The 57671-nt window shown below is 61.4% G+C and carries 47 protein-coding genes, 3 tRNA genes and 1 rRNA gene; 14 read left to right on the plus strand and 37 right to left on the minus strand.

What is annotated here, in order from left to right; all coding sequences use genetic code 11:
* The 13 genes from IEW63_RS05290 to uvrB form a co-directional block, all read right to left on the minus strand.
* Nucleotides 1–64: ribosomal RNA gene (locus IEW63_RS05290) — 16S ribosomal RNA — on the minus strand; the annotation flags it as partial.
* A gap of 427 nt (nucleotides 65–491) precedes the next feature.
* Entirely contained in the window at nucleotides 492–1274 is a 783-nt protein-coding gene (gene xth, locus IEW63_RS05295; RefSeq protein ID WP_188635581.1) for an exodeoxyribonuclease III, read from the minus strand.
* Nucleotides 1275–1419: 145 nt separating this feature from the next.
* Nucleotides 1420–1496, minus strand: a tRNA-Pro gene (locus IEW63_RS05300).
* 82 nt (nucleotides 1497–1578) lie between these two features.
* A complete protein-coding gene (locus IEW63_RS05305; RefSeq protein WP_188635582.1) occupies nucleotides 1579–1938 on the minus strand; it encodes a MerR family transcriptional regulator in 360 nt (119 codons plus the stop codon).
* Nucleotides 1916–2221 carry an integration host factor subunit alpha gene (gene ihfA, locus IEW63_RS05310; protein WP_188635583.1) on the minus strand — a complete coding sequence of 102 codons (306 nt, stop codon included), beginning with the start codon at nucleotides 2219–2221 and terminating at the stop codon, nucleotides 1916–1918. The genes IEW63_RS05305 and ihfA overlap by 23 nt, the downstream gene beginning before the upstream one ends.
* Nucleotides 2222–2231: 10 nt before the next feature.
* Nucleotides 2232–4613, minus strand: a complete 2382-nt coding sequence (pheT, locus tag IEW63_RS05315) for a phenylalanine--tRNA ligase subunit beta (RefSeq protein WP_188635584.1) — start codon at nucleotides 4611–4613, stop codon at nucleotides 2232–2234.
* Nucleotides 4614–4651: 38 nt separating this feature from the next.
* The gene (pheS, locus tag IEW63_RS05320) at nucleotides 4652–5668 is read right to left on the minus strand and encodes a phenylalanine--tRNA ligase subunit alpha (RefSeq protein ID WP_188635585.1); all 1017 of its coding nucleotides are present in this window, start codon (nucleotides 5666–5668) and stop codon (nucleotides 4652–4654) included.
* Nucleotides 5669–5770: 102 nt separating this feature from the next.
* Nucleotides 5771–6127 (minus strand): 50S ribosomal protein L20, encoded by a 357-nt coding sequence (gene rplT / locus IEW63_RS05325; protein ID WP_188635586.1) that lies wholly within the window; start codon nucleotides 6125–6127, stop codon nucleotides 5771–5773.
* A gap of 21 nt (nucleotides 6128–6148) precedes the next feature.
* Nucleotides 6149–6343 carry a 50S ribosomal protein L35 gene (gene rpmI / locus IEW63_RS05330; RefSeq protein WP_090536921.1) on the minus strand — a complete coding sequence of 65 codons (195 nt, stop codon included), beginning with the start codon at nucleotides 6341–6343 and terminating at the stop codon, nucleotides 6149–6151.
* Between the two features lie 60 nt (nucleotides 6344–6403).
* Nucleotides 6404–6955, minus strand: a complete 552-nt coding sequence (gene infC / locus IEW63_RS05335; RefSeq protein WP_188636050.1) for a translation initiation factor IF-3 — start codon at nucleotides 6953–6955, stop codon at nucleotides 6404–6406.
* A complete protein-coding gene (gene thrS / locus IEW63_RS05340) occupies nucleotides 6952–8877 on the minus strand; it encodes a threonine--tRNA ligase (RefSeq protein ID WP_188635587.1) in 1926 nt (641 codons plus the stop codon). Before thrS ends, infC begins: the two co-directional genes overlap by 4 nt.
* A gap of 106 nt (nucleotides 8878–8983) precedes the next feature.
* Nucleotides 8984–9060: transfer RNA gene (locus tag IEW63_RS05345), tRNA-Val, on the minus strand.
* 100 nt (nucleotides 9061–9160) lie between these two features.
* Nucleotides 9161–11176: an excinuclease ABC subunit UvrB gene (uvrB, locus tag IEW63_RS05350; RefSeq protein WP_188635588.1), complete on the minus strand. Its 2016-nt coding sequence runs from the start codon at nucleotides 11174–11176 to the stop codon at nucleotides 9161–9163.
* A gap of 168 nt (nucleotides 11177–11344) precedes the next feature.
* Here uvrB and IEW63_RS05355 point away from each other — a divergent pair, with 168 nt between their 5' ends.
* Nucleotides 11345–12550, plus strand: a complete 1206-nt coding sequence (locus IEW63_RS05355) for an amino acid aminotransferase (protein WP_188635589.1) — start codon at nucleotides 11345–11347, stop codon at nucleotides 12548–12550.
* Nucleotides 12551–12629: 79 nt separating this feature from the next.
* A tRNA-Asn gene (locus IEW63_RS05360) sits at nucleotides 12630–12705 on the plus strand.
* A 39-nt stretch (nucleotides 12706–12744) separates the two neighbouring features.
* On the opposite strand, the gene IEW63_RS05365 is transcribed toward IEW63_RS05360, so the two are convergent.
* Nucleotides 12745–13068 carry a 3-phosphoglycerate kinase gene (locus tag IEW63_RS05365; protein ID WP_188635590.1) on the minus strand — a complete coding sequence of 108 codons (324 nt, stop codon included), beginning with the start codon at nucleotides 13066–13068 and terminating at the stop codon, nucleotides 12745–12747.
* 55 nt (nucleotides 13069–13123) lie between these two features.
* Between IEW63_RS05365 and IEW63_RS05370 the strand changes: the two genes are divergently transcribed.
* Together IEW63_RS05370 and IEW63_RS05375 are read left to right on the plus strand one after the other, a co-directional pair.
* Nucleotides 13124–14017: a LysR family transcriptional regulator gene (locus tag IEW63_RS05370; protein WP_188635591.1), complete on the plus strand. Its 894-nt coding sequence runs from the start codon at nucleotides 13124–13126 to the stop codon at nucleotides 14015–14017.
* A 105-nt stretch (nucleotides 14018–14122) separates the two neighbouring features.
* The gene (locus IEW63_RS05375; RefSeq protein WP_188635592.1) at nucleotides 14123–14686 is read left to right on the plus strand and encodes a peptidylprolyl isomerase; all 564 of its coding nucleotides are present in this window, start codon (nucleotides 14123–14125) and stop codon (nucleotides 14684–14686) included.
* Between the two features lie 29 nt (nucleotides 14687–14715).
* On the opposite strand, the gene IEW63_RS05380 is transcribed toward IEW63_RS05375, so the two are convergent.
* The 9 genes from IEW63_RS05380 to IEW63_RS05420 form a co-directional block, all read right to left on the minus strand.
* Nucleotides 14716–15858 (minus strand): GNAT family N-acetyltransferase, encoded by a 1143-nt coding sequence (locus tag IEW63_RS05380; RefSeq protein ID WP_188635593.1) that lies wholly within the window; start codon nucleotides 15856–15858, stop codon nucleotides 14716–14718.
* A gap of 103 nt (nucleotides 15859–15961) precedes the next feature.
* On the minus strand, nucleotides 15962–16663 hold the full coding sequence (locus tag IEW63_RS05385; protein WP_188635594.1) for a DUF2057 family protein: 702 nt from the start codon (nucleotides 16661–16663) through the stop codon (nucleotides 15962–15964).
* A gap of 184 nt (nucleotides 16664–16847) precedes the next feature.
* The gene (locus IEW63_RS05390; protein ID WP_188635595.1) at nucleotides 16848–17927 is read right to left on the minus strand and encodes a porin; all 1080 of its coding nucleotides are present in this window, start codon (nucleotides 17925–17927) and stop codon (nucleotides 16848–16850) included.
* 231 nt (nucleotides 17928–18158) lie between these two features.
* On the minus strand, nucleotides 18159–19283 hold the full coding sequence (locus IEW63_RS05395; protein WP_188635596.1) for a beta-ketoacyl-ACP synthase III: 1125 nt from the start codon (nucleotides 19281–19283) through the stop codon (nucleotides 18159–18161).
* Nucleotides 19284–19285: 2 nt separating this feature from the next.
* The gene (locus IEW63_RS05400) at nucleotides 19286–19660 is read right to left on the minus strand and encodes a hypothetical protein (protein WP_188635597.1); all 375 of its coding nucleotides are present in this window, start codon (nucleotides 19658–19660) and stop codon (nucleotides 19286–19288) included.
* A gap of 51 nt (nucleotides 19661–19711) precedes the next feature.
* The gene (locus IEW63_RS05405; protein ID WP_188635598.1) at nucleotides 19712–20176 is read right to left on the minus strand and encodes an alpha/beta hydrolase; all 465 of its coding nucleotides are present in this window, start codon (nucleotides 20174–20176) and stop codon (nucleotides 19712–19714) included.
* Nucleotides 20177–20228: 52 nt separating this feature from the next.
* Nucleotides 20229–24128, minus strand: a complete 3900-nt coding sequence (gene hrpA / locus IEW63_RS05410; protein ID WP_188635599.1) for an ATP-dependent RNA helicase HrpA — start codon at nucleotides 24126–24128, stop codon at nucleotides 20229–20231.
* 81 nt (nucleotides 24129–24209) lie between these two features.
* The gene (locus tag IEW63_RS05415) at nucleotides 24210–25895 is read right to left on the minus strand and encodes a long-chain fatty acid--CoA ligase (RefSeq protein WP_188635600.1); all 1686 of its coding nucleotides are present in this window, start codon (nucleotides 25893–25895) and stop codon (nucleotides 24210–24212) included.
* A gap of 259 nt (nucleotides 25896–26154) precedes the next feature.
* Nucleotides 26155–27840, minus strand: a complete 1686-nt coding sequence (locus IEW63_RS05420) for a long-chain-fatty-acid--CoA ligase (protein WP_188635601.1) — start codon at nucleotides 27838–27840, stop codon at nucleotides 26155–26157.
* A gap of 206 nt (nucleotides 27841–28046) precedes the next feature.
* Here IEW63_RS05420 and IEW63_RS05425 point away from each other — a divergent pair, with 206 nt between their 5' ends.
* Nucleotides 28047–28514, plus strand: coding sequence for a MaoC/PaaZ C-terminal domain-containing protein (locus tag IEW63_RS05425; protein ID WP_188635602.1), 468 nt, complete (start codon nucleotides 28047–28049; stop codon nucleotides 28512–28514).
* A 70-nt stretch (nucleotides 28515–28584) separates the two neighbouring features.
* On the opposite strand, the gene IEW63_RS05430 is transcribed toward IEW63_RS05425, so the two are convergent.
* Genes IEW63_RS05430 through IEW63_RS05440 form a run of 3 tightly spaced genes read right to left on the minus strand, consistent with a single transcriptional unit; the run spans nucleotide 28585 to nucleotide 31365 of the window.
* Nucleotides 28585–29694, minus strand: a complete 1110-nt coding sequence (locus IEW63_RS05430; protein WP_188635603.1) for a YkvI family membrane protein — start codon at nucleotides 29692–29694, stop codon at nucleotides 28585–28587.
* A 44-nt stretch (nucleotides 29695–29738) separates the two neighbouring features.
* Nucleotides 29739–30095 (minus strand): RidA family protein, encoded by a 357-nt coding sequence (locus IEW63_RS05435; RefSeq protein WP_188635604.1) that lies wholly within the window; start codon nucleotides 30093–30095, stop codon nucleotides 29739–29741.
* Entirely contained in the window at nucleotides 30070–31365 is a 1296-nt protein-coding gene (locus tag IEW63_RS05440; protein ID WP_188635605.1) for a D-amino acid dehydrogenase, read from the minus strand. Before IEW63_RS05440 ends, IEW63_RS05435 begins: the two co-directional genes overlap by 26 nt.
* Nucleotides 31366–31505: 140 nt before the next feature.
* Between IEW63_RS05440 and IEW63_RS05445 the strand changes: the two genes are divergently transcribed.
* On the plus strand, nucleotides 31506–31997 hold the full coding sequence (locus tag IEW63_RS05445; RefSeq protein ID WP_188635606.1) for an Lrp/AsnC ligand binding domain-containing protein: 492 nt from the start codon (nucleotides 31506–31508) through the stop codon (nucleotides 31995–31997).
* Between the two features lie 38 nt (nucleotides 31998–32035).
* On the opposite strand, the gene IEW63_RS05450 is transcribed toward IEW63_RS05445, so the two are convergent.
* Entirely contained in the window at nucleotides 32036–33274 is a 1239-nt protein-coding gene (locus IEW63_RS05450; protein WP_188635607.1) for a CaiB/BaiF CoA transferase family protein, read from the minus strand.
* A gap of 226 nt (nucleotides 33275–33500) precedes the next feature.
* Here IEW63_RS05450 and IEW63_RS05455 point away from each other — a divergent pair, with 226 nt between their 5' ends.
* The gene (locus IEW63_RS05455; RefSeq protein ID WP_188635608.1) at nucleotides 33501–34655 is read left to right on the plus strand and encodes an acyl-CoA dehydrogenase family protein; all 1155 of its coding nucleotides are present in this window, start codon (nucleotides 33501–33503) and stop codon (nucleotides 34653–34655) included.
* 44 nt (nucleotides 34656–34699) lie between these two features.
* On the opposite strand, the gene IEW63_RS05460 is transcribed toward IEW63_RS05455, so the two are convergent.
* The 6 genes from IEW63_RS05460 to IEW63_RS05485 all read right to left on the minus strand — a co-directional run bounded on the left by IEW63_RS05460 (nucleotide 34700) and on the right by IEW63_RS05485 (nucleotide 42095).
* Nucleotides 34700–35656, minus strand: coding sequence for an alpha/beta fold hydrolase (locus IEW63_RS05460; RefSeq protein WP_188635609.1), 957 nt, complete (start codon nucleotides 35654–35656; stop codon nucleotides 34700–34702).
* Between the two features lie 25 nt (nucleotides 35657–35681).
* Entirely contained in the window at nucleotides 35682–36494 is an 813-nt protein-coding gene (locus IEW63_RS05465; RefSeq protein ID WP_188635610.1) for an SDR family NAD(P)-dependent oxidoreductase, read from the minus strand.
* 23 nt (nucleotides 36495–36517) lie between these two features.
* On the minus strand, nucleotides 36518–38002 hold the full coding sequence (locus IEW63_RS05470) for a flavin-containing monooxygenase (RefSeq protein ID WP_188635611.1): 1485 nt from the start codon (nucleotides 38000–38002) through the stop codon (nucleotides 36518–36520).
* Nucleotides 38003–38097: 95 nt separating this feature from the next.
* Nucleotides 38098–39273, minus strand: coding sequence for an acetyl-CoA C-acyltransferase FadA (gene fadA, locus IEW63_RS05475; RefSeq protein ID WP_188635612.1), 1176 nt, complete (start codon nucleotides 39271–39273; stop codon nucleotides 38098–38100).
* A 30-nt stretch (nucleotides 39274–39303) separates the two neighbouring features.
* Nucleotides 39304–41451, minus strand: coding sequence for a fatty acid oxidation complex subunit alpha FadB (gene fadB, locus IEW63_RS05480; protein WP_188635613.1), 2148 nt, complete (start codon nucleotides 41449–41451; stop codon nucleotides 39304–39306).
* Nucleotides 41452–41660: 209 nt separating this feature from the next.
* Nucleotides 41661–42095 carry a hypothetical protein gene (locus IEW63_RS05485; RefSeq protein ID WP_188635614.1) on the minus strand — a complete coding sequence of 145 codons (435 nt, stop codon included), beginning with the start codon at nucleotides 42093–42095 and terminating at the stop codon, nucleotides 41661–41663.
* 111 nt (nucleotides 42096–42206) lie between these two features.
* Here IEW63_RS05485 and IEW63_RS05490 point away from each other — a divergent pair, with 111 nt between their 5' ends.
* Nucleotides 42207–42644, plus strand: coding sequence for a universal stress protein (locus IEW63_RS05490; RefSeq protein WP_188635615.1), 438 nt, complete (start codon nucleotides 42207–42209; stop codon nucleotides 42642–42644).
* Between the two features lie 49 nt (nucleotides 42645–42693).
* On the opposite strand, the gene IEW63_RS05495 is transcribed toward IEW63_RS05490, so the two are convergent.
* On the minus strand, nucleotides 42694–44610 hold the full coding sequence (locus IEW63_RS05495) for an ATP-binding cassette domain-containing protein (RefSeq protein ID WP_188635616.1): 1917 nt from the start codon (nucleotides 44608–44610) through the stop codon (nucleotides 42694–42696).
* 170 nt (nucleotides 44611–44780) lie between these two features.
* Between IEW63_RS05495 and IEW63_RS05500 the strand changes: the two genes are divergently transcribed.
* Nucleotides 44781–46730, plus strand: coding sequence for a transglycosylase SLT domain-containing protein (locus IEW63_RS05500; RefSeq protein ID WP_188635617.1), 1950 nt, complete (start codon nucleotides 44781–44783; stop codon nucleotides 46728–46730).
* 107 nt (nucleotides 46731–46837) lie between these two features.
* Here IEW63_RS05500 and nfuA read toward each other — a convergent pair whose 3' ends face one another.
* Nucleotides 46838–47422: a Fe-S biogenesis protein NfuA gene (gene nfuA / locus IEW63_RS05505; protein WP_188635618.1), complete on the minus strand. Its 585-nt coding sequence runs from the start codon at nucleotides 47420–47422 to the stop codon at nucleotides 46838–46840.
* A gap of 572 nt (nucleotides 47423–47994) precedes the next feature.
* Here nfuA and metH point away from each other — a divergent pair.
* From metH to IEW63_RS05530, 5 genes are all read left to right on the plus strand, one after another.
* The gene (gene metH, locus IEW63_RS05510) at nucleotides 47995–51687 is read left to right on the plus strand and encodes a methionine synthase (RefSeq protein ID WP_188635619.1); all 3693 of its coding nucleotides are present in this window, start codon (nucleotides 47995–47997) and stop codon (nucleotides 51685–51687) included.
* Nucleotides 51688–51703: 16 nt separating this feature from the next.
* Nucleotides 51704–53038, plus strand: a complete 1335-nt coding sequence (locus IEW63_RS05515; protein ID WP_229710356.1) for an MATE family efflux transporter — start codon at nucleotides 51704–51706, stop codon at nucleotides 53036–53038.
* Nucleotides 53039–53059: 21 nt separating this feature from the next.
* Nucleotides 53060–53329 (plus strand): DUF2970 domain-containing protein, encoded by a 270-nt coding sequence (locus IEW63_RS05520; RefSeq protein ID WP_188635620.1) that lies wholly within the window; start codon nucleotides 53060–53062, stop codon nucleotides 53327–53329.
* A 429-nt stretch (nucleotides 53330–53758) separates the two neighbouring features.
* Nucleotides 53759–55417, plus strand: coding sequence for a nitrite/sulfite reductase (locus IEW63_RS05525; protein ID WP_188635621.1), 1659 nt, complete (start codon nucleotides 53759–53761; stop codon nucleotides 55415–55417).
* Complete coding sequence (locus IEW63_RS05530) at nucleotides 55401–55895, plus strand: DUF934 domain-containing protein (protein ID WP_188635622.1); 495 nt, start codon at nucleotides 55401–55403, stop codon at nucleotides 55893–55895. Before IEW63_RS05525 ends, IEW63_RS05530 begins: the two co-directional genes overlap by 17 nt.
* Before the next feature lie 40 nt (nucleotides 55896–55935).
* Here the strand turns inward: IEW63_RS05530 and alkB are convergent, their stop codons facing one another.
* Together alkB and sohB are read right to left on the minus strand one after the other, a co-directional pair.
* Nucleotides 55936–56589, minus strand: a complete 654-nt coding sequence (gene alkB / locus IEW63_RS05535; protein WP_188635623.1) for a DNA oxidative demethylase AlkB — start codon at nucleotides 56587–56589, stop codon at nucleotides 55936–55938.
* Between the two features lie 6 nt (nucleotides 56590–56595).
* A complete protein-coding gene (sohB, locus tag IEW63_RS05540; RefSeq protein ID WP_188635624.1) occupies nucleotides 56596–57615 on the minus strand; it encodes a protease SohB in 1020 nt (339 codons plus the stop codon).
* Nucleotides 57616–57671: the final 56 nt, after the last annotated feature.

Below are 57671 nucleotides of genomic sequence, written 5' to 3' on the forward strand. Positions count from 1 at the left end.
CGACTTGCATGTGTTAGGCCTGCCGCCAGCGTTCAATCTGAGCCATGATCAAACTCTTCAGTTAAAATACTGATGGGTTTTGAGAAAACCCTAAACTTGGCTCAACTTACTTAAACTCATGAATTCACGAGCTACTTGTAGGCTGATAATCTTGCGATCATCTCAACTGCTTACAAGCACCCACACGAATTACTTGATTCCAGTTTGTTAAAGAGCGATTCGGTCTGCGTTTCCGCTCAACCAAGGCCGCGCATTCTACGCTAACCTTCTGATGTGTCAAGCATTTTTTGTGAGGCTTTTCAGCGCTGCACTGCCTGATACATCGACCTGACAAGCTGTTCGCTTGCCGGGCCAGGGAGGCGCATTCTACAGGGTTGAAACACCTTGTCAACGCCTTCCTCACATCCTTTTCACTGCCCGAAAGTCCTACTGCCCTTTCGCGACCGTGAACTGCGCATTCTACGCCGATGACCTACCCTGTCAAGGGGCGGTCAGACACTCAAGGATATCCAGGCAGGAGCGTGATCGCTCGCCTTTGCCTGAGCCCGCACCCACCTGTCGACTCCACCATCCTGGAGTCGCTCAGAAAGCGACGGACTCAGCAACAGATGGTCTATGCGCAATCCGGCATCCCGCTGCCAGTGCTGGCGAAAATAGTCCCAGAATGTATAAACCGGCTGGTCAGGAAACAGGCTGCCCAAAGAGTCGACCCATCCGCTTTCCAGCAGTCGCCGATAGTGCTTCCGCGTTTCAGGCTGAAGAAGCGCGTCCTTCCTCCATGAGCGTGGGTTATAGATATCTGCATCGGTAGGCACCACGTTGTAATCGCCCGCCAGGATTACCGGATGCTTCGCTTTCAACAAGTCATCAGCGTGCTCTGTCAGGCGTTGGAACCAGGCAAGCTTGTAGTCGAACTTGGGACCAGGCTGGGGGTTCCCGTTGGGCAAATAGATGCAACCGATCACCACTCCGCTTATAACCGCTTCTATATAGCGACTCTGAGATGGATCCGGATCATCCGGGAGCCCCTTTCGGCTCAGCAGGGGGGCTTCACCTCGGGCCAGGATTGCCACGCCGTTCCAGGCCTTCTGACCGTGCCATACGGCACCGTATCCCGCCTTGCTGATTGCATCAACAGGAAATACATCATCGGGCGCCTTCAGCTCCTGAAGACAAACGACATCGGGTCGCTCTCGCCCCAGCCATTCGAGCAATGCTGGCAAGCGAGATCGAATACCATTGATGTTGAACGTAGCGACCTTGAAGCTGCCCATGCGACTTCCTCGAAAACCAGCACTCAAGGAATGGGAGCCTTGCAACCACCAGGGAGTTCCAACAAGGCGATACCGGACGCACTGCGCATGGCGTGAAGTCGCAGGCATAAAAAAACCCAAGTCAGCTGACTTGGGTTTCTGTATTTGGTCGGGACGGAGTGATTCGAACACTCGACCCCTTGCACCCCATGCAAGTGCGCTACCAGGCTGCGCTACGCCCCGACTGTGCTTTGCGTTCCTGCCAAAGCGGGACGAACTATACATTAACTAACTGAAATGCGAAAGGTTTTTTTCGCCTTTGTGCTCAATTCGCTTTAAGCACCTGCAAGACCTCCTCCAGCTCGGCGATGGTCTGGCGAATCAGCTGCTTGTACTGGCTGTTGTCCTCTTTCGCTTCCTCACCCGTCAGCCGCTGCCTGGCTCCACCGATGGTGAACCCCTGATCATAAAGCAGAGAGCGGATCTGGCGAATCAACAGGACATCCTGGCGCTGATAATAGCGGCGGTTACCACGGCGTTTCACCGGTGAGAGCTGCGGAAACTCCTGCTCCCAATAGCGAAGCACGTGTGGTTTGACAGCACATAGCTCGCTTACTTCACCAATGGTGAAGTAGCGCTTGCCTGGGATGGCGGGCAGTTCGTTATTGTGGCTGGGTTCCAGCATACTCTTCTACTCTGGCCTTGAGCTTCTGACCCGGTCGGAAGGTGACTACCCGCCGGGCCGTGATGGGAATCTCCTCACCGGTCTTGGGGTTTCGCCCGGGCCTTTCGCGCTTGTCCCGCAGGTCGAAGTTGCCGAATCCGGACAACTTGACCTGCTCGTTGTTTTCCAGCGCATTGCGGATCTCTTCAAAAAACAGTTCTACCAGCTCTTTGGCTTCTCGCTTGTTGAAGCCCAGCTCCTCGTAGAGATGTTCCGCCATTTCTGCTTTTGTCAGAGCCCCCATATGCACTTTCCTATCTTCTCAACGTGGCTTTGAACCTCTGCTCAAGTGAACCCACTACTCGTTCCATGAGCGTGTTCACTTCATCGTCATTAAGAGTGCGCGAGGAATGTTGCAAGGTCAAGCCGATCGCCAGGCTTTTGCTTTCAGGATCAATACCTTTGCCCTGATAGACGTCAAAGAGCCTCAGGTTCTTCAACACCGGACCGGCCTGCTCGCGGATATCCTCCAGCAGATCGCCGGCCGCCACGGACTGGTCCACCAGCACAGCGATGTCCCGTCGGACCTCAGGGAACCTGGAGAGTTCGGAGAACCGCGGCAGACGCCCTGCAACCATGCCTTCCAGGGCCAGCTCGAAGACAAAGACCGGACCGTGCAGATCCAGCCTGTCCACGATCTGCGGATGCAATGCGCCCAGCCAACCCACCAGCTCGCCATCGCGCAGGATCCGCGCGCACTGCCCTGGATGCAGAGCCGGATGCTCTGCGGGCTCGAAGCGGAAATCATCCAGTGCGCCCCCCTGCCCCAGCAACGCCTCCACATCCCCCTTCACATCATGAAAGTCGAGCTTGTCGGAGCCATTGGCCCAGCCTTCCGGTAGCCGTGTGCCAGTGGCAATGCCAGACAGCATCGGTTGCTGCTGCAGTTCGCCTCCGGCCAGCGGCACGAAGCGCAGACCACTTTCAAACAGCCGCACCCTGGCCTGCTGGCGGTTCTGGTTGTGCTGTACCGCCTTGCACAGACCAGGCCACAGCGAGGTGCGCATCACTGCCATATCACTGGAGATGGGGTTGGCAAGCGCCAGCGGCTCCGCCTGCGGATCGAACAGTTTATTGAGGCCGGCCTCGATGAAGCTGTAGGTGATCGCTTCCTGATAACCGCGCGCAACCATCAGACGACGCAGCACCGGCAGCTCGCCGCGTGTTTCCGGCTTGGCGGTCAGGCTCAGGGAAGCCCGGGGTGCGCTGACCGGCAGACGGTTGTAACCATACAACCGTGCCAGCTCCTCGATCAGGTCGATTTCCAGACTGATATCAAAGCGATGACTGGGGACGGACACCTGCCATTCGCCCTCGCCTACGGCCTCAACGGACAGCTCAAGCCCGCGAAGATAACCCTCTACCTCCGCCGCGGGAATAGTCAGGCCCAGCATCTGGGTTACGCGATCATTGCGCAGGCGGATCGTGACCGGTTTAGGCAGATGCTGCCCGTCCAGCGCCTCGACAATGGGGCCGGGCTCTCCGCCTACCACTTCCAGAATCAGGGCAGTCAGCCGCTCCATCGCTTCGCGCTGCAGTTGCCAGTCCACACCACGCTCATAACGATGAGACGCATCGGTATGCAGACCGTAATTACGCGCCTTGCCCGCAATGGCAATATGGTCGAAGAATGCGCTTTCCAGGAACAGATCCCGGGTGCCCTCGCTGATGCCGCTGTGCTCGCCACCCATGACACCTGCCATCGCCAGCGGGCGTTCGTGATCGGCGATGACCAGAGTATCGCTGCGCAGAGTGATGTCCTGACCGTCGAGCAGGGTCAGTTTCTCCCCCTCCTCAGCCATGCGCACCCGGATACCACCGCGCACCTGCGCCAGATCGAACGCGTGCAGCGGCTGCCCCAGCTCAAGCATCACGTAGTTGGTGATATCCACCACAGGATCGATACTGCGCACATCGCTGCGGCGCAGACGCTCGACCATCCACAAAGGGGTCGGACGGGAAAGGTCGACATTGCGGACCACACGACCGAGATAACGCGAGCACGCTGCGGGAGCCATCAGCTCTACCGGGCGGGTCTCGTCATGGGTGGGAGCGACCGCTTCAATGGCCGGACGGGTTACCGGGACGCCGTAATTGGCGCCCACCTCCCGCGCCAGGCCGGCGATCGACAGGCAATCACCGCGGTTGGGAGTGAGGTCGACCTCGATGATGGCGTCATCCAGCCCGAGGTATTTTCGCAGGCACTGTCCCACCGGCGCCTCGGCCGGCAGCTCGAAAAGGCCGTCATGATCATCTGAAAGCTGCAGCTCGGAAGCGGAACACAGCATGCCGAATGACTCCACGCCGCGCAGCTTGGCCTTCTTTATCTTGAAGTTCTCACCAAGCACGGCGCCGACCATGGCAAAGGGGACCTTGATGCCGACGCGCGCATTGGGCGCACCACAGACCACCTGGAACTCCTCCAGACCATTGGTGACCCGACATACACGCAGTTTGTCGGCGTCCGGATGCTGCTCTGCGGAAACGATTTCGCCGACGATCACCCCGCTGAACTCACCTGCTGCAGGGACAACGCTGTCCACCTCCAGCCCGGTCATGGACAGACGCGCCACCAGCTCGTCCCGGGTGACCTCGGGGTTTACCCAGCTACGCAGCCACTGTTCACTGAATTTCATCTTCTCTTCCTGCTATCAAAGGGACGCGATTGCGGCGCTCAGCGAAACTGCGCAAGGAAGCGCAGGTCGTTATCGAAGAACAGACGCAGGTCGTTGACGCCGTAGCGCAACATGGCCAGGCGCTCGACGCCCATACCGAAGGCAAAGCCCTGATACTGCTCCGGGTCGATGCCCGAAGAGCGGAAAACGTTTGGATGCACCATGCCGCACCCCATCACCTCCAGCCAGCCGGTCTGCTTGCACACCCGGCAACCGGAGCCGTTGCACATCACGCACTGGATATCCACTTCGGCGGAGGGCTCGGTAAAGGGGAAGAATGAGGGGCGGAAGCGCACCTTCAGATCCTTCTCGAAGAACACCTGCAGAAACTCGGCAATGGTGCCGCGCAGATCGGCGAAACTCACCTCCCGATCAACCAGCAGGCCTTCAACCTGATGGAACATCGGCGAATGGGTCAGATCCGAGTCGCAGCGGTAGACGCGGCCAGGGCAGACGATGCGGATCGGCGGCTTCTGACTTTCCATCGTGCGCACCTGAACCGGTGAGGTATGGGTACGCAGCAGGGTGTTGGCGTTGAAATAGAAGGTATCGTGCATTGCCCGGGCGGGATGATGCCCCGGAATATTGAGCGCCTCGAAGTTGTGATAGTCATCCTCGACCTCGGGGCCTTCCGCCACGGCATAGCCGACGCGGGAAAAGAATTCTTCGATCCGCTCCATGGTGCGGGTGACCGGGTGCAGCCCCCCGCTGGTCTGGCCACGCCCAGGCAGGGTGACATCGACCCGCTCGGCCGCCAGCCTGGCGTTCATGGCCTGGGTTTCCATCTCGGTCCTGCGCGCGTTCAGCACGGTCTGCACGCGCTCTTTGGCTTCATTGACCATGGCGCCGACTCGCGGCCGCTCTTCGGCAGGAATATTGCCCAGGGTCTTCATCACCTGGGTAAGCTCGCCCTTCTTGCCAAGATACTGGACGCGAAGCTGCTCCAGCGCATTGACATCAACCGCCTGCTGTATGGCCTCCAGGGCCTGGGAGACCAGCGTGTCCAGGTTTTCCATTTAACACTCCAGAAACAAAAATAGGGGAAGAGCGACAAGGCTCTTCCCCTATTAATGACGTTGCCAACCGGCGCAAGCGCCGGTGATTGTCGTAACGAGGGCTTAAGCCAGGCTAGCCTTTGCTTTTTCGACAATCGCAGCAAACGCCGCTTTTTCGTTCACGGCCAGATCAGCCAGAACCTTACGGTCGATTTCGATGGATGCCTTTTTCAGGCCAGCGATCAGACGGCTGTAGGACAGACCGTTGACACGAGCACCAGCATTGATACGGGCGATCCACAGAGCACGGAACTGACGCTTGCGCTGCTTGCGGTCACGATAGGCATACTGACCTGCCTTGATGACCGCCTGCTTGGCAACCCGGAATACACGCGAGCGCGCACCGTAGTAACCTTTGGCGAGTTTCAGAATTTTCTTGTGACGCTTGCGCGCCATCACACCACGCTTAACACGAGCCATTCTTCAGATCCTCAACCTTGATTAACGGAGACGCAGCATGCGTTCAACTTTCTGGACATCTGCAGCATTGAGCTGAGAGGTACCGCGCAGTTGGCGCTTACGCTTGGTGGTCATCTTGGTCAGGATGTGGCTCTTGAAAGCATGCTTGTGCTTGATGCCACTGCCAGTCACTTTAAAGCGCTTGGCGGCACCGCTCTTGGTTTTCATCTTTGCCATGTTCGGGTACTCCAAATAGAGTGGATAAGATAATCACAAGGCCTGGCGTTGCCCTGGAGATTACTTTTTCTTCTTGGGTGCTAGGACCATCATCAGCTGACGACCTTCCATTTTCGGGCGCTGTTCAACGGTGCCGTATTCGGCAAGGTCAGCTTCGACCCGCTTCAACAGCTCCATGCCCAGCTCCTGATGGGCCATCTCCCGGCCGCGGAACCGCAGGGATACCTTGGCCTTGTCACCCTCGTTGAGGAACTTGATAAGGTTACGAAGCTTGACCTTATAGTCCCCTTCTTCCGTCCCTGGACGAAACTTGATTTCCTTGATCTGAATCTGCTTCTGATTCTTCCGCGCGGCGGCCTGCTGCTTCTTCTTCTCGAAGATGTGCTTGCCGTAGTCCATGACACGGCAGACAGGCGGTTCTGCGTCGGGGGAGATTTCAACCAGGTCGAGCTTGGCCTCCTCTGCGGCGGCCAATGCTTCCTGAATGGACACGATACCGATCTGTTCACCTTCGGGGCCGATCAGGCGCACTTCGCGCGCCGTGATGTTTTCGTTGATCGGCGGGCGTTGTGCGGCTCTTTTGTCTTGTCTCATCTCGCGTTTAATCTTTATTGCTCCGAATTCGGGCGGCCTCGTTGTGCAACGGCGCGGGCAAGAAACTCGGAGAACTCGGCAATGGTCATCGTACCCAGATCTTTACCCTCCCGCGTGCGCACGGCCACAGTGTGCGATTCAACTTCCCGGTCGCCGATTACCAGCAGATAGGGAGTTTTATGTAAAGTGTGCTCGCGGATTTTAAAGCCGATCTTCTCGTTTCTCAAGTCCGCAACAGCTCGATAACCCATTTCGTTGAGAGATTTCTCGACTTCGCGGGTAAATTCTGCCTGGCTATCGGTGATATTCAGGACTGCCACCTGCGTCGGTGCCAGCCAGGCCGGAAAATCGCCGGCGTAATGCTCGATCAGGATGCCGATGAAGCGTTCGAAGGAACCCAGGATTGCACGGTGCAGCATGACCGGCGTCTTGCGGGCGCCATCCTCCGCCACGTACTGGGCGCCGAGTCGACCCGGCAGCATGAAGTCCAGCTGCAGCGTGCCACACTGCCAGACCCGACCGAGGCAGTCGCGCAGGGAGAATTCGATCTTCGGCCCGTAGAAGGCACCCTCGCCCGGCTGCAACTCCCATTTCAGACCAGCTTCGTTCAGCGCCTCTTCCAGACCCCGTTCTGCCTGATCCCAGTCGGCATCATCGCCCATCCGGTCTTCAGGACGAGTGGACAGCTTCAGCTCCACATCGTCGAAACCGAAATCGCGGTACACCTGCAGGGTCAGCGCAATGAAGTCAGCCGCCTCGGATTTCACCTGCTCGTCGGTACAGAAGATGTGGGCATCATCCTGAGTAAAGCCGCGCACGCGCATCAGGCCGTGCAGAGAACCGGACGGCTCGTTACGGTGACAGGAGCCGAATTCGGCCAGACGCAGCGGCAGCTCCCGATAGCTCTTCAGGCCCTGATTGAAGACCTGGATATGACACGGGCAGTTCATCGGCTTCACCGCATAGTCGCGGCTCTCCGACTCGGTAGTGAACATGTTCGCCGAGTAGTGCTCCCAGTGACCGGAGCGCTCCCACAGCACGCGATCAACCACCTGGGGAGTGCGGATTTCCTTGTAGCCGCTGTCCTGCTGCACCTTGCGCATGTACTGCTCGAGCACCTGATAGACGGTCCAGCCGTTGGGGTGCCAGAACACCATGCCCGGCGCCTCTTCCTGGGTATGGAACAGATTCAGCCGCTTGCCGATCTTGCGGTGATCACGCTTCTCCGCTTCTTCGATGCGCTTTATATAGGCCGCCAGCTGCTTCTTGTCAGCCCAGGCTGTGCCGTAGATGCGCTGCAGCTGCTCGTTCTTCGCATCGCCACGCCAGTAGGCACCTGAAATCCGGGTCAGCTGAAACGCCTTGAGGAACCGGGTATTGGGCACGTGCGGGCCGCGACACATGTCGACGTATTCTTCGTGGTAGTACAGGCCCATCGCTTTTTCTTCGGGCATGTCCTCGACCAGGCGCAACTTGTAATCCTCGCCCCGCTCGGAGAACACCTTGATCACTTCTTCGCGCGGCGTCATTTTCTTGATGACGTCGTACTCGGTATTGATCAGTTCACGCATGCGCTTCTCGATCGCCGCCATGTCTTCCGGCGTGAAGCTGCGTTCGTAGGCGATGTCGTAATAGAAGCCCTCGTCAATGACCGGACCGATCACCATCTTGGCAGTCGGATACAATTGCTTGACGGCGTGACCCACCAGGTGTGCGCAGGAGTGACGGATGATCTCCAGCCCTTCCTCGTCCTTCGGCGTGATGATCTGCAGAGCAGCGTCATGTTCGATCAGATCGCAGGCGTCAACCAGCCGACCATCGACCTTGCCGGCCACAGTCGCCTTGGCCAGGCCGGCACCAATGGACTGGGCCACTTCGGCCACGGTTACCGGTTTATCGAATGTGCGCTGACTGCCGTCGGGGAGAGTGATTACTGGCATGTGCCGCTCCTTGTCAGTGGTGACCGCTACGCAAGGCCACGTGATGGATATAGATGAATGCAGAAATGAAAATGCCCGACCACACAGGTGGTCGGGCATTTTTAATTGGTAGGCACGAGTGGATTCGAACCACCGACCCCCACCATGTCAAGGTGGTGCTCTAACCAACTGAGCTACGTGCCTGCGATGGAGGCGAACTATACGCACCGCCCCACCCCTCGTCAACCCCTAAGTCACTGAATAACAGCAAAAACCCACAGGGACAGGACGCGAGCCCTGCCGTTTACAGATTGACCAGTTGCTGCCGCAACTTCTGGATATCGTCGCGCATCTGTGTCGCCGCCTCGAACTCCAGATCCCGGGCATGCTGGAACATCTTTTCCTCGAGCTGACGAATGCGTTTGGTGATCTCCGACGGCGACCGCAGCTTCTCCACCTTGTACTCACCCGACTCCTCGGCAGCTTTGGCCTGGCGCCGCTTGTTCGACCGGCTGCCGGGCACCACGGCACCTTCCATGATGTCCTGCACGCTCTTGACCACGCCCTTGGGAGTGATGCCATGCTCCTCGTTGAACGCGATCTGCTTGGCGCGCCGGCGTTCGGTCTCGCCTATTGCCCGCTCCATCGAGCCGGTCATCTGATCGGCATACAGGATGGCCTTGCCGTTCAGGTTCCGCGCAGCACGACCAATGGTCTGGATCAGCGAGCGCTCGGACCGGAGGAAGCCCTCCTTGTCCGCATCCAGAATCGCCACCAGAGAAACCTCTGGCATATCAAGACCTTCGCGCAATAAGTTAATGCCAACAAGCACATCGAATACCCCCATCCGCAGATCCCGGATGATCTCGACCCGCTCGACGGTATCGATGTCGGAGTGCAGGTAGCGCACCTTTACTCCGTGATCGGCAAGATAGTCAGTGAGATCTTCCGCCATCCGCTTGGTCAGGGTCGTCACCAGCACCCGCTCGCTCTTGGCGGTACGCAGGCCGATTTCCGACAGCAGGTCATCCACCTGGGTCAGCGCCGGGCGCACCTCGATCTGCGGGTCGACCAGGCCGGTGGGCCGCACTACCTGCTCTACCACCCGCCCGGCATGGCTCTCCTCGTAGGGGCCGGGGGTCGCAGACACAAAGATCGTCTGCGGCGAGATGGCCTCCCACTCGCCAAAGCGCATCGGGCGGTTATCCAGCGCGGACGGCAGCCTGAAACCGTACTCCACCAGGGTCTCCTTGCGCGAGCGGTCCCCCTTGTACATCGCGCCGACCTGGGGCACGGAGACGTGGGATTCATCGATCACCAGCAACGCGTTGTCCGGCAGATAGTCGAACAGGGTCGGCGGCGGCAGACCGACCGGCCTGCCGGAAAGGTAACGGGAGTAGTTTTCGATACCGTTGCAGTAACCCAGCTCCATGATCATTTCCATATCGAAGCGGGTGCGCTGCTCCAGCCGCTGCGCCTCAACCAGCTTGTTCTGGCTCTGCAGAACTTCCAGACGCTCCTTGAGCTCCTCCTTTATCTGCTCAACCGCGTCCAGCAGGGTCTGCCGTGGCGTCACATAATGTGATTTGGGATAGATAGTTACACGCGGAACCTTGCGCAACACCTCACCTGTCAACGGGTCGAAGAAACTGATGCTGTCGACCTCGTCATCAAAGAGCTCGATGCGAATCGCTTCCAGATCCGATTCCGCGGGGTAGACATCTATCACGTCGCCCCGCACCCGGTAGGTGGCCCGCGCCAGCTCCATGTCATTGCGCGTGTATTGCAGCTCCGCCAGACGCCGCAGCAGGGCGCGCTGATCGAGCTGATCGCCGCGATCCACATGCAGCACCATTTTCAGATAGGACTCGGGGTCACCCAGGCCGTAAATGGCCGATACCGTCGCAACGATGATCGCGTCCGGGCGCTCCATCAGCGCCTTGGTTGCCGAGAGCCGCATCTGTTCGATATGGTCGTTTATCGAGGCGTCCTTCTCGATAAAGGTATCAGACGCCGGCACATAGGCTTCGGGCTGGTAGTAATCGTAGTAGGAGACGAAATACTCCACTGCGTTGTTTGGAAAGAACTCGCGAAACTCGCCATAAAGCTGGGCGGCCAGGGTCTTGTTCGGCGCCATTACGATGGTGGGCCGCTGGACCTGCTGGATGACATTGGCAATGGTGAAGGTCTTCCCTGACCCGGTGACCCCGAGCAGCGTCTGGTGCGAGAGGCCCGCTTCCAGCCCCTCCACCAGCTGCGCTATGGCTACCGGCTGGTCACCGGCGGGTTTGAATCGGGTTTGCAGCTTGAATCGGTTCATGACAGGAAGGCACCACGAAAGGACAACAGCCACAATCATAGCACTGCCCGGCGTGCCCGACGCAGCTCAGGCGGGCTCGCACCCTGCCCGAGTCTCTGTTTATAATGTCCGGCCGCCCGCGGCACAGCCCGATCACATCAATTCACCTGTTTCGAGTCTGCCCATATCATGAGTCTGTTTTCCCCCGTTGAAATGGCGCCACGCGATCCCATCCTTGGCCTGAACGAAGCCTTCAATGCCGATCCCCGTGCAGAGAAAGTCAACCTGGGCGTAGGCGTCTACTACGACGAGAACGGCAAGGTTCCCCTGCTGCGGGCCGTCCAGGCCGCCGAAGAAGCACGCGTTGCCGAGCACGCCCCGCGCACCTACCTGCCGATGGAAGGCCTGGCTCCCTACGACCAGGCGGTTCAGAAGCTGCTGCTGGGCGCCGACTCCCCGCTGCTCAGCTCCGGTCGTCTGGTCACCGCACAATCCATCGGCGGTACCGGTGCACTCAAGCTGGGCGCAGACTTTCTCTATCGACTGGCCGGCAAGCGCCTGGTCGCCATCAGCGACCCGAGCTGGGAGAACCACCGCTCGCTGTTCGAGACAGCCGGTTATGAAGTGGTCACCTACCCGTACTACGATCCGGCAACCCACGGCCTGAATCTGCAGGGGATGCTGCAGGGCATCGAAGCGCTCCCCGAGGGCAGTGTCGTGGTGCTGCACGCGTGCTGCCACAACCCCACCGGGGTCGACCTGAGCATCGAACAGTGGAAGCAGGTCATCGAGGTCGTACGCAAGCGCAATCATGTCCCCTTCCTGGACATCGCCTACCAGGGTTTCGGCGACAACCTGGAAGACGACGCCGCTGCCGTACGGCTGTTTGCCGAGGCCGATCTGTCCTTCGTCATCTCCAGCTCATTCTCCAAGTCCTTCTCGCTGTACGGCGAACGGGTCGGTGCGCTGACGCTGGTGACCGGCACCGCCGAAGAAGGCGAGCGAGTGCTTTCCCAGCTCAAGCGTGTTATCCGCACCAACTATTCCAACCCGCCCACCCACGGCGCCAAGGTAGTGGCCGCGGTGCTCAACAACCCCGAGCTGTATGCCATGTGGGAGCAGGAACTGGCGGAAATGCGCATTCGCATCAAGCAGATGCGCAAGGCCCTGGCGAACCGTCTGCGCGCCGCAGGGGTGGAACAGGATGTCAGCTTCATCGAAAAACAGCGGGGCATGTTCTCCTACTCCGGCCTGAGCCGTGAGCAGGTCGACCGGCTGGCACAGGAGTTTGCCATCTACGCGGTGGGCAGTGGCCGCATCTGTGTGGCTGCACTGAACAACCGCAATATCGACACGGTTGCCGATGCCATCGCCAGAGTCATGCTGGAGGCCTGAGCGCAGGTTGCGCCATTTACCGGAAAGCGCTTCAAGGTGTTGACTTGAAAAGTATTTTTGGTAGAGTGCGCACATCCTTTCCGCGATAGCTCAGTCGGTAGAGCAAATGACTGTTAATCATTGGGTCCCAGGTTCGAGTCCTGGTCGCGGAGCCAGACATCAAAGCCCGGCATGAGCCGGGTTTTTTGTGCCTGTTATTCAACGGCGCAATCAACCGTGACGCGTATTCGGTTGATGTGTCGACGGAAAAACTGCGTCAGCGTCGCCTCTTCACCCGGCTGCAGCAGTACCCGCCTGGGTACCGGCCGCTCCGGCCCGTTCACGAAAGCGACCTGACACGCCAGCGGCCTCGGCTCGCGGCTCGTCAACATCACCGCCGCCATGTTGGCCAGGTCCGTGGTCTGCACCGACACCTCCGTGCCCTGCGGGAGCACCTCCACGTCGACCGGGAAAGTATAGTTGGCGGCAGACACCGGCAGCGCGAGCCCCAACCCGATGATCGCGAAAAGTTGATACATTGGCGTCTACCCTTATCAAGTCAACGATATCTACGATAGGCCAGAGAACGCTCTGATGAAAGCACCCCGCGTCACCCTGGAACAATGGCGGACCCTGCAGGCCGTCGTCGACCATGGCGGCTATGCCCAGGCCGCAGAAGCCCTGCATCGCTCCCAGTCCTCTGTAAGCTATACCGTGGCGCGCATGCAGGAACAGCTCGGCGTACCGTTGCTGGAGATCGTCGGTCGCAAGGCCGAGCTGACCGAGGCCGGCTCGGTGCTGCTGCGCCGCTCGCGTCACCTGCTCAAGGAAGCCCGGCAGCTTGAGGAGCTGGCCTGGAACATGGACCAGGGCTGGGAAGCCGAAGTCCAGCTGGTGGTCGAAGCGGCCTACCCTACCGAGCGACTGGCCCGCGCACTGGAGGCCTTCATGCCCCAGAGCAAGGGCTGCCGGGTGCAGCTGCGCGAAGAAGTCCTGTCGGGCGTTGAAGAGCTCCTCAAGAATGGCACCGCGGACCTCGCCATCTCCGGCATTAACATCCAGGGATACCTGCCCCAGCAGCTCAAGGCCGTGGAGTTTGTTGCGGTTGCCCACCCGGACCACCCGCTGCACCGGTTGAACCGCACCCTCACGCACAACGATCTGGAGACCCACCTGCAGGTCGTGATCCGCGACTCCGGCAGTCACCAGCCGCGCAACGAGGGCTGGCTTGGCGCAGAGCAACGCTGGACGGTAACCAACATGAGCACCTCGCGGAAGCTGATCTGCCAGGGGCTGGGTTTCGCCTGGCTGCCCCGGCACGAAATTGTCGAACAGCTGGAACAGGGCAAGCTGGCAATATTGCCCCTGCAGCAGGGGCAGCACCGTGCAGCCAACATGTATCTTTATTCCAACAAGGACAGGACGCCGGGGCCCGCCGCCCGGATACTTGCCGAGCTGATCATCCAGCACTCCCATGATGACGGGTGAACAGAGGGTGAAGACGTTGAGTCACGCCGCGCGAGTGCTTACACTCCCTGCCACACGCCGGCCCGTATCACATCCGATATGGGCGCTGACCTACTGGAGCCCTGAATGCTGAAGAAACTGATCGGAACCTGTGCCCTGGCCCTGCTTGCCGGCTCCGCGCTGGCAGATAATCCCCGCGTACTGCTGAGCACCAGCCATGGTGATATCGAAATCGAACTGAATCAGGAGGCTGCGCCCATCAGCGTGGACAACTTCCTGCGCTATACCGACGCGGGCCATTATGACGGGCTGATCTTCCACCGCGTGATCCCCGGCTTCATGATCCAGGGCGGCGGCTTCACTCCCGACATGCGCCAGCGCGCTGTGGGCAAGCCGATCAGGAACGAAGCGGACAACGGCCTGAACAACGACCGCTACACGGTTGCCATGGCGCGCACCCAGGTGCGTGACAGTGCCACCAGCCAGTTCTTCATCAACCTGGCCAACAACGATTTCCTCAACCATGGCAGCCGGGATTTCGGCTATGCCGTGTTCGGCAAGGTGGTAAGCGGGGAACACGTGGTGGAAACCATCGCCAAGCTGCCCACCGGTCGCCAGGCAGGTCACAGCGACGTGCCGGTCAACCCGGTCATCATCAACAGTGCGAAGCGGGTCGACAGCGGCGAGTAGCCCCCCCTTCCGGATCGGCGCAGGGCGGTTCACTCCGCCCTGCGATAAGGCAGATAACTCAGCGCGTCCCGGGCATAAGCCCGTATGCCTGCCCGCTCCTGGGTCAGAAAGTCCGCCACCGCCTCGTGCAACCCCGGCTGCAACCTGTGCCAGGATTGGGTCAGCACCGGCTCGAAACCGCGCAGCAGCTTGTGTTCACCCTGGGCGCCGGCGTCAAAGCGTTGCAACCCTTCCTCGATGCATCGCTCCATCCCCTGATAGAAACACGTCTCGAAATGCAGGTTGTCATACTCCTCCAGGCAGCCCCAGTAGCGTCCGTACAAGGTGTCACTGCCCGCCAGGAACAGCGCACCGGCCACGTCCCGGCCCTGGTGATGTGCGAACACCAGGCGCGGGGTGTGCGGCAGGCGCTCGCCCAGCAGCACGAAGAACTCCGGCGTCAGATAGGGCCGGCGGCCTCGCTTCAGGTAGGTCGCGGCGTAGAAGGAATAGAACCGCTGCCAATCCGCCGCCCCTATCTCCGGCCCTGCCAGCCACCTGAATTCGATGCCCTGACCGGCAACGGCCTGGCGTTCCTTGCGGAAGTTCTTGCGCTTGCGTGAATTGCACGCGGCGAGAAAGTCGTCGAAGCTGCGATAATCACGATTGACCCAGTGAAACTGACAGCCGAGCCGCTGCAGCCAGCCGCCGTCTTTCAGCCAGGCATCCTCACTGCCGTCGTTGAACAGCAGATGCAGGCTGGACACCTCCTGCGCTGCCAGCGCTTCCTCCAGAGATCCAAGTACCTTCAGCGCGGCGGAAGCGTCCCGCGCCAGCAGGCGCGGCCCCTGCACTGGCGAGAATGGGATGGCCGCAACATATTTGGGGTAATACCTGTGCCCCGCCCGCTCCCATGCCTCTGCCCATTGCCAGTCGAACACATATTCGCCCCAGGAGTGCTGCTTGAGGTACAGCGGCAGGATCGCCTGTGCCCGTCCCCCGCTGCGCAGAAGACGGTGCGCCCCCTGCCAGCCGGTTGCAGGCATCACCGAGCCACTGTCCTCCAGCGCGGAAAGAAAGCCATGGCGCAGAAAGGGATAACCGGCAGGGGCCAGCTCATCCCATTCAGCGGCCTCGATTTCCGACACTCGATCAATGGTCTCAAGCTCCGACAACAGCACGTACCTCTTCATCCGGCTTACCAGGGACGAGAGTATCTCATCAGCTGCGCATACAAAGCATCAGGCAGAAAAAAGCCCCCTGACGGGGCTGAAGGAGCAGCCTGAACAGTACCTGTTACTGGGTAGCCCAATCCATGAAGGCCGCGCGGCTTTCAGGACTCATCAGATGCCACAGCTGTTTGAGTGTGGTCAGGGTCGCATCGTTATGCGGCAGCGTTTCAGCAGCCACCGAGCTCGGCTGCGGCGCTGCGCTACGCTGCATCTCGGCTGCCGGGGAAGCGGCATCCAGGGGGGCGACGGTGGAGCGATTGTCATCCGGCTGACCGGTGCCCAGCAGGTTGCTCACCAGCGAGGTGTTGCGCTGGCCTTCAACCGCGGCGTGGCGCTCTCCGGTGCTGATATTGACAGCCCAGGCCTGGAACTCGGTTTCCAGCCGCTTCGCCTGTTCAAGGGTCCGGGGGCGATCGAACTCCAGCTTCCAGCGTTCGCCGGCCTTGCCATCGATGGTGAACACGCCGGTACGGCCACGCACCACTTCGTGGCTCATTCCACCATCGATGTCAAATCCCTTCTTGTAGAACGCATTGATGCGGTATTCACCCGGCTGCAGATGCAGTGTCTTGTCATCGGTACCAAACATGGCATTGGCGCCGCTTACCCGCTGCCCATTGATACTCTGGACTTCAAGTTCATTGGGGACGACAACGGAAAGAATCTGCTGTTCAGGCAGAGCATTGCCTGGATAGAGCTGTACATGGGACTGCTGCGCGCAGGCGACCATTAAACAGGACAGGGCAATAACTAGCAGGCTACGCATGAAAACTCCTCGGGCGGGTTGGAAAACAATAAAGAGGTAAGCACACCTGGAAGGTTGCAACCTTGGAGGGAAGAATAAGAACAAATGATTGCAGCAAGATGACAACTGAAATCCGGATATAAAAAAGCCGGGTCACCCGAAGGAGTAACCCGGCCGGACACTTCCCTGTATTCCCTCAGACAACTCAGAAGTCGTAACGCAGACCTACAGAGAATCCGGTTGCCTCTTCACCTGTGGCCGCACCCGGGTTGGCGCTGCGACCCTGCGCCCAGGGGCGCAGATTCTGGCGATCGTCGTTGTCCACCATCGCGTAGTTGGCGTAGACGCGGACGGCCTTGTCCAGCTTGTGCTCAACACCGATTACCCACATGTCGGCATCGTAATCCTCACCGTCGCTGTCCAGCGTCATCCACATCGCCTTCAACGCCGTGGCATCGGTGAGCTTGTACTCGCCACCCAGGCCGTAGGTATCAGAGGTCAGATCGTCACGCTTGGCATCGGTGGCAGCCTGATCGATGACGCCGGCGTCGCCCAGAACCACGCCGTCATAGTCCACGGTCTGGTAGAAGCCGACCAGCTTGAATGCGTCGGTCAGATTGTAGGCCGCCGCCGCGCGGATACCATCGCGCTCGCCACGGCTGACGTCTTCCTCGACGGCTTCATAGGCCAGCGAGCCGGTGAACGGGCCGTTGGAGTAGTTGAGCGACACGCTGAACGCATCGGAGTCTTCGTCCTCAACGGCAGCCTGGCCCTCGTATACCGAGTACGCCAGCTTCATGTTGAAGCCGTTCAGGCTCGGTGTGGTGTACTGGACAGTGTTGTCAAAACGCTCATCGAACCGGGCGTCCCCGATGCGGGTCAGGTTGCGCATGTCACCGACCTGATCACCGAACAGGTTTGCCGGACCACGGGCCACCTTGAAGGGGCTGTCGAAACGCCCCATCTGGATGGCGCCCCAGTTGCTGCCGCTCAGACCGACAAAGGTGTCGCGGGTGGCAAAGTCGGAAGATCCGCCACTGCCCGTGGCGAAGTTGATTTCCTGCTCGATCTGGAAGAACGCCTTGAGATCGGGGTTGATGTCGTGCGAGCCCTTGAAGCCCAGGCGCGAGGAGTTGCTGGACAGGTTGGTTTCGGAATAATCGTCACCGTCATCCAGGAAATCGGTGGATACATGAGCGCGACCGTAAATGCTTATATCAGCCTGCGCCAGCGCAGGCATAATAGCCGCAGCACCAACCACAATCGCAATCAACTTCTTCTTCATCAGAAACTCCTTCGGGTTTTATAAAACGTCATCCTGCAAAGCTGACGTCGTTTGTTTCGACGGAGTGATTATGGAAATCGGGCATTACAGCGATCTTGCTGAATTATGAAGATTTGAAGTCAGGGGAACTTCAGGAGGATAGGAAGAACTACCGAAGTTGCGATCGATATGAAGAGAGTCTGCGGGGATAAATCAGGGAGTGCCCCGACATTTGTCGGGGCAGGTTCAAGCTCAGAGTTTGCGCACCACGATACTGCCGATCGAATAGCCCGCCCCGAAGGAGCAGATTACGCCAAGGGCGCCGGCGTCCAGATCATCCTGATACTTGTGGAAGGCGATGATCGAGCCCGCCGAGCTGGTGTTGGCGTATTCATCCAGTACCACCGGCGCTTCCTTCTGCAGATCCGGGTCACGTCCCAGCAGCTTGCGGGCAATCAGCATGTTCATGTTCAGGTTGGCCTGGTGCAGCCAGAAGCGGCTGATGTTCTCCACCGGTATCTCCAGCTCCTGCAGCTGATTCGAGATCAGCTCCGCCACCATGGGGCACACCTCACGGAACACCTTCCGCCCCTCCTGCACGAACAGCTTGTCAGGCTTGCCGATCCCGCTCTCGTCCGCCCGGTTGAGGAAGCCGAAGTTGTTGCGGATGTTGTTTGAGAACTGGGTCAGCAAACGGGTGCCCACCACTTCGAACTGATGCTCGGAACGGGCCTGATCTGCTCGCTCCATGACCACTGCGGTGCAGGCGTCACCGAAGATGAAGTGGCTGTCCCGGTCACGGAAGTTCATGTGGCCGGTGCAGATCTCGGGGTTGACCATGAGAATGGCACGGGCTTGCCCACTGCCGATGCTGTTCACCGCATTCTGAATACCGAAGGTGGCCGACGAGCACGCCACGTTCATGTCGAAACCGAAGCCTTCGATGCCCAGCGCTGCCTGCACTTCCACGGCGACCGCAGGGTAGGCCCGCTGCAGGTTGGAACAGGCGACGATCACCCCATCAATGTCGGCAGCCGTGCGGCCTGCACGCTGCAGCGCCTGCTCCGCCGCCTTCACCGACATCTCACAGAGGATCGACCACTCCTCGTTGCTGCGCTCGGGTATGCTTGGCACCATGCGATCGATATCGAGGATGCCGCTCTTGTTGGTGACGAAACGGCTCCTGATGCCGGAGGCCTTTTCGATGAACTCGCTGCTGGACAGCGGCGCCGCATCCATCTCACCGGCCTCGATGGCCTGCGCGTTCTCCGCGTTGAAGCGTTCTGCCCAGGCATTGAAACTGGCGACCAGTTCGTCATTGCTGATGCTGTGCGGCGGGGTGTACAAACCTGTGCCACTGATTACTACTTTATGCACGGTCAAGCCTCTTCATATCCGTTCTGTTCTGTATTACGCGCTGCGTGCCGAGCCATCCAGGACAGAATCACTGGATAATGGTCCACCGCTGCCTGCGGATGGGTCAACAGGTCGAGATGGCCGTAGCTTCGGGAGCTGCCAGTCCCTTTCTGCAGCACAACGAGCTGCGCATCATGCACACCCAGTTCGCGGGCGAATTGCCTGATATCGGCGGGATGCCCCAGGCAGTGATCGTCGCGGCCGGCGATGTAGAGACTGCCCGGCCAGTTCAGATCAGTCACTGCTGCAGCATAATCGAAACAATCCTGTGGGTCGCGCCATTTTCCGCCATTCTGCCAGATTCGCACTTCCTCGTGCAGCTGGCGGGATATATCCACCTGACCCAGCCCCAGCGTGCGCAGTGCCAGCGAGCCGTGGCGCCGCCCTAGTCAGGGCGCTATCCGGCCCCACATCAGGTCAAGCAATATACGCCGCCGCCAGCTTCGCTGGGAGCAGACCCGGCGTACACCGATCTGGACCAGGCCGGCAACCTTGTCCAGCCAGACGGGAGCGCGCAGCAGCGCACTGGCAGCCAGCACGCCGCCCCACCCCTGTGAAATGATGAAAAACCGCTCGCCCGGGTGCGCACGGGTCAGTTGATCAAACAGCGCCGGAAGGTCTTCGGTTATCAGCCGGTGCTGGCTGACGTCCTCCACCGCCATCGGCAGATCGGCGACATGAACGCTGTAGCCAGCCGCGGCCAACCAGGGGGCCAGACCGGTGTCCGGCGTCGGGTTGAACACCTGTGCGGTCTGCCCCAGCCCATGGAGCAGCAATACCGGAGTTCCGACATCACCGAAGCGGCGCAGCAGCAATTGGGAGCCAGCCGGGGCCGGCGTGATCAGCGAGGTCATGCCATGTCCATGTTGATAGTGTCCTGGCTGGAGTCTACCCCTTCTGTGGGTCTCAGGATGTGATCTCCTGCCAGAGTTTTCTCAATCGTTTGTCGGATACCGGCATCCGGGTGCCCAGTTGCTGAGCGAACAGCGACACCCGGTACTCCTCCAGCATCCAGCGCCAGTGGGTCAGCCGTTCATCCTGCCGGCCTTCCACCAGGTAGCGCTGTTCGAGGGCGTGGTATTGCTGCCAGAAGGCCTGCAGCTCCTCCGTCCAGACCCGGTCACGCTGAATCTGCCCCGGCAGCTTGTCCAGGCGCTGACCGACAGCGGCCAGGTAGCGCGGGTACTGGCTCAGCCATTGTGGCGGAACCTGGCGGATGAACCCCTTGAAGATCAGATTCTGCAAGTGGGCGCGGATGTCCGCCATGGCAATGGCATGGGAAAGGTCGATACGCCCCTTCAAACGTTTCTGGATGGCATGCCAGGCCCTGAGAATATCCAGCACCTCGCCCGCCAGCTTCTCGGCGGTCGGCACCAGCTCCGCCCGCCCCTGCTCCTGACATACGGCGAGGGCCTGCGGCGTACGCGGCAGTTTACCGTCCTGCGGCAGGCAGGCGCGATCGACGGCCGCGAGCAGTACATCCTCCGTCAGCTGCTGCTGATTGCCCAGTTCGCGGTAATAGAGCGCTGCCTCACGCAACGGCGCCAGTTTCTGCCGGAGGAACTTCGCCTGTTCGGGCATGCCCTGCAGCAGCAGACGCTGCACGCCCCTCCGGTGGGCCTGCTCCGCCTGCACCGGGTTGTCGAACAGCTGCTCCACCACGGCATCGCCCTGCTCTACCCAGGCGGGCCAGAAATCCACTTCGATGCCGGCCTGACGCTGGCTCATGCGTACCGGCAGCTCCTGCGTGCCGGCCGGCGGTCTCGCCCGGCCCGCGTCGGCGACTGCCGCCGGCTTCGCCTCGCGCTGCTCACCCAGTTCTCCGGCCAGCTGCACGCAGAGCGCACCATAATCGCGGCCACTGGCGATCGTCCTGCCTTCCGCATCCACCACCAGGATACGCATCAGCAGGTGGTCCTCCAGCTCAATGCCGCTCCAGGCGTCTTCATCCAGCCGCACGCCGGTCATGCGGGTGAGCTCCCGACCCAGCGCCTGGGTCAGCCGACCTTCACCGAAGGGCATCCGCTCCAGCGCCGCCCGAACGAAGTCCGGTACCGGTACGAAGTTCTTGCGCAGGGCCTTGGGCAGCCCCCGTACCAGCGCCACGCACTTGTCGTAGATCAGTCCCGGGACCAGCCACTCCAGCCGCTGCTCAGGCAGCTGTCGCAGCAGCGCAAGCGGCACGGTCAGGGTAACGCCATCCGCTTCGTGGCCGGGTTCGAAGTGATAGCCCAGCGGCAGAACTGTCCGCTCCCACCGCAGCGTATCGGGGTATTGCGCGGCGCTGACCTCGTCGGCTTCCCGCTGCAGCAGATCCTCACGGGTCATGTGGAGCAGATCGGGCTGCTCTCGGCTGGCGCGCTTGAGCCAGCGCTCGAAACTCGCCAGCTGATAGATGTTCTCCGGCACCCGCTGGTCGAAATAGCGGTACAGGGTTTCCTCATCGACCAGGATGTCCCGTTTGCGGGCCTTTGCCTCCAGCGCATCCAGTTCCTCAAGCAGGGTCTGATTGGCGCGATTGAAGGCGGCACGGCCATGCCACTCGCCCAGCACCAGCGCCTGGCGAATGAAGATTTCCCGCGACGCAACCGGATCGATCGGTCCGAAATGCACCTTGCGCCTGGGCACGATGATCAGTCCGAACAGGGTAACCTGCTCGAACGCCACCACCTGGCCGCGGCGCTTCTCCCAGTGCGGTTCACTGTGGCTGGATTTGCTCAGATGTCGCGCCAGGGGCTCGACCCACAGCGGATCGATACGGGCAGCCAGCCGCCCGAACAGCCGACTGGTCTCGGTCAGCTCGGCCACCATCACCCAGGCCGGGCGCTTCTTCGCCAGCGCGGAGGACGGGTGCAGCATGAACCGGCGCTGGCGGGCACCCATGTAGTCACCGTCCTCGGTCTTGTTACCCAGATGGCTCAGCAATCCGGCAAGCAGCGCCTTGTGCACCGCGTCGTAACCGGCGGGCTCGCGGTTTATATCCAGTCCCAGATCGCGACAGGTCAACAGCAGTTGCCGATGGGTCTCGCGCCATTCGCGCAGGCGCAGGTAGTTGAGAAAGTTCTTCCGACACCAGCTGCGCAGCTGGTTCTGGGTCAGCGCCTGGCGCTGCTCCTCGAATCCACGCCAGAGATTGATGAAGGCCGCAAAATCGGAGTGTTCATCCCGCCACTGGGCATGGGCCTGATCGGCCGCCTGCTGACGTTCGATCGGTCTTTCCCGCGGGTCCTGCACCGCCAGGGCGCTGGCAATGACCAGCACCTCGTCCAGACTGCCGAGCCTGGCTGCTTCCACCAGCATCCGGCCGATGCGCGGGTCCACCGGCAGCCGCGCCAGTTGCCGGCCTTCCTCAGTGATGCTGCCGTCCCGCTCGACCGCACCGAGCTCCTGCAAGAGGTTGAAGCCGTCACTGATGGCGCGGCCTTCCGGTGGCTCGATGAAGGGGAAATCCTCGATCCTGCCCAGCCGCAGATGCAGCATCTGCAGGATCACCGCCGCCAGGTTGGTACGCAGGATCTCCGGGTCGGTAAAGGCCGGGCGGCTGTTGAAGTCCTCTTCGCTGTACAGGCGCACGCAGATACCGGGCGCCACCCGACCGCAACGTCCCTTGCGCTGGTCCGCGCTGGCCTGCGATACCGGCTCGATCGGCAACCGTTGTACCTTCGAACGCGGACTGTAACGGCTGATGCGCACCTCACCGGGGTCGATCACGTAGACGATACCCGGCACGGTAAGCGAGGTCTCCGCCACGTTGGTCGACAGGATCACACGCCGACCGGCGTGGCGGGCGAAGATCTTCTGCTGTTCGGCTACCGACAGCCGTGCATACAACGGCAGGATCTCGGTGTGTCTGAGGTTGGCCTTGCGCAGGAAGTCCGCCGTGTCCCTGATCTCCCGCTCGCCGGGCAGGAACACCAGCGCGTCGCCGGGCGGCTTGCCGGTGGCGCGCTCGTGCTGCTCCAGTTCGCGCAGCGCCGCCAGTATGCCCTGATCGATACTCAGGTCTTCTTCTACCCGGTTGCCGTCCTCGTCCACCTCTGCTGCCAGTGGCCGGTACCAGACGTCCACCGGGAAGGTGCGTCCCGAGACCTCGATTACCGGGGCATTGTTGAAGTGGGCGGAAAAACGCTCCAGGTCGATGGTCGCCGAGGTGATGATGACCTTGAGGTCCGGCCGCTTCGGCAGAATGGTCTTCAGATAGCCGAGCAAAAAGTCGATATTCAGGCTGCGCTCGTGCGCCTCATCGATGATCAGCGTGTCATATCGCGACAGGTAGCGGTCATTCTGGGTTTCGGCCAGCAGAATGCCGTCGGTCATCAGTTTGACCAGGGTGCGCTCGTTGCTCTGATCGGTGAAGCGCACCTGAAAGCCCACCAGCTCACCCAGGGGCGTGCCCAGTTCCTCCGCCACCCTATTGGCGACGTTGCGTGCGGCCAGCCGCCGCGGCTGGGTATGACCGATCAGCCCGCGGCTGCCCCGCCCGAGCTCGAGGCAGATCTTCGGCAGTTGGGTGGTTTTCCCGGAGCCGGTAGCCCCGGCGATGACCACCACCTGATTTTCAGCGATGGCCTTGCGAATCTCTTCACGACGCGCCGCCACCGGCAGGCTGTCATCGTAGTGCAGTGCCGGCACACTTGCCGCCCGGGCCTGCACCCGCGCCAGGGATCGCTCCAGCCGCTGCTGCCACTGGGCGAGCCGGGTCGCGTCCGGCCGCTTGCCCAGTCCCTGCCATTGGCGAAGCAGACGGTGGCGGTCGGCGGACATGGCAGCATCAAGCTGGCTGGCAAGCGTATGCGGTTCAGTCATGGGTTCCCGATTGGCAGAATGAAAAAAGCCCCGACCGGATCGCCGGGCGGGGCTATTGTCGCAAAGAAGCGACCCCGGGTGCTATGCAGCGAGTTTCTTCAGTTCCTCGTCGCGCAGTTCCCGGCGCAGTATCTTGCCGACGTTGGTGGTCGGCAGGCTGTCGCGGAACTCCACCTCCTTGGGCACCTTGTAGGCGGTGAGCTTGTCGCGCATGTGAGCACGCACCTCATCAGCGCTCAGCTGGGCGCCCGGCTCCCTGACGATGAATACCTTGATCGCTTCACCGGTCTTGTCGTTGGGTATGCCGATGGCCGCGCATTGCAGCACGCCCGGGATGGCCGCCATCACGTCTTCCAGCTCGTTGGGATAGACGTTGAAGCCGGACACCACGATCATGTCCTTCTTGCGGTCGACAATGCGCATGTAGCCATCCTCCTGGATGATGGCGATGTCGCCGGTGCGCAGCCAGCCCTCGGCGTCCATCACCTCGGCGGTGGCCTCCTCGCGCTGCCAGTACCCTTTCATCACCTGCGGACCCTTCACGCACAGCTCGCCGCGCTCGCCGATACCCAGCTCGTTGCCGTCATCATCAACCACCTTGCACAGCGTCGAGGGCACCGGGATGCCGATCGTACCGAGCTGAGCGGCATTGGCCGGGTTCACCGATACCACCGGGCTGGTTTCGGTCATGCCGTATCCTTCGGAGACTTCGCAGCCGGTCACCTTCTGCCATCGTTCGGCGGTTGCCTGCTGCAGCGCCATGCCGCCGGACAGGGTCAGCTTCATGCCGCTGAAGTCCAGCTGGCGGAACTGTTCGTTATTGCACAGCGCGGTGAACAGCGTGTTCAGGCCGACAAACGCCGAGAACCGGTACCGACTCATCTCCTTGACCGTGGCAGGTATGTCCCGCGGGTTGGTAATCAGTATGTTGTGACCACCCAGCAGCATGACCGACATGCAATGGAAGGTGAACGCATAGATGTGATACAGCGGCAACGGGCAGATGATCACCTCACCGCCTTCCACCATGTCCGAGGGCATCATCACCTTGCACTGCAGCATGTTGGCGATCAGGTTGCGGTGGGTAAGCATGGCGCCCTTGGCCACGCCGGTGGTGCCGCCGGTGTATTGCAGCACGGCGGTGTCCTCTGCCGCTGGCGATGCCTCGGTGAAACGCTCGCCGGCGCCCATCTTCATTGCCCTGACGAAGGGCACCGAGCCGGGAATGTTCCAGGCGGGCACCATCTTCTTCACATGTTTGACGACACTGTTGACCAGCACCCGCTTGAAGGTCGGCAGCATGTCGCCAACCTCGGTAACGATCACGTGTCTGACCTGGGTTCTGGGCACGACCTGTTCGGCCAGATGGGCCATATTGGCCAGACAGACCAGCGCCTTGGCGCCCGAATCGTTGAACTGGTGCTCCATCTCACGGGCGGTATACAGCGGGTTGGTGTTGACCACTACATAACCGGCACGCATGGCGCCGAACACGACGATGGGATATTGCAGGACGTTGGGCAGCTGTACGGCGATGCGGTCGCCCGGCTGCAGACCGGAATGCTTCTGCAGGTAGGCAGCGAACTCCCCGGATAGCCGGTACATCTCGCCCCAGGTGATGGTCTTGCCGAGGTTGGTGAAGGCCGCCTTGTCGGCGAAGCGTTCACAGGATTCTTTCAGGACTGCCAGAACGTTGGGATACTGACCGGCATCTATCTCGGTGGGGATACCGTCCGGATACTTGTCAGCCCAAAAATTCTCATGCATGAAGACCCCCTGGATGCGTCCAATTTGCAGTGATGCTGCTGTTTTATTTGAAGTGGGCAAAAATGTGATTTCGACTCATCCGTGAATATTTGGCTCACTCTGGTCGAAAAGTGGCTGAAGCCTAACAGCTTTTCCAGACTCAGGCCACCGTTTCCGAAGGCCCGTTACAGACCCTTACAGAAGCGTCCGCAGCGGTGGAAAGCGTGTCGATCAGGCATGAAAAAGCCGGCTGTTGCCAGCCGGCGTCGATCATCCCCGCTCAGGCGTCGCGCAGTTCGCGGCGCAGGATCTTGCCTACCGGTGTCATCGGCAGTGATTCGCGCAACTCATAGTGCTTGGGTACCTTATAGCCGGTGAAGTTGGCCTTGCAGTAGGCCTTCAGCTCGTCCACGGTCAGATCCGGGGAAGACGGCACGACGAAGAGTTTCACTGCCTCGCCGGACTTCTCGTCGGGAACGCCGATGGCGGCGGCATTGGCCACCTTCGGATGGGCTGCAACCACGTCCTCGATCTCGTTCGGATAGACGTTGAAGCCCGAGACGATGATCATGTCCTTGATCCGGTCGACGATACGGACAAAACCGTCCTCGTCGATGATCGCCACGTCTCCGGTTCTGAACCAGCCGTCGGCATCCATCACTTCCGCAGTGGCTTCCGGGCGCTGCCAGTAACCTTTCATCACCTGCGGCCCCTTGACGCAAAGCTCGCCACGCTCACCCAGCGGCAGCTCGTTGCCCTCTTCGTCCACCACCTTCAGGGCAGTGCCGGGCGCGGGCAAACCTACCGAGCCCAGCTTCGCCAGGCCGTCCCCCGGGCTCGCACACACCACCGGCGAGCACTCGGTCAGACCGTAGCCTTCGCCGATCAGCACGCCGGTCTTGCCCTGCCACCGCTCTGCGGTCGCCTTGACCAGGGCCGTGCCGCCTGAAGTCGTGCTTTTCAGCCTGGAGAAATCGATGTCTTTGAACTCAGGATGATCCATCAGCGCAACGAACAGGGTGTTGAGCCCCACGATGGACGAGAACTGCCACTTCTTCAGCTCCTTGATGAAGCCGGGAATATCCCTCGGATTGGTGATCAGCACGTTGTGCTGACCGGACAGCATCATGCACATGCAATGCACGGTGAAGGCATAGATGTGATACAGCGGCAGGGGCGCGATGACTATCTCGCCACCCTCTTCCATCAGCCGGTTGCCCTCGCTGTCAAGCTGCTGCATGTTGGCATGCACCTGCAGCATGTTGGCCACGAGGTTGCCGTGGGTGAGCATGGCACCCTTGGCCACGCCGGTGGTTCCACCGGTATATTGCAGCACCGCCACGTCATCCAGCGTGCGGGTCACCGGCACCGGGGTATCGTCGCCGCACCGACCCAGCGCTGCCTTGAGGGAAACCGCCTGCGGCAGGCTGTAGCGCGGCACCATCTTCTTCACGTACTTGACCGCAGCGTTGACCAGCAGCCCTTTCAGGCCCGGCAGCATATCGCCCATGCGGGCTTCAAAGAGATACTTGATTTCGGTATCGGGAAGGACTTCCTCGACCAGATTGCCGAAGATGTTCATGTAGATCAGCGCCCGGGCTCCGGAATCGGTGAACTGATGGCGCATCTCGCGGGCGGTGTACAGCGGGTTGGTATTGACCACAACCAGGCCCGCCCGCATCGCGCCGAATACCGCCACGGGAAACTGCAGCACGTTGGGCATCTGGATGGCGATGCGGTCACCGGGCTTGAGGTCGGTGAATTTCTGGATATAGCAGGCAAAGGCAGCTGAATGGCGGTCGATATCGCCCCATGTGAGCGTCACCCCCATATTGGTGAAGGCGGCCCGCTCCGCATGCTTGGCACAGGAGGCGTCGAACACCTCGAGAATCGAGCCATACTGGCTCAGGTCGATATCGTTACTGACCCCCTTGGGTCGCTTGTCATTCCAGAACGATGCTTCCATTGGCTCCATTTCTCCTGTTGGAGTGTCAAGCGTCCATACATGCCTATGCAGACACTTGTCTTGTTATTATCAGTCGGCCATAGCCGTGGCCCTGCGCCAAATTACCAGCAACGCGGCAAAATACAAAACGGCCTTTTGTTTCATTTTTGTTTCCCATACTGCCGAACCGGCCACCGGCCGAGTCGGCTCAGACTGGAGTCTAGTTCATGTCCATGTTGGAAAACCGCACCTATGATCAGCTGTCCGTGGGCGTTCATGCGAGTCTTGAGCACACCGTCACCGAACGGGATCTGATCCTGTTCGCCGCTGTGTCCGGAGACGTCAATCCGGTACATCTGGACGAGGAGTTCGCCGCCGCGACGCCGTTCAAGGGCCGGATCGCCCACGGCATGCTGTCCGGTGCGCTGATCTCCGCTGCCATCGCCTGCGAACTGCCGGGCCCGGGATCCATCTACATCGGTCAGGAAATGAGTTTCCTGCGGCCGGTGCGGCCGGGTGACGACATCCGCATCGAGCTGGAGGTGCTTGAGAAGTTGCCGAAGAACCGGGTACGCATCGCGACCCGCGTGGTGAATCAGGAAGGCAAGAAGGTGGTGGATGGGGTCGCAACGGTCATGGCGCCCACGGAAAATGTCAGCGTTCCCCGCCCTCAGCTGCCGGAGGTGAGCTTCTGAAGCCCCGATGCCAGAAACGAAAACGGCCGCCCCCTCCCCGGGGCGGCCGTTTTGCATTGGCGGCTGCAGATTATTGGTGCCTGGCGCGGGAATCGCTGGCCAACTGCTCGTCGCTGCGATTGCGGGTGCGCAGCCAGCTCATGGCAATGGCGATGATCAGAATCAACCCCACCACACCGAGCATCGGGTATACGGTACCCACCAGTTTGGTAAAGCCCACCTGGCTCAGGGCCAGTCCGACAAGGGCGAAGATGGCACTCAGGGCGCGGAAGCGGTTTGTCTCCGGAGCCGCAAAACGGGCACTGAATGCGAAGAACATACCCACTGCAGTGCTGTAGATCATACAGATGAGTGCCAGCGACATCAGCATCGCCAGCCAGGGGTGAATCTGGTTTGCCAGCTGAAGGGTCGGAATTTCGACACCCAGCAGTCGATCCATATTGGCGAACATGCCGATGTTCAGCAAAATGATCAGGAAGCCCAGACCCAGGCCACCGGCGATCCCGCCCAGGGCAGCCGCCTTGGGCTGCTTGGTCAGCCCGCCGATCACGGCCAGCATGGGGAAGCCCACGGCAATGTTTAAGGAGGCCCACAGCAGACCGCTCAGCGCCCAGTGGGGAACTTCCGCTCCGAGAAAGGTGATGATCGCTGCTTGCTCGGCGGCCTGATTCAGCTCTTCACGGGAACCGGTACTGGTGTAGATCGAGTAAACGGTGACGGCCAGCACCATTATGAGCAGGAAAGGCATCACGGCGCTGTTCAGGTTGATGATGCCGCGGACATTCAGACACAGGGTGCCGATCACCAGCACCGTCATCAGCGTAGAGCCGATAAGGGGAGCGAGCCCGAACTGCTGGGCCAGCGTCGAGCCGGCTCCGGCCAGCATCCCCACGCCCACGCCATACAGGAAGAAGGACAGAACCACGTCCACCACTAAACCTGCCTTCTCACCGAACAGGGTGTACAGCACCTGCTTGTGCGAGCCGGCTTGCATGATCGAGCTGATACGCGCGATATGCATGCCGAGGAAGGCAAACAGCACGGCTGCAACCACCGAGCCGGCGACACCCGCGATGCCGTATCCGGTAAAGAACTGGATGACCTCGTTCCCGGATGCAAAACCACCGCCGATGACCACCGACATATAGGCCAGTGCGATCTGAAAGGAGTGTTTGTTCATTCTTGTGATCTCTACGTAGTCTTTATAATTCTAGTTGAGCCGCCTTACTCTCGCTTGACGGCTGTTACTGACATTTCCACCAGAATGTCGTGCTCGCACATTCCGGCCTCCACTGTGGCTCGCGCCGGGGCAACGCCCTCAGGCAGCCAGCGATCCCACACGGCATTCATGCCGGCGAAATCGCGCTCGATATCTTTCAGGTAGATGGTTACCGAAAGAATATGCCTCTTGTCGCTGCCCGCCTCAGCGAGCAGTTTCTCGATTTCCTGCAGGGTCTCGCTGGTCTGCTGCTCGACCCCGGCTTCCAGGTTCTCCGCCACCTGACCGGACAGGTATATGGTATCCCGGTGGATGACGACCTGGCTCATGCGCCGATCAGTGTGCAGTCGCTGTATCGCCATGGGCGGAATCCTTGCTGTTGCCGTAACGGGAAATACTCAACCCTTCGGTGCTGATCTGCGGCTTCTTCTTCGCCAGCAGATCTGCCAGCAGACGCGCCGACCCGCAGGCCATGGTCCAGCCCAAGGTGCCATGCCCGGTATTCAGGAACAGGTTGCGGTAGCGGGTGGGCCCGATGATAGGCGTACCGTCCGGCGTGGCCGGACGCAGGCCGGTCCACAGATTAAGACTGCTGGTATCAGCAGCGCCCGGGAACAGATCATTGATGATCATCTTCAGGGTCTCGCCCTTGCGCGGATCGATCTTCATGTCGAAACCACGGATTTCCGCCATGCCGCCAACTCGGATGCGGTTGTCGAAACGGGTGATGGCCACCTTATAGGTTTCGTCGAGCATGGTCGAGACCGGCGCCTTGCCCTCGTCGATGATCGGCACGGTGATCGAGTAGCCTTTCAGCGGATAGATCGGGGCGCGGATGCCCAGCGGCGCCAGCATCTGCGGACTGAAGCTGCCGAGCGCAACGACATAGTTGTCTGCCGTCAGCAGCTTGCCGTCCACCCAGACACCATTGAGGCGGTCGCCGGCATAGTCCAGGCGCTCTATATTCTGATTGAAGCGGAACTCGACACCCAGCTCACGGGCCATCTCGGCAATGCGCCGGGTGAATTTGAGGCAATCGCCGGTCTGGTCATTGGGCACCCGCAGGCCGCCGGTGAGCTTGTCCACCGACCCGGCCAGACCCGGCTCGGCATTGATCAGCGTCTTGCGATCGAGCAGCTCGTAGGGCACGCCCATCTGCTCCAGCACCTTGATGTCCTTCGCCGCATTGTCGAGCTGGGCCTGGGTACGGAACAGCTGCGTCAGCCCGAGCTGGCGGTCCTCATAGCTGATTCCGGTCTCGATGCGCAGCTCGTCCAGGCAGTCGCGGCTGTATTCGGACAGCCGCACCATGCGCTCCTTGTTCACCGCGTAACGGGCCGCAGTGCAGTTGCGCAGCATCTGCGCCATGAACATGTACTGGTTGACATCCGCGGTCGGCTTGATAGCCAGCGGAGCATGCTTCTGCAGCATCCACTTGATGGCCTTGAACGGCACGCCGGGGGCCGCCCAGGGTGACGCATAACCGGGGGAGATCTGGCCGGCGTTGGCATGACTGGTTTCTTCGGCCACGGCCGGCTGGCGGTCGATCACCGTCACCTCGAAGCCCTGACGCGCAAGATAATAGGCGCTGGTGGTGCCCACAACGCCACTGCCAAGAACCAGAATATGCATTGCTCAACTCCTCGTCCCCACCGGGGTCATTCACGATTGCCGGATTATAGGAGAGCCATCACAGTTGATTTCACTATTTTAGGCGCTATATTTAGCTCTTAATCCCGTTCAATTAGCCGAAGGTCTAGACAGATTCCCCAATGAGAACCAAACACAGAGCCCAGCGAGAACTGGACCGCATCGATCGACAGATTCTCCGAGAGCTGCAAGCCGAGGGCCGGTTGGCCTTTACCGAACTGGGCGAGCGGGTCGGCCTGTCGACCACACCCTGCACCGAGCGCGTCCGCCGCCTGGAACGGGAAGGCGTTATCATGGGCTACAGTGCCCGGCTCAATCCTGAGCATCTGAACGCGAGTCTGCTGGTCTTTGTGGAGATAAGTCTCTCCTACAAATCAGGTGACATCTTCGAGGAATTCCGGCGGGCGGTACTCAAACTGCCGCATGTGCTCGAATGCCATCTGGTATCCGGTGACTTCGACTACCTGATCAAGGCACGCATCAACGAGATGGCGTCCTACCGCAAGCTGCTCGGCGACATCCTGCTCAAGCTGCCCCATGTGCGCGAGTCCAAGAGCTACATCGTCATGGAAGAAGTGAAGGAGTCACTGGTACTGCCGATCCCCGAACTCTGAGTGCTGCCGCGCCGCAGCACCTTACCGGACAGCCTAGATCAATTCTCCGGTGATTGCGCGATCACGCCCTGCTCTTTCAGCTCGGCCAGCCTGGCCTCGCTGAGCCCCAGACGCCCGCTCAGTACCGCGTCGGTATCCTGCCCCAGCATCGGTGGTGCGCGGTGATACGCTACCGGCGTGGCAGACAATTTCAACGGGCTGCCCACCATCGAGAACAGCGGGTTACGAGGGTGCGGCAGCGGCACCAGCATCTCGCGCGCCGCTACCTGCGGCTCAGCCAGGGCCTGGGCAATATCATTGATCGGTCCTACCGGCACCCCCACGGCCTGGATACGTCCGACCCACTCGTCAGCCGAGGCGGTCAGAAAGCGCGCAGCCAGGATATCGATCAACTGATCACGGTGCGCAACGCGATCCGCGTTGCGCCTGAAACGCGGGTCATCGGCCAGCTCCGGCGAGCCGATGGCCCGACTGAGAGCCACAAACTGACTGTCATTGCCGCAGGCAATGATGAAGTCCCGGTCGGCGGCCCGAAACACCTGATACGGCACGATATTGGCATGGGCATTGCCATAGCGCCCGGGCACCCTGCCCGATACCAGGTAGTTCATGTTCTGATTCGCCAGCGTCGCCAGCTGCACGTCGAACAGCGCCATGTCGCAGTGCTGGCCACGGCCGGTGGTCTGCCGGCTGATCAGCGCCGCCTGGATGGCGATGGTGGCGTAAAGGCCGGTCATCAGATCAGCCACCGCAACACCGGCCTTCTGCGGACCGCCGCCGGGCAGATCATCCCGTTCCCCGGTGATGCTCATCAGTCCGGCCATGCCCTGAATGATGAAGTCATAGCCCGGCTCCGATGCCCGCGGGCCGGTCTGGCCGAAACCGGTGATGGAGCAATACACCAGTCTCGGGTTGAGCTCGGCCAGGCTGGCATAGTCCAGACCGTAACGTGCCAGCGAGCCGGCCTTGTAGTTCTCGATCAGCACGTCGCTGTCGGCGGCCAGCGCCCGCACCAGCTCCTGCCCCTCGGCGCTGGCAAGATCCACCGCCACGGAATATTTACCCCGGTTGGCAGCCTGGTAATATGCCGCCTCGCCGCTGGAATTCCCCTGCTCGTCCGGCATCCAGGGCGGACCCCAGCCGCGGGTATCGTCCCCGGAGCCAGGCCGTTCGATCTTGATCACCTCGGCCCCGAGATCGGCGAGGATCTGCCCGCACCACGGGCCCGCCAGCACCCGGCTCAGATCCAGTACCCTTATGCCTGCAAGTGCACCCATACATAGTCTTCCAATGCCAAGAAAATCGGACCCGGCCAACCGGGTGGTCCGCATACTATGCCGATGCCGTGCAGGGGTAAACCCCGGGGTCGACTCGCTCAGTTTCGCTCTGCGGTATTTCATTCTGCTTTATTGAATTTGGTGCGCAGTCGGCGCTAACATGCAGCACCCACCACCCTGTTCAGGGACATTTTCAGGACAACGGCCCCGGCCATCAGGAGATCACATGATTCGCGACCCGGAAACCCTACAGATTCTGCTCGACTCCATTCGCCAGTTCGTCAATCAGGAGCTGATTCCCCGTGAACACGAGGTAGCGGAGACGGACTCGATTCCGGATGACATCGTTGCCCAGATGAAGGACATGGGGCTGTTCGGCCTGACCATTCCCGAGCAGTACGGCGGGCTGGGCGTGACCATGGAAGAAGAAGTGAACATCGCCTTCGAGCTGGGCCGCACCTCGCCGGCATTCCGCTCCTATATAGGCACCAACAACGGCATCGGCTCCATCGGCATTCTGCTGGACGGTACCGAGGAGCAGAAGACTCATTACCTGCCGAAGCTGGCGGCCGGGGAATACCTCAGTTCCTTCTGCCTGACCGAGCCGGACTCCGGTTCCGATGCCGCCTCGCTGAAGACCACCGCCGTACGCGACGGCGACCATTACATTCTCAACGGCACCAAGCGCTTCATTACCAACGCCCCCCACGCCGGTATCTTCACCGTCATGGCCCGCACCAATCCCGAGATTCGCGGGGCCGGCGGCATCAGCTCCTTCATCGTCGAGGCCGGCACGCCCGGCGTCACGGTCGGCAAGCCGGATCAGAAGATGGGTCAGAAAGGCGCACACACCGCAGACGTGATCTTCGACAATGCTCGGGTGCCCGCCGCCAACCTGATCGGTGGTGTCGAAGGTGTAGGCTTCAAGACCGCAATGAAAGTGCTCGACAAGGGGCGGCTGCATATCGCCGCGCTGTCGGTCGGTGCGGCCGAGCGCATGCTCGATGATTCACTGCGTTATGCCGTGGAGCGCAAGCAGTTCGGTCAGCGCATCGCTGACTTCCAGCTCATCCAGGGGATGCTCGCCGACAGCAAGGCGGAAATCTACGCCGCCCGCTGCATGGTGCTGGACGCCGCGCGCAAGCGTGACGAAGGCCTTAACATCAGCACCGAAGCGTCCTGCGCCAAGATGTTCGCTACCGAGATGTGCGGCCGGGTCGCCGACCGGGGTGTGCAGATCCATGGCGGAGCCGGTTACATCAGCGAATACGCCATCGAGCGCTTCTACCGTGACGTGCGTCTGTTCCGTCTGTATGAAGGCACCACCCAGATCCAGCAGGTGATCATCGCCCGCAACATGATCCGCGAAGTGGAAGACTGACCCCATCTGCCGGCGGGAGCACCCCGCCGGCTCACTCCCACTTTTCAGCCTTCGCGCATCGCCTTGACGCTGCGCCGTACGAAGTCGACACACAGCTGCGGCTGGGTCAACGGCAGCATGTGACCACCATCGACCAGTTCCAGCTGTACCTGCCGGATGCGGTCAACCATCGCCTGGCCCTGCTCGTTCGGATCCAGGATCCGGTCATCGCGCCCATACAGGATACGCACCGGTGTCTGGAGCGCGGAATAGCTCTGCTCCAGCTGCGGTAATACATGTTCCAGTGCTACCAGATCCCGTGACGACGCAATGTAGTGGGTGGGCCGCAGCCCCAGCGCCCCGCCTCCTCGCAGGGGGAAATCCGCCGGGGCCTTTTCCGGCCCGAATACCACATCCAGCGCCTGTTCCCGTCGGCGAATGCTCAGCGGCACCATAAGCGTCCAGGCGAAAATCGCGCGCAGCCAGCCCTGGCGAATGGTCAGCGGCGCAAACACCTCCGACGGCCCGTCCGCTGGCATGTGAGTCAGTGGCGCAATCAATGCCAGACTTGACACCTTCTGCGGATGTTTCAGCGCCGTGGCCAGCGCCACCGCGCCACCCAGCGAGTGGCCGACCAGCACCGGCCGGCCCAGCTGCAGCGCATCGATCGCCGCGGCCAGCACATCGGCCTGGGCAGCGAGCGAGGCCGATGCGCCCCTTGCCCGCTTCGAGTAGCCACTGCCGGGACGATCGATCGCCACCACACGATAGTCCTTCGCCAGTTCGCCAAGCATGGCATAGGCGTAATTGGCCACCACGCCCCCCAGCCCATGAATCAGCAGCAGCGTTTCCGGACCGCTGCCTTGCTCCACATAGTGCAGGCGGTTACCCATGAGGGTGATGAAACGCCCTTCCGGCGGCAGCCCCAGCTCCACCCGTCGGGCGATCACCAGGGTGAAGAAAAACAGAACGGCGATGACTACAAAGACCAGTCCCGCCAATATCCACAACAGATCACTCATGCTTTTTCGATTCCCCGTCAGTGGCTCAACCCTTGCCGGCAAGGCCGGGCAACAGGCGCCAGTAATTGACCGGCAGCAGGCGCTCCAGCCAGGAGAGGATCAACGCATCATTGCCGACGATGACCCTTACCCGGTCCCGCTCGATACCCCTGAGAATGATATCCGCGGCCCTGGCCGGCGGCATGCGCAGCAGCTTCTCGGTGCGCTTGAGGCGGGCCTGCAGCTCGGCGTCATTCACGCCTGCGGGCACCCGGGCGCTGCTGGCAATGGCGGTGGCGATGCCGCCCGGATGCACCACGGTCACGCCTACCGGACTGCCGACCAGCTCGAGCCGCAGGGCGTTGGAAAACCCTCTCACGGCGAACTTGCTGGCACAGTAGGCGGTCTGGCCGGCCGGGGTAATCAGGCCGAACAGGCTGGAGAGGTTGACGATCCGAGCTGCCGGGCGCTGCTTCAGCAACGGCAGGAAGGCTCTGGTCATGCACACCACGGCATCGAAATTGATCGCCATGAGCCAGTCGAAGTTCTCCACCGACACCTGCTCGAAGGTGCCCCCGAGGGCCACGCCGGCGTTGTTGATCAGCAGATCCACCTGACCATGCTCCGCCAGCACCCGCTCCGGCAATACGGCTATCGCTGCCCGGTCGGCCACATCCATCGGATGCTCGCTGACACGCACGCCCAGCGCCCGGGCCTGCTCAGCCGTCTCCGCCAGCTGTACCGCATTGATATCCACCAGCGCCAATCCGCAACCGCTGCGGGCCAGGGCCAGCGCCAGCTCCCTGCCGATACCACTGCCTGCTCCAGTCAGTACTGCCACACATCCGACTATCTTCATTGTCTGTCCTTGAATCCACGCGGTTATTGAAAATGCAGCACGCCGTCATCCAGCTTCCCGTACTGGATGAGGTATTTGTCCTTGAGATAGTTCTGGTTCACCTGCCACGCCGGCTTGTCACCCTGTCTGGGCAGCAGGTGCGCAGCGCGCTGCACGTAGCCGGAGGTGAAGTCGATGAACGGCTTTGCCGTCGCTGTCGGATCCCTGCGGGCCACAACCACGCAGGCACCCCGCCGATCCATATGGCGCAGCAACCGGGTCAGATAGTTCGCCGTCAGCTCCGCCTTGAGCGTCCAGGAAGCGTTGGTATAGCCAAAGGTGAGGATCAGGTTGGGTACATCACTGAGCAGCATGCCCTTGTAGGCCATGCATTCACTGATGTTGACCGGCCGACCATCGACCGTGAGCTGGACATCCCCGAGGGCGCAGAGTTTGAGACCGGTGGCGGTGACGATGATGTCCGCCGGCAGTTCGGCGCCCGATGCCAGCCTGATGCCACTGGCAGTGAATTCCTCGATGGTGTCGGTGACGATCTCCACCCGGCGCGCTCGCAGCATGTGGAACAGGTCACCGTCAGGCACCGCGCACAGCCGCTCGTCCCAGGGGTTGTAGCTGGGTGAGAAATGGCGCATATCGACATCCGAGCCGACCTGGCGCTGCAGCAGGTGCAGCAGGTACTGCCTGGCCTTTGCCGGCTTACTGCGCGCCAGCCGATAGAAATACTGACCAAGCAGGATGTTTTTCCAGCGGGTCAGATGATAGGCCAGCGGCAACGGCAACCAGCGTTGCAGAGTATGGGCAATGCCATCGACCAGCGGCCGTGAGGCGACATAGCCAGGCGAGCGCTGCAGCATGGTCACCTGTGCACCCTGCTCGGCGAGTGTGGGTACCAGCGTCACCGCTGTTGCGCCGCTGCCGATCACCACGATGCGCTTGCCGCTGCAGTCCAGCCCCTCGGGCCAGAACTGGGGATGGATGATCTGGCCGGCAAAGGCGGCCTCGTTCGGAAAAGGTGGCCGATAGCCTTCGTCATAACTGTAATAACCCGAGCACATCGACAGGAAACGCGTCTGCAGTGTTTCCTCGTGCACCTGGCCGTCTGTCCCGGTAATGCGCACCTGAAGGGTCCACAGGGCCTCGTCGCTGTTCCAGCTGGCGGCGATCACCTGGTGACCGTAGCGGACATGGTGGATGACCCCCGACTCGTCGGCGATCTCCTCGATATAGCGCTTGATATCCGCGCCGTCGGCGATGGCCTTGCGGCCGGTCCAGGGCTTGTAGCTGTAACCCAGGGTATACATGTCCGAATCCGAGCGCACGCCGGGGTAGCGGAACAGGTCCCAGGTTCCGCCGATGGCGTTGCGCCGCTCGAGAATGAGAAAGCGCTTGTCCGGACAGCGCACGCTGAGCGCCCGGCCGGCACCGATGCCGGAAAGACCCGCTCCGACGATGATCACATCCAGCGGTTCCGGCTTGAACAACTCCTGCTGTTCTTGTTGTTTTTGCATATCTGCCATCCCTGAAATCAGTGGACAACCATAATCAGGCAATAAAAAAGCCCCGGTAGACGACTCTACCGGGGCTTCTCACGTCAGGCTATAGATCAGACCCGTTCAAAAACGGTGGTGATACCCTGACCCAGACCAATGCACATGGTAGCGATACCGATGGTGCCGTTGTTCTGCTTCATCACGTTCAGCAGGGTGCCGGAGATCCGCGCACCGGAGCAGCCGAAGGGGTGACCCAGAGCAATGGCGCCGCCGTGCAGGTTGACCTTCTCATCCATCTTGTCGAGCAGCTTCAGGTCCTTCAGCACCGGCAGCGCCTGGGCCGCGAAGGCTTCGTTCAGCTCGACATGGCTGATGTCATCCATGGTCAGGCCGGCACGCTTGAGCGCCTTCTTGGTGGAAGGCACCGGACCGTAACCCATGATCGACGGATCGCAACCGGCCACCGCCATGGAGCGGATCACCGCCATGGGCTCGACGCCCAGGGCCTTGGCACGCTCGGCGGACATGACGATCATGCAGGACGCGCCGTCAGTGATCTGCGAGGAAGTACCCGCGGTCACGGTGCCACCCTTGGGGTTGAACGCCGGGCGCAGCGCGGCCAGGCTTTCCAGGGTGGTCTCCGGGCGGATGGTCTCGTCTTCGGTGAACACGCGCAGGAAGCCGTTCTCGTCGTGGCCTTCCATCGGGATGATCTCATCCCTGAACTTGCCTTCGACGGTGGCCTTGTGCGCCAGCTGGTGCGAGCGCACGCCGAACTGGTCCTGCTGCTCGCGGGTGATGCCATGCATCTTGCCCAGCATTTCGGCGGTCAGGCCCATCATGCCGGCGGCCTTGGCTGCATACAGCGACAGCGCCGGGTTCGGGTCAACGCCATGCATCATGCCGACGTGGCCCATGTGCTCGACGCCACCGACCACGAACACATCACCGTTGCCGGTCATGATTGCCTGGGCGGCGGTATGCAGCGCACTCATGGAGGAGCCACACAGGCGGCTGACGGTCTGGGCCGCGCTGGTGTGGGGGATCGGGGTCATCAGCGATGCCATGCGGGCGATGTTCCAGCCCTGCTCCAGGGTCTGGTTCACGCAGCCCCAGATGACATCTTCGACTTCCGCCGGGTCGATCTTCGGGTTGCGCTCCAGCAAACCGGTGATCAGCCTGGCTGACAGGGTCTCGGCACGGACATTGCGGTACATCCCGCCCTTGGATCGGCCCATGGGGGTGCGGCCAAAGTCGACTATTACAACGTCTCTCGGATTGAGGCTCATAAATTCACTCTCGCTCTGTACGTTCCGCGGTTAACCGAAGAATTTCTTGCCGCTGGCGGCCATTTCACGCAACTTCTCAGTCGGGTGATACATGGGGCCGAACTCGGCGTATTTGTCAGCAATGGCCACGAACTCGGCCACCCCAATGGTATCGATGTAGCGCAGCGCGCCGCCCCGGAAGGGAGGGAAACCGATACCGTAGATCAGACCCATGTCGGCGTCCGCGGCGGATTCGACGATGCCGTCTTCCAGGCAGCGTACGGTTTCCAGGCACAGCGGTACCATCATGATCTCGATGATTTCCTCATCGGTCAGCTCGCGCTGCTCCTGCACGATCGGCTTGAGCAGGTCGTAGGCCTCGGCATCGACGACCTTCTTCGGCTTGCCCTTCTTGTCCATCTCGTAGGCATAGAAGCCCTTGCCGGTCTTCTGGCCCAGGCGGTTGGCTTCGTACATGACGTCGACCGCGGTCTTGGTCTTGTCGGCCATGCGATCCGGGTAACCTTCGGCCATCACATCACGGCCGTGGTGACCGGTGTCCATGCCCACTACGTCCATCAGGTAGGCCGGGCCCATGGGCCAGCCGAACTTTTCCATGACCTTGTCGACGCGCTGGAAGTCCGCACCCATGCCGATCAGCCGCGCGAAGCCGCCGAAGTACGGGAACAGCACGCGGTTGACCAGGAAGCCCGGGCAGTCGTTGACCACGATCGGCGTCTTGCCCATCTTCTTGGCATAGGCCACGGTGGTGGCGACGGCCTTCTCGCTGGACTTCTCGCCACGGATCACTTCCACCAGCGGCATCATGTGTACCGGGTTGAAGAAGTGCATGCCGACGAAGTTTTCCGGACGCTTGAGCGCCTGGGCCAGATAGGTGATGGAGATGGTGGAGGTGTTGGACGCAATGATCGCATCTTCCTTCACATACTGCTCCACTTCGGCCAGCACCGCGTGCTTGACCTTGGGGTTCTCGACCACGGCTTCGACCACGATGTCGACATTGCCGAAGTCGCCGTAGGACATGGTCGGGCGAATGGCATTCAGCGCCTTGGCCATGTCGGCCGGCTTCATGCGGCCCTTCTCGACACGCTTGCCGAGCAGCTTGGAAGCTTCATCCAGACCCAGCTGAATGCCTTCCTCACGGATATCCTTCATCAGGATGGGCGTGCCCTTGTAGGCGGACTGATAGGCGATACCGCCGCCCATGATGCCGGCACCCAGCACGGCTGCGAGCTTGACGTCGCCCGCCTGCTTGTCATATTTCTTCGCCTTGGACTTCAGCGCCTGATCATTCAGGAACAGACCGACCAGGGAAGCGGCAACGTTGGTCTTGGCCAGCTTCGCGAAACCGGCGGCCTCGATCTCCAGCGCCTTTTCACGGCCATGGTTGGCGGCTTTCTGGATGGTCTTGATGGCCTCCAGCGGGGCCGGATAGTTGGGGCCGGCCTGGCCTGCAACAAAGCCCTTGGTGGTTTCGAACGCCATCATCTGCTCGATGGTGTTGAGCTTGAGCTTCTCCAGCTTGGGCTGACGCTTGGCGCGGAAATCCAGCTCACCGGCAATGGCGCGGCGCACCAGGTCCAGGGCGGCATCACGCAGCTTGTCGTCGGCGACCACGGCATCAACGGCACCTGCTTTCAGGGCCGCTTCGGCGCGCTGGTCGGCACCGCCAGCAATCCACTCGACGGCGTTGTCCACGCCGATCAGGCGCGGCAGGCGCACGGTACCGCCGAAACCGGGGTAGATGCCCAGCTTGGTTTCCGGCAGGCCGATCTTGGTGCTCTGGGCCATGACACGGAAGTCACAGGCCAGACACATTTCCAGACCGCCGCCCAGCGCCAGACCGTTAATGGCGGCCACGGTGGGAACGTTCAGATCTTCGAAGGCGTTGAAAATGCGGTTGGTTTCCAGGCTGCCAGCGACCAGTTCCTCTTCGGGCAGCTGGAACGCCTGAACAAATTCGGTGATGTCGGCGCCGACGATGAAAACGTCCTTGCCACTGGTGACGATGACACCCTTGACGCTGTTGTCGGACTGGATCTTCTCGACAGCCGCCTTGAACTCGGCGAGGGTCGCCTGATTGAACTTGTTGACCGACTCGCCCTGCAGATCAAACCGCAGCTCGGCGATGCCGTCCTCAAGGATTTTAACCGTGATGGCTTTACCTTCGTAAATCATCAACTGATCTCCACGCTGTGAAAGCACATGAGAAACACTGCCCGGCCTGACCGGGCGGTGTCATGATTATTCCCGATAACATTGGAAAGCTGCCTGCGAGGCAAAATTCATACGCTCGTTTGATTCGGGTACGCACACCTTTATGGAAAACCGTCCCCTTGTCAATGTGCCACGGAAAGATGACGGCAAAAATTACCGTCCAGAGCAGGTCAAACAGGACTTTTCAGTGGCTGCAGGGCGGCTACCAGTTCATCAAGGATGGCTGGGTCATCCGGTTCTCGCCAGTAAATCACCACCGACAGGCTCTGGCGGTCGATGCCACGTACCTGCTCGGGCAACCGTGCCAGTACTTCCCGGCAGTGGGGCGTGTCGGCTGAACCATTGAGCCACTGCCACCCCTGGTCGGAACGACGGCAGCTGAATTCGGCGTCCAGCCGGCAGCGCTCAAGGGGCATGCGGTAGGCAATGCAACCGGTCAGCTGGTTCACCCGCTGGGATTCGCGCAGCCATTCAACTGCCAGCCCGTTGGCCCGGGCCCGCTCGCGCAGTCGATGAAGCCTGTATTCCCTGCCCCGCGGCATCAGCTTGAACAGGCTGGAAATCAGTATTGCCGCTACCAGCCCGACTATCACCCAGGTCGCCATGGTGTTGCTCCATCAAGATAAACGCTGTTTGGTCGGCCACCCGCCCGAGGGAGTAGACCTGCCGTTAAAGACTGCTAAGATCAGCAGGGAGTGTCCAAGGAGAGAACCCACATGCTCTATTCACATGTGCTGGTAGCCGTAGACCTGATCGACGAGTGTCGCGCTGTCGCGGATCATGCCCAGCAACTGGCCAAGGCACTGGATGCCAGGCTGACCATCCTGCATGTCGTCGAACCGCTGGCCATGGCCTACGGCGGAGATGTTCCGATGGACCTGTCCATGCTGCAACAGCAACAGTTCGAACAGGCCCGGGAGCGCATGCAACTGTTCGCCGGCGATTACGGCCTGCCGGAGGACCAGTTGCAGATCGCCTTCGGCCATCCCCGCCAGGAGATACATCGGGTTGCCACCGAATGCGGCTGCGATCTGATCGTTGTCGGCAGTCATGACCGCCATGGCCTGGCTCTCCTGCTCGGCTCCACCGCCAATGACGTGCTGCACGGTGCTCCCTGCGATGTGATCGCCGTCCGCCTGCATAAGGGGCAGTAAGCCCCCCCTTCTCACCCCGAGCGGGCCCGGGCCGTTTCAACAGCCAGGCTCAGCCCGCCATCTCCTCCAGCTCTGCCCAGCGCTCGATGGCCCGGTCCAGCTCCGCCTGCTTGCCTTCCAGCGCAGCCAGCACCGGCGCCGTCTGCTCATGGGGCAGCTGGTAGAACTCCGGATCGCTCACCTGCTGCTGCAGCGACTCCAGCTCGGCCTCCAGCTGCTCCAGCAAGGCCGGCAACGCCTCGAGCTCGCGCTGCAGCTTGTAGCTGAGCTTCGGTTTGGGCTGGGCCGCAGCAGGCTTCGGCGCGTCGGCCGCCAGTTGGGGCTCGGGCGCAGCGCTGGCCTCGTCCTCCACGCCCCACTCGGCCAGCATCTCGACCCGACCACCCTGGCGCAGCCAGTCGGCATAACCACCAACGTATTCGCGGACGTTGCCCTTCCCTTCAAACACCAGACTGCTGGTCACCACGTTGTCGAGGAAGGCTCGGTCGTGACTGACCAGCAATACCGTGCCGTCGAACCCAGCCAGCACATCCTCCAGCAATTCGAGGGTTTCCACGTCCAGATCGTTGGTGGGCTCGTCCAGCACCAGCACGTTGGCCGGCTTGCTGAACAGGCGGGCCAGCAGCAGACGGGCCCGCTCGCCACCGGAGAGCGCCTTGACCGGCGTGCGGGTGCGCTCCGGTGCAAACAGGAAGTCGCCCAGGTAGCTGATGACATGCCGCTGCTTGCCGTTGATCTCGATGAAGTCGCGCCCCTCGGAGATGTTGTCGATCACGGTCTTTTCCAGGTCCAGCTGATCACGCAGCTGGTCGAAATAGGCGACTTCCAGTTTGGTGCCGTGCTTGACCGTGCCGCTGCTCGGCTGCAGCTGGCCGAGCATCAGCTTGAGCAGGGTACTCTTGCCCGAGCCGTTATTGCCGATCAGGCCGATCCGGTCGCCCCGCAGCACATGGGTGGTCAGATCGCGTATCAGCGGCGGCTGATCCGGCCAGGCAAAGGTCACCTGCTCCAGCTCGATGACGCGCTTGCCCGATGACTCGGCCGTCTCCAGCTGGAAGCTGGCCTTGCCCTGACGTTCGATACGCTGGGCGCGCTCCTCACGCATCGCCTTGAGCGCGCGAACCCGCCCCTCGTTACGGGTGCGCCGGGCCTTGATGCCCTGGCGGATCCAGACCTCTTCCTGGGCCAGCTTCTTGTCGAACAGTGCATTGGCAGTAGCTTCGGCTTCCAGCTGCTGCTCCTTGTGCTCGAGAAAACTGCGGTAATCGCCTTGCCAGTCGATCAGCCGGCCGCGATCAAGCTCCATGATGCGGGTAGCCAGCGCCTGCAGAAACTGCCGGTCGTGGGTAATGAACAGCACGGCGCCGCGGAAGTCGAGCAACACGCTTTCCAGCCAGGCAATGGTGTGAATGTCCAGGTGGTTGGTCGGCTCATCAAGCAACAGCACATCCGGCTCGGCGACCAGCGCCTGGGCCAGCAGCACACGCCGGCGCCAGCCGCCGGACAGTTCGGACATGCTCTTGTCCGCCGGCAGGCCCAGGCGGGTCAGCGTCGTTTCGACCAATTGGTTCAGGCGCCAGCCATCCTTGGATTCCAGCTGGTGCTGCACCTTCTCCAGACGGGCAAGCTCGGCCTCGCCCATGTCCCCGCTGATCAGCGCATGGTATTCGGCCAGCAGCTCACCGACCCCAGCCAGCCCGGCAGCAACCACGTCATACACCTTGGAGGCATCCGCCTCGGGCAGCTCCTGGGGCAACTGGCCGATCTTCAGACCGGGAGCAAACCACAACTCGCCCTCGTCCGCTGCCTGCTCGCCAGTCACCACCCGCATCAGGCTGGACTTGCCCGCGCCGTTTCGCCCGATCAGGCATACACGCTCGCCACGATCCAGCTGGAAACTGACCTTTTCCAGCAGGGGGTTCAAGCCGTAAGCCAGGGAGACATCGGTAAAGGAAAGCAGAGCCATATCACACCTTTCATCAATTCAGGGCCGCATTCTACCTGTAGCCGTGACGGGCTGCATGTTAATCGTCCGGTGCGGCTTTGACGGTTGTCCGCAAACCGCTAAGCTGTAATCAGCGCTTCATCAATACACCCGTGGAAACAACACCTTACGCCCGTTCGGGCAGGATGATCATGCCGCTGCCACTGACTCGATACCTGACCGGCCTCGCCGGCCTGTTGTGCGCTGTACTGCTGTCTGTCAGTCAGCCAGCGCATGCCGACCGTCTCACCGAGCAACGCCGCCAGTATGACCAGGCGCAGTCGGCGCTTGCCCGCGGTGACCATGCGCGCTTCGAAGCACTGAAAGTACAGCTGCGGGACTATCCTCTCTATCCCTATCTGCTGCTGGAGTCCCTGCGCCAGCGGATAGACCACGCGCCCCACAGGGAAATCGAACAGTTTCTGAGCACCCACGGCGACCTGCCTGCAGCTCGTAGCATCAAGAACAGCTGGTTCAAGCGCCTGCTGAAGGAACAGGACTGGGCGCGGCTGCGCAAGCATGCTGATCCGGCAAGCCTCACTGCCGAGATCGAGTGTCCGCTGGTGATGCAGACGTGGCGCGAAGGCAAGGTGCAGCAGGCGATGGAGCGGGCCCGCGAGCTATGGACCGTCGGCCAGTCCCAACCCAACGACTGCGATCCGCTGTTCGAACGCTGGCGCGCCGCAGGCGGGCTCACCGAAGAGGTTGCCTGGGAGCGGATCCGCTTGGCGCTGCTGTACCGCCAGGATGCGCTGGCCAGATATCTGACCCGCTATATGCCGAGCCAGACGGCATTGGCCGAGCGATTTGTCGCCACCGCAACCGACCCGCGACGCCTGAGTCAGACCAGTCAGTACCGCGTGACCGCAAGCCAGCCGCAGGACAAGCTGACTGATATGGTCACCGTCGCCCTGCGCCGTCTGGGACGGGATGATGCCGATGCCGCGCTTGAACTCTGGCCCCTGTACCAGCACCTGCCCTTCACCGAGGAACAGCGCCTGGCACTGACCAGAGACATCGGCGTGCGGCTTGCCCGCCGCCATCAGCTGGAGGCGCTGGCCTTCATGGCCACCAACGACCCGCAGATGCAGGACGACACCGTAACCGAATGGCGCGGCCGCCTGGCGCTACGCACCGGGCAGTGGAACAATCTGCTGGAGCTGACCCGCAACATGCCCGACCACCTGCGCGAGCAGAGCCGCTGGCGTTACTGGGAGCTGCGGGCCAGCCAGCTGGCGGACGCCGCTATCGGCGAGCTGGAGACTGAATATGCCCTGCTTGCCAATGAACGCGACTTCTATGGCTTCCTCGCTGCCGAGCGCAGTCGCCGCCCCTATGCCATCAATCACCAGCCGGCGGCCGTTGACGCCCGCGCAGCCGCACGGGTCAGCAACACCGACGGCATCATTCGCGCAAGGGAATTCTACGCCCGCGGCGAGTATCTGGATGCTCGACGGGAGTGGTACCACGCCGAGCGGCTGTTCAGCCGCGAAGAGCTGATCGCCCAGGCCGCACTGGCCCGGCAGATGGACTGGTACTTCCCGGCGATCCGGGGCATCAGCAAGGCCCAGCACTGGGATGATCTGGATATCCGCTTCCCGCTGGCCTACCGCGAACCCATTACCCGCCAGGCCAACCTGCGCCAGCTGAACTCCACCTGGGTGTATGCCATTACCCGGCAGGAAAGCGGCTTCATGGTCGACGCCCGCTCCCACGCCGGCGCCCTGGGCCTGATGCAGCTGATGCCGGCCACCGCCCGGGAAACCGCAAGGCGCTACAGCATCCCGCTGGCCAACACCGGCCCCGCGGTGCTGGAGCCGGAACGTAACATAGCACTGGGTACGGCCTATCTGTCACAGCTGTACGGGCAGTTCCAGGGCAACCGCGTGCTTGCCTCCGCCGCCTACAACGCCGGGCCCGGGCGCGTACGCCAATGGACCCGTGACATCCCCGCCCTGCCCTCGGACATCTGGATCGAAACCATTCCCTTTGACGAGACGCGCACTTACGTGCAGAGCGTCCTGACCTATGGGGTGATCTATGGGGAAAAGCTGGGAATCAGGCAGGCAGTGATGGAACCGCATGAGCGGTATATCGAATAGCTCCCGCCCGGGCACAGGGGCTGCTGCGCAGCCCGGTCGCCCCGGACCGGGGCTCCGGCAGAGGAGGCGGCGGGAGCGGCCCGGGATGAGCCAGGCGCTCGCAACCGTCAGTAATAGGCATTTTCCGTGATGGAGTGGTCGGTCACGTCGCGCACCCCGGTCACTTCCGGAATCCGTGCGATCAGGGTCTTCTCGACACCCTCTTTCAAGGTGACGTCAGCCATGCCGCAACCCTGACAACCACCACCGAACTGCAGCACGGCGATACCGCCGTCTACCACATCGATCAACTTGATCTCACCGCCATGACTGGCCAGACTCGGGTTGATCTCGGTCTGCAACAGGTAGTTGATGCGATCGTTCAGCGGACTGTCATCATTGACCATCGGTACCTTGGCGTTCGGCGCCTTGATGGTCAACTGCCCCCCCATGCGGTCGGTGGCATAGTCCACCACAGCGTCTTCCAGGAACTGTTCACTGGTGGAATCGATCCACACCGGGAAATGCGCCAGGGAGAGTACCGTATCTTCAGCCTTCTCTTCACCGGGACGGCAATAGGCGATGCAGGTCTCTGCGTAGGGCGTGCCGGGCTGGGTGATGAATACCCGGATGCCGACGCCTTCCACGTCCTGCTTGGATAACAACTCCGCCAGATAGGTCTGGGCAGCCTCGGTGAAATGAATACCTGCCATGAAATGCCTCTTGGTCGATGACGTAATGCGGCTATTGTACGGGAAGAGCCATCCCGAATAAAGACCCACCAAATCACTTGGTTATTAACATCCGCTGCGCACGATAGAGCTCTCGTAATCAGTTTCGTGCATGGTCGTGCTGGGGTGCAGGGTTGTGCCGACACGCTGCAAGTACATCCATGTAAGCTCGCGGCTGTCATCCATGACAACCGACGGTCGGCACAACCCTGCACCCCACCCCGCCAACCGACGCCTGGGCTGCCGGAAGAAAACCCTCAGCAACTCGGAGTGTCTGCCGCTGCGCTGGGACGCCCCTGATACGACCGTTTGATGTCAGGGATGACATCAACGAGCCTACAGGGACGTATTCACGGCGTGTTGTAGCAGGGGCGTACCAACGCAGAGGCCTGCACAAACCCAGCAATTATGGCGTTGCTCTCCGGTTCCAAACGGCAGCCTGCCCGATATCTGCTTGAATCAAATCAATGGCATCTTGAGTTCCATTCATATCAAGCCCAGGTGTGCGTTCTGGTAAGCTACACCGTTTACCCCTTGTTGATTCCGGAGTCCCCATGTCTGACCTGACCACCCGCCTGAACCGTCTGAATGAGGCCCTGCGTGAGCGCATTCTGATCCTGGACGGGGGCATGGGCACCATGATCCAGAGTTTCAGACTGGAAGAAGCGGACTTCCGCGGCGAGCGCTTCGCCGACTGGCACCGCGACCTGAAGGGCAACAACGACCTGCTGATCCTGTCCCGTCCGGACGTGATCGCCGACATCGAGCGCGCCTACCTGGACGCCGGCTCCGACATCATCGAGACCAACACCTTCAACTCCACCCGGGTCTCCCAGGCCGACTACGGCATGGAAGAACTCGCCTACGAGCTGAACTACGAAGGTGCCCGCATAGCCCGCCGGGTATGTGACGAAAAGACCCTGGAAACGCCAGACAAGCCGCGTTTCGTCGCCGGCGTACTCGGACCGACCAGCCGCACCTGCTCCCTGTCCCCGGATGTGAACAATCCGGGCTATCGCAACATCACCTTCGACGCACTGGTGGAAAACTACAGCGAAGCCACCCGTGGCCTGATCGAAGGCGGCGCAGACCTGATCATGGTCGAGACCATCTTCGATACCCTCAACGCCAAGGCCGCGATCTTCGCCATCCAGGGTGTATTCGAGGAGCTGGGCGTCGAGCTGCCGATCATGATCTCCGGCACCATTACCGATGCCTCCGGCCGCACCCTGTCAGGCCAGACCACCGAAGCCTTCTGGAACTCGGTGCGCCACGCCAACCCGATCTCCGTGGGCCTGAACTGCGCACTGGGCGCCAAGGAGCTGCGTCCCTATCTCCAGGAGCTGTCAGCCAAGGCCGACACCCACGTGTCCGCCCACCCCAACGCCGGTCTGCCCAACGCCTTCGGCGAGTACGACGAGACTCCGGAACAGACGGCCGCGCTGGTAGCCGAGTTTGCCCGGTCCGGCTTCGTGAACATTGTCGGCGGCTGTTGCGGCACGACCCCGGAACACATCCGTTGCATCGCCGAAGCGGTAAAGGATATCGCCCCCAGGCAGATTCCCGAGATTCCGAAAGCCTGTCGCCTGTCCGGCCTGGAGCCGTTCACCATCGACCGCGACTCGCTGTTCGTCAACGTCGGCGAGCGCACCAACATCACCGGTTCGGCGAAGTTTGCCCGCCTGATCCGCGAGGAGAACTACACCGAGGCCCTGGAAGTGGCCCTGCAGCAGGTGGAAGCCGGCGCCCAGGTGATCGACATCAACATGGACGAGGGCATGCTGGACTCGAAGAAGGCCATGGTGACCTTCCTCAATCTGATTGCCGGCGAACCGGATATTTCCCGCGTGCCGATCATGCTCGACTCGTCCAAATGGGACATCATCGAAGCCGGCCTCAAATGCATCCAGGGCAAGGGTATCGTCAACTCCATCTCCATGAAGGAAGGAGTCGAGGAGTTCAAGAAGCACGCCCGGCTGTGCAAGCGCTATGGTGCCGCCGTGGTGGTCATGGCCTTTGACGAAACAGGCCAGGCCGACACCGCCGCGCGCAAGAAGGAGATCTGCAAACGCTCCTACGACATTCTGGTCAACGAAGTCGGCTTTCCGCCGGAAGACATCATCTTCGATCCGAATATCTTTGCCGTGGCCACCGGCATTGAGGAGCACAACAATTATGCCGTCGACTTTATCGAGGCCTGTGCCTATATCCGCGACGAACTGCCCTATGCGCTGACCTCGGGTGGCGTGTCGAACGTGTCCTTCTCCTTCCGTGGCAACAACCCGGTGCGCGAGGCCATACACTCGGTATTTCTCTATCACGCGATCAAGGCCGGGTTGAAGATGGGCATCGTCAACGCCGGCCAGCTGGAGATCTATGACGAGATCCCGGCGCAGCTGCGTAACAAGGTCGAGGATGTGATTCTGAACCGTCATCCCGGCGCTACCGAAGCCCTGCTGGCGATTGCCGAGGAGTACCGCGGCGACGGTGCGGCAAAAGAGGTAGAGAACGAGGAGTGGCGCAGCCTGCCGGTCGAGAAGCGACTGGAGCATGCGCTGGTCAAGGGCATCACCGCCTTTATCGTCGAGGACACGGAAGAAGCCCGCCAGCAGGCCACCCGGCCGATCGAAGTCATCGAAGGCCCGCTGATGGCCGGCATGAACGTGGTGGGCGATCTGTTCGGCTCCGGCAAGATGTTCCTGCCCCAGGTGGTGAAATCCGCCCGGGTAATGAAGCAGGCGGTGGCCCACCTGATTCCCTTCATCGAAGCGGAAAAGGGTGATCAGCCCGAGGCCAAGGGCAAGATCCTGATGGCCACGGTCAAGGGCGACGTGCATGATATCGGCAAGAACATCGTCGCCGTGGTGCTGGGCTGTAACGGTTACGACATTGTCGACCTGGGCGTAATGGTACCTGCCGACAAGATCCTCAAGACCGCCATCGAGGAAAAGTGCGACATCATCGGCCTGTCCGGCCTGATCACGCCATCGCTGGACGAGATGGTGCACGTCGCCCGGGAAATGCAGCGTCAGGACTTCCATCTGCCGCTGATGATCGGCGGCGCCACTACCTCCAAGGCGCACACCGCGGTAAAGATCGACCCGCATTACACCAACGACGCTGTCGTGTATGTCACCGATGCTTCCCGTGCGGTGGGGGTGGCCACCACGCTGCTGTCAAAGGAGATGAAACCCGAATACACCAGCAAGATCCGCGAGGAATACGCCACCATCCGCGAGCGCACCGCCAGCCGCGCCAAGCGCACCGAGCGGTTGAGCTACCAGCAGGCTCTGGCGGCCGCCCCGCAGTTCGACTGGCAGCAGTACACGCCGGTGAAGCCGAGCTTCCTCGGCAGCAAGGTGCTGGAAGACATCGACCTCAACATTCTGGAACAGTACATCGACTGGACGCCGTTCTTCATCTCCTGGAACCTGGTCGGCAAGTACCCGCGCATCTTCGACGATGAAGTGGTCGGCGAAGCCGCCCGCTCGCTGTTCGACGATGCCCAGGCGATCCTGCGCAAGCTGATCGACGAGAAGCTGATCCGCGCCAGGGCCGTCTTCGGTTTCTGGCCGGCCAACCAGGTCGATCATGACGACATCCAGCTGTACAACGAGCACGGCAAGCCACTCAGGCGCCTGCATCACCTGCGGCAGCAGACCGTCAAGACAGACGGCAAGCCGAACTTCTCCCTGGCCGATTTCGTCGCGCCGGTGGACAGCGGGCTGACCGACTATGTCGGTGGCTTCATCACCACCGCCGGCATCGGTGCCGAGGAGGTGGCCAAGGCCTATCAGGAGGCCGGGGACGATTACAACTCGATCATGGTCAAGGCGCTGGCCGACCGTCTGGCCGAGGCCTGTGCCGAATGGCTGCATCAGCAGGTTCGCAAGGAATACTGGGGCTACGCGCCGGACGAGGAGCTGTCCAACGATGAGCTGATCCGCGAGCGCTACAAAGGGATCCGCCCTGCCCCCGGCTATCCGGCCTGCCCGGACCATACCGAGAAGGGTGCGCTGTTCGAGCTGCTTGACCCCGAAGGCACCAGTGGCGTCACCCTGACCGAGCACTACGCCATGTTCCCCACCGCAGCGGTCAGCGGCTGGTATTTCGCCCACCCCGAAGCACAGTACTTTGCGGTGGGCAAGGTCGACAGGGACCAGGTGGAGAGCTACAGCCAGCGCAAGGGCCAGGACATCGAAGTCAGTGAACGCTGGCTGATGCCGAACCTGGGCTACGACGTCTGAGCCGAAGACCAGACGAGTGACGCTGCTGCCGACCCGTGATCGATTCAGGACCATCCTCCTGCTGGGCCTGCCGATCATGGGCGGCATGCTCAGCCAGAGCCTGCTCAACCTGATCGATGCCGCCATGGTCGGCTCGCTCGGCCAGGCAGCACTCGCCGGCGTCGGCCTGGGCGGCTACGCCAACTTCATGGCCATTGCGCTGGTCCTCGGGCTCGGCGTCGGCGTTCAGGCGACCGTGGCCCGACGCCGGGGGGAAGGTCGAACCGCCGAGCTTGCCCACCCCCTCAACAATGGTCTGCTGATAGCGGCACTGATCGCCCTGCCGCTGTCGCTGCTGTGCTGGCTGAATGCCGAGCCCATCATTGCCCTGCTCACCGAAGACCCGGACGTCCGTGCCATCGGCGCCGATTACTTCCGCTGGCGGACCCTGGCCATCGTCGCCGTCGGCTTCAATTTCGCCTTTCGAGGCTACTGGAACGGCATTCGTCGTACCGGCATGTACCTGCAGATCCTGGTGGTCATGCATGTATTCAATGTGATCATCAGCTACGGATTGATCTTCGGCCGTTTCGGCCTGCCGGAGATGGGCGCCGAGGGCTCCGGACTGGGTACTACCCTGGCCATGTTCCTTGGCAGCATCATGTACTTCCTGCTCAGCTGGCGGCAGGGCCGGGAACAGGGCTTTCTGCGCAGCCGGCCCCGTCTGCACGACCTGCGCAGGTTGCTGCGCCTGTCCCTGCCCAACTCACTGCAGCAACTGTTCTTCGCCGCCGGCTTCACGGTGTTGATCTGGATCATCAGCCATATCGGTACGGCGGAGCTGGCCGTGGCGCACGTGCTGATCAATCTGGCGTTACTGCTGATCCTGCCCGGGGTGGGGCTGGGCATGGCCGCGACGACCCTGGTCAGTCACAGCCTGGGCGAAGGCAAACCGGATGAGGCCTACCGCTGGGGCTGGGATGTGGTCAAGGTAGCGGCGCTGCTGTTGTTCCTGCTCGGCCTGCCGTTCTGGCTGGCGCCGCAGCCGGTACTCCAGCTCTTTACCCAGGACTCGCAGTTGCTTGCCCTCGGCAGCTGGCCGCTGCGCATCACCGGGCTCGGCATGACCCTGGACGCAACCGCTCTGGTGCTGACCCAGGCGCTGCTCGGCGCCGGTGCCAGTCGCACGGTGATGGGGGTCAACCTGGGCAGCCAGTGGCTGTTGTTTCTGCCCTGCGCCTACCTGCTCGGCCCGGTGCTCGGCGGCGGGCTGCTGACAGTCTGGCTGTTGCAGAGTCTGTACCGCACCCTCGCATCGGCTATCTTTGCCATACTCTGGAAGCGCAAGCGCTGGACCGGAATTCGCTTCTGACGACCACCACGAGGAGCCGCGATGAGCGACAACAACAATAACGACGACCGCACCCACGACAGCCGCCCTGCCCAGCCCCAGCTTCCCTCCCGCCGAGGACTGGGCTTTCGCCAGATGATCGGCACCATCCTGTTCGGCGCTCTGGGCGTTCAGAGCAACAAGGCCAGAGAGCGTGACTTCGGCGAGGGCAAGGCAAGCGACTTCATCTTCTTCGGCGTCGGCTTCATGCTGGTATTCACGCTGGTCATTATCGGCGTGGTGAAGCTGGTACTGCATTTCGCAGGGCGTTAGAATGCCCAGTCACCGGGGTCGAAAGCGCACCCCGGGCGGCAGACAGAAGGAATGCAGTGGAGAAGTACGGACGCTGCGGCGTGCTAGTGCTGGCTGACCCAGACCACCGCCGCGATCACTGCGATAAGTATCAGGGCGACGGCGGCGAAGGCATCCAGACCGCTGTTATGGTCACCGCCTCTATGGGTTTCATGATCCTGCATGGTGCGATTCCTCTTTTTATTTGAATTGGAATGATCGGCACCTACAGTCAAGACCAGTCCCGCAGAATGCGCAAATTCGATCAGTGACATCTGATTGAGGCATAAGCATATACATAAACATTCCTTTTAAGCATATAGAAAAGCTGATATTGTCTGCCCGCCTCCGGAGCCAGCCGGGTTGAACTACCGTTAGCCACGGGCTCAAGCCCATCCAACAGGTTGCAGAATGTATATTTACGACGAGTATGACCAACGTATCGTAGAGGACCGCGCCAGACAGTTCCGCGATCAGGTACGCCGCTATCTCGCCGGCGAGCTTTCCGAAACCGAATTCCTGCCGCTGCGCCTGCAGAACGGCCTGTACGTCCAGCGCTACGCCCCCATGCTGCGCATCGCCGTCCCCTATGGCGTGCTGTCGTCCGAGCGGCTGCGCAAGCTGGCCTACATCACCCGTCGCTACGACAAGGGCTACGCGCACATCACCACGCGCCAGAATATCCAGCTGAACTGGCCGAACCTGGAAGACGTGCCCGACATTCTGGAAGAGCTGGCCAAGGTCCAGATGCACGCCATCCAGACCAGCGGCAACTGTATCCGCAATACCACGACGGACCAGTTCGCCGGTGTCGCGGCTGACGAGATCATCGATCCGCGCCCCTGGTGCGAGATCGTCCGTCAATGGTCCACGTTCCATCCGGAATTCGCCTACCTGCCGCGCAAGTTCAAGATTGCCATCAACGGCGCGAAGGAAGACCGTGCCGCCATCGGCGTGCATGATATCGGCCTCAATGCGGTGCGCAACGACGCCGGCGAGCTGGGCTTTCAGGTCCTGGTGGGCGGCGGCCTGGGCCGTACCCCCATGGTCGGTGCGGAAATCCGTTCATTCCTGCCCTGGAAGGACCTGCTCACCTACCTGGAGGCCATCCTGCGTGTGTACAACCGCTATGGCCGCCGCGACAACAAGTTCAAGGCGCGGATCAAGATCCTGGTCAAGGCCCTGAGCCCCGAAGTGTTCGCCGAGAAGGTGGAAGCCGAATGGGAAAACTTCCGCGACACAGGCGTCACCCTGACCGAGGAAGAGCTGCAGCGCGTGAGCAAGTACTTCGTCAGCCCCGAGCTGGTCAGCTACGAGGGCGATGACGCCGGCTATCTGGACAAGCGCGGCAGTGACAAGGCGTTTGCCAACTGGGCCAGCCGCAACGTCCACCCGCACCGCGCACCCGGTTACGCTGCCGTGACCCTGTCGCTCAAGCCCAACGCCGTGGCGCCGGGTGACATCACCGCCGATCAGCTGGAAGCGGCCGCCGACCTGGCCGAACAGTACAGCCTGGGCGAGATTCGCTCCACCCACTATCAGAACCTGGTGTTGCCCTACGTTCAGCAGAAGGACCTGTTCGAGCTGTGGCACAAGTGCCGTGAGACAGGCTTTGCGACGCCGAACATCGGCCTGCTCACCGACATGATCTGCTGCCCGGGCGGCGACTTCTGCTCCCTGGCCAACGCCAAGTCGATTCCGATCGCCGATGCCATCCATCAGCAGTTCGACAACCTCGACTACCTGTATGACATCGGTGAACTGGAGCTGAACATTTCCGGCTGCATGAACGCCTGCGGTCACCACCACATCGGCCATATCGGCATTCTCGGTGTGGACAAGAAAGGCGAGGAGTTCTATCAGGTGTCCCTGGGCGGCAAATCCGGCCGCGACTCGGCCATCGGCAAGATCCTCGGCCCGTCCTTCGCCGCCGATCAGATGCCCATCGTCGTTCAGCGGCTGATCGATGTATATGTGGAAAACCGCACCCCGGAAGAGCGCTTCATCGACACCTACGAGCGCATCGGCATGGCCCCGTACAAGGAGCGAGTGTATGCGGCAGATAATTAAGGGCAACGAAGTGGTCCAGGACACCTGGGAGATCCTCCCCAAGGACGCCACCCTGGAACAGCTGACCAATACCGGCGACATCATCGTCCCCCTGGCCATGTGGCTGGAACACGCCCACGCCCTTAAGGCCCGCGAGGGCCGCCTGGGCGTGTGGCTCGATGCCGACGAGGAAGCCGAGGTCATCGCCGATGACCTTGAGCATTTCGAGGTCATCGCTCTCAACTTCCCGGTGTTCAGCGATGGGCGGAACTACTCCAATGCCCGTCTGCTGCGTGACCGTTACAAGTATCAGGGCGAGCTGCGCTCCATCGGTGACGTGCTGCGGGACCAGCTGTTCTTCATGCGCCGCTGCGGCTTCAACGCCTACGCGCTGCGTGAAGACCATGACCCGCATGCCGCCCTCGCGAGCCTGAACGATTTCTCCGAGGTCTATCAGGCGGCCACCGATCAGCCGCTGCCGCTGTTCAGGCGGCGCTGATCGGAACGAGAAACCGGACGCCAGGCGTCCGGTTTTTGATCTACCGTGCGGTCTTTCTCACGGTCAGATTGATCCGCTGGCTCCCCAGTTGCGGATGGGGCATATCCTTCACCGGCAGCACGCCATGAAAGCGCAACCGATCGACGCCGCCCCATACCACCACATCGCCATGATTGAGCACCGTTCTCGCCGTCCTGTCTGAGCGCTTGTAGCCGCCAAAGAGGAAGGTGGCAGACATGCCGAGGGATACGGAAACGATGGGGGCCGCCAGATCGCTCTCATCCCGGTCCTGATGCAGACCGAGCCTGGCGCCCGGCAGGTAGCGGTTGATCAGACAGGTATCGGGATGGAAATCGCTGAAGCCGGCCGCCTCCGCAGCGCGCTGGGCCAGCTCGCGCAGGCAACCGGGCATCGACGGCCAGGGCTGGCCGGTGGCGGGGTCTATCGCGCTGTAGCGGTAGCCGTATTCAGCGGAAATCCAGCCCACCTCTCCGCAGGTGGTCGTCTGGACGGACATGCGCCGTCCACCCCGGGTACTCATCTTTCGAAAGGGCGACTGCTGCTGAATGGCTTCGATTGCGGGCAGCAGCTCGTCCAGCCAGGGCCTGGCGAAGCCCGGCAGGATGAATGCCTGCTCGCCCATGGCAATCCGCTGGCCTGGCTGGTCCTCGTTGAACAGATCGAGGGTGCCCATGATCTCTTACCAGAAGCGCTGGTTGTGAAAGCGCGACACCCACGTGAGCAGAAGCTGATCCAGCGCGGCGGAGGCGGTTGAGCTCAGTCGGTCCTGCAGCTTCTTCGGGCGGTGGAAGTGCACTTCGAAGACGTCGGCCTGGCGGGTGCGGTGGCTGATGTATTCATCGCTGGTCTTCAGCTCGTCCGCCAGGGCCATGGCAAGCGCCTCACTGCCGAACCAGACCTCGCCGGTGGCCACCCGGTCGATATCCAGCACCGGGCGATAACGGGAGACGAACTCCTTGAACAGGCGGTGGATATTCTCCAGGTCCTCCTGAAACTTCTCCCGCCCCTTCTCGGTATTCTCGCCGAACAGGGTGAGCGTGCGCTTGTATTCGCCGGCAGTCAGCATTTCATAATCGACATCGTGTTTCTTCAGTACCCGGTGGAAGTTCGGCAGCTGCGCCACCACGCCGATCGAGCCGAGCATCGCAAAGGGCGCCGCCAGTATCCGGTCGGCGATGCACGCCATCATGTATCCACCGCTGGCGGCAACCTTGTCGACACAGACCGTCAGCGGCACACCCGCTTCGCGGATCCGGGCCAGCTGCGAGGCAGCCAGGCCGTAGGCGTGTACCATGCCGCCTCCGCTTTCCAGCTTGACCACGATCTCGTCCTTCGGCGTCGCCAGCTCGAGTACTGCGGTGACTTCATGGCGCAGGCTTTCCAGCGCACTGGCCTTGATGTCGCCGTGGAAATTGAGAACAAACACCTTGTCGCGATCGGCGCCGCCCTTGTTGCGCGCCCTGGCTTCCTGCTTGCGGGTACGCTGGAGCGCCTTGAGCGCGGGCTTGTCCAGCACCGCATGGCCCAGGCGATCCGACATGCGTGCCAGCTGATCATTCAGTCGGGTCACCTGAAGAATGCCTTCGCCCTTGCGCTGGCGGGCCTTCAGCGAAGCGACCGCAGCCACCAGGATCAGCAGCCCTGCCAGCGCAGTAAAAACCTTTGCCGCAAACATTCCGTACTCTGCAAGCCAGCTCACACATATCTCCTGAATCAGTTTCATCGGTGCCAAGCATACCCCAACCCGCCACCGCT

It is taken from the genome of Halopseudomonas pertucinogena (assembly GCF_014646575.1).
Taxonomy (GTDB): domain Bacteria; phylum Pseudomonadota; class Gammaproteobacteria; order Pseudomonadales; family Pseudomonadaceae; genus Halopseudomonas; species Halopseudomonas pertucinogena.

Bases quoted from the DNA above. Each gene is read 5' to 3' on its own strand.
- xth (WP_188635581.1), bottom strand. From the start codon at position 1,274: ATGGGCAGCTTCAAGGTCGCTACGTTCAACATCAATGGTATTCGATCT.
- IEW63_RS05305 (WP_188635582.1), bottom strand. From the start codon at position 1,938: ATGCTGGAACCCAGCCACAATAACGAACTGCCCGCCATCCCAGGCAAG.
- ihfA (WP_188635583.1), bottom strand. From the start codon at position 2,221: ATGGGGGCTCTGACAAAAGCAGAAATGGCGGAACATCTCTACGAGGAG.
- pheT (WP_188635584.1), bottom strand. From the start codon at position 4,613: ATGAAATTCAGTGAACAGTGGCTGCGTAGCTGGGTAAACCCCGAGGTC.
- pheS (WP_188635585.1), bottom strand. From the start codon at position 5,668: ATGGAAAACCTGGACACGCTGGTCTCCCAGGCCCTGGAGGCCATACAG.
- rplT (WP_188635586.1), bottom strand. From the start codon at position 6,127: ATGGCTCGTGTTAAGCGTGGTGTGATGGCGCGCAAGCGTCACAAGAAA.
- rpmI (WP_090536921.1), bottom strand. From the start codon at position 6,343: ATGGCAAAGATGAAAACCAAGAGCGGTGCCGCCAAGCGCTTTAAAGTG.
- thrS (WP_188635587.1), bottom strand. From the start codon at position 8,877: ATGCCAGTAATCACTCTCCCCGACGGCAGTCAGCGCACATTCGATAAA.
- uvrB (WP_188635588.1), bottom strand. From the start codon at position 11,176: ATGAACCGATTCAAGCTGCAAACCCGATTCAAACCCGCCGGTGACCAG.
- IEW63_RS05355 (WP_188635589.1), top strand. From the start codon at position 11,345: ATGAGTCTGTTTTCCCCCGTTGAAATGGCGCCACGCGATCCCATCCTT.
- IEW63_RS05365 (WP_188635590.1), bottom strand. From the start codon at position 13,068: ATGTATCAACTTTTCGCGATCATCGGGTTGGGGCTCGCGCTGCCGGTG.
- IEW63_RS05370 (WP_188635591.1), top strand. From the start codon at position 13,124: ATGAAAGCACCCCGCGTCACCCTGGAACAATGGCGGACCCTGCAGGCC.
- IEW63_RS05375 (WP_188635592.1), top strand. From the start codon at position 14,123: ATGCTGAAGAAACTGATCGGAACCTGTGCCCTGGCCCTGCTTGCCGGC.
- IEW63_RS05380 (WP_188635593.1), bottom strand. From the start codon at position 15,858: ATGAAGAGGTACGTGCTGTTGTCGGAGCTTGAGACCATTGATCGAGTG.
- IEW63_RS05385 (WP_188635594.1), bottom strand. From the start codon at position 16,663: ATGCGTAGCCTGCTAGTTATTGCCCTGTCCTGTTTAATGGTCGCCTGC.
- IEW63_RS05390 (WP_188635595.1), bottom strand. From the start codon at position 17,927: ATGAAGAAGAAGTTGATTGCGATTGTGGTTGGTGCTGCGGCTATTATG.
- IEW63_RS05405 (WP_188635598.1), bottom strand. From the start codon at position 20,176: ATGACCTCGCTGATCACGCCGGCCCCGGCTGGCTCCCAATTGCTGCTG.
- hrpA (WP_188635599.1), bottom strand. From the start codon at position 24,128: ATGACTGAACCGCATACGCTTGCCAGCCAGCTTGATGCTGCCATGTCC.
- IEW63_RS05415 (WP_188635600.1), bottom strand. From the start codon at position 25,895: ATGCATGAGAATTTTTGGGCTGACAAGTATCCGGACGGTATCCCCACC.
- IEW63_RS05420 (WP_188635601.1), bottom strand. From the start codon at position 27,840: ATGGAAGCATCGTTCTGGAATGACAAGCGACCCAAGGGGGTCAGTAAC.
- IEW63_RS05425 (WP_188635602.1), top strand. From the start codon at position 28,047: ATGTCCATGTTGGAAAACCGCACCTATGATCAGCTGTCCGTGGGCGTT.
- IEW63_RS05430 (WP_188635603.1), bottom strand. From the start codon at position 29,694: ATGAACAAACACTCCTTTCAGATCGCACTGGCCTATATGTCGGTGGTC.
- IEW63_RS05435 (WP_188635604.1), bottom strand. From the start codon at position 30,095: ATGGCGATACAGCGACTGCACACTGATCGGCGCATGAGCCAGGTCGTC.
- IEW63_RS05440 (WP_188635605.1), bottom strand. From the start codon at position 31,365: ATGCATATTCTGGTTCTTGGCAGTGGCGTTGTGGGCACCACCAGCGCC.
- IEW63_RS05445 (WP_188635606.1), top strand. From the start codon at position 31,506: ATGAGAACCAAACACAGAGCCCAGCGAGAACTGGACCGCATCGATCGA.
- IEW63_RS05450 (WP_188635607.1), bottom strand. From the start codon at position 33,274: ATGGGTGCACTTGCAGGCATAAGGGTACTGGATCTGAGCCGGGTGCTG.
- IEW63_RS05455 (WP_188635608.1), top strand. From the start codon at position 33,501: ATGATTCGCGACCCGGAAACCCTACAGATTCTGCTCGACTCCATTCGC.
- IEW63_RS05460 (WP_188635609.1), bottom strand. From the start codon at position 35,656: ATGAGTGATCTGTTGTGGATATTGGCGGGACTGGTCTTTGTAGTCATC.
- IEW63_RS05465 (WP_188635610.1), bottom strand. From the start codon at position 36,494: ATGAAGATAGTCGGATGTGTGGCAGTACTGACTGGAGCAGGCAGTGGT.
- IEW63_RS05470 (WP_188635611.1), bottom strand. From the start codon at position 38,002: ATGCAAAAACAACAAGAACAGCAGGAGTTGTTCAAGCCGGAACCGCTG.
- fadA (WP_188635612.1), bottom strand. From the start codon at position 39,273: ATGAGCCTCAATCCGAGAGACGTTGTAATAGTCGACTTTGGCCGCACC.
- fadB (WP_188635613.1), bottom strand. From the start codon at position 41,451: ATGATTTACGAAGGTAAAGCCATCACGGTTAAAATCCTTGAGGACGGC.
- IEW63_RS05485 (WP_188635614.1), bottom strand. From the start codon at position 42,095: ATGGCGACCTGGGTGATAGTCGGGCTGGTAGCGGCAATACTGATTTCC.
- IEW63_RS05490 (WP_188635615.1), top strand. From the start codon at position 42,207: ATGCTCTATTCACATGTGCTGGTAGCCGTAGACCTGATCGACGAGTGT.
- IEW63_RS05495 (WP_188635616.1), bottom strand. From the start codon at position 44,610: ATGGCTCTGCTTTCCTTTACCGATGTCTCCCTGGCTTACGGCTTGAAC.
- IEW63_RS05500 (WP_188635617.1), top strand. From the start codon at position 44,781: ATGCCGCTGCCACTGACTCGATACCTGACCGGCCTCGCCGGCCTGTTG.
- nfuA (WP_188635618.1), bottom strand. From the start codon at position 47,422: ATGGCAGGTATTCATTTCACCGAGGCTGCCCAGACCTATCTGGCGGAG.
- metH (WP_188635619.1), top strand. From the start codon at position 47,995: ATGTCTGACCTGACCACCCGCCTGAACCGTCTGAATGAGGCCCTGCGT.
- IEW63_RS05520 (WP_188635620.1), top strand. From the start codon at position 53,060: ATGAGCGACAACAACAATAACGACGACCGCACCCACGACAGCCGCCCT.
- IEW63_RS05525 (WP_188635621.1), top strand. From the start codon at position 53,759: ATGTATATTTACGACGAGTATGACCAACGTATCGTAGAGGACCGCGCC.
- IEW63_RS05530 (WP_188635622.1), top strand. From the start codon at position 55,401: ATGCGGCAGATAATTAAGGGCAACGAAGTGGTCCAGGACACCTGGGAG.
- alkB (WP_188635623.1), bottom strand. From the start codon at position 56,589: ATGGGCACCCTCGATCTGTTCAACGAGGACCAGCCAGGCCAGCGGATT.